The organism is Amycolatopsis albidoflavus (genome assembly GCF_039525725.1).
GTDB classification, from domain to species: Bacteria; Actinomycetota; Actinomycetes; order Mycobacteriales; family Pseudonocardiaceae; genus Amycolatopsis; species Amycolatopsis albidoflava.
The window spans coordinates 1-57,671 of record NZ_BAAAHV010000019.1 but is presented as its reverse complement, the minus strand read 5'-3'; the positions used below and the strand labels follow the sequence as shown (position 1 = coordinate 57,671).

Below are 57,671 nucleotides of genomic sequence, written 5' to 3'. Positions count from 1 at the left end.
ACAGCACCGACGACGGCCGCACCTGGTCCACGCCCGTCGACATCAGCGCGCAAGCGAAGCTGCCGGCTTGGGACTCCTGGTACGCCTCGGGTCCGGTGCACGGCATCCAGCTCCAGCACGGCCGGCACGCGGGCAGGCTAGTCTTCGGGGTGAACGCCGAACGCAGTGACGGCACCAACTCCGTCGAAAACTACGCCGGTCTCATCTACAGCGACGACGGCGGCTCCACCTGGCACGTCGGCGCTGTCGACAACTACCTGCATCCCGTGGGCGGCAGCTTCACGCAGAAGCCGTCGGAAGTCAGCGTCGTCGAACTGCCGGACGGCACCATTTACGCGGGCGGTCGCGAACAGAGCGGCACCGATATCGGCAACCGCGACTACGCACTGAGCCGCGACGGCGGCGAGACGTTCTCCCAGCGCTTCACCACGATTCCCGATCTCGTGACGCCGATGGTGCAGGGTTCGTTGCTGCGCCTGGACCGTCCTGGCGGGAAGCGGATCCTGTTCGCCTCGCCCGCGGACACCGACCGGCGGCGCTGGATGACCATCCGTTCGTCCTATGACGACGGACGCACCTGGGAAAACGCCGACCAGGGCACGCGGATCACGACGGACTGGTCGGGCTACTCCGACCTGGTCCAGCTGAGCGGCCCGCAAGACAAGAACGCGAAGATCGGTCTGATGTACGAGGGCGGCGCGGTGGACGCCCGCGACGAGATCCGCTTCGCCCGCTTCGACGAGAACTACCTCGGCTGGAAGCGTTCGCCCGGAGTGTCCACTCCGGACGTCGCAAGTGGACAGCCCGCGCGCGTGCTCGGCGATGCCAATGCTGTGGCCGGCAAATTCGGCAAGGCTGTGGAACTGAAGAACGGCTTCGTGCGCGTCCCGTACTCGCCAGCGCAATTGGTCGGCTCCGGCGATTTCACCTTCTCTACTTGGGTCAAATACGGTTCTTCACAGGACCCGCAACCCATCTTGTGGCTGGGCGGAATGGGCTCGACCGCGCCGCAACTGTGGCTGCGCGCCGAACCCGCGTCCCACCGTCTGATCGCGATGATGACCACCGCCGCCGGAAGCAAGTCCGTGACCACGCAATCGGCGTACGACGATCAGAAGTGGCACCACGTGGCGCTCCAGCGATCGGGCGGCCAACTCCGCATCCTGGTCGACGGCACCGTGGCGGCGTCCGGTCCGGACTCCCCCGGTTCGGTCACCCAGACCGTCTCGTTCCAGCTGTGGCTCGGCGAGCGGCTGGACGGCATGCAGCATCTGACCGGTGCGCTGGACGACGCGCGCCTCTACCGTCGCGCTCTGTCCACTGCGGAACTGACCACTGTCCGCGCCGGGAAGCAGGTATCGGGAGCGGTCATGGAACTTCCCTTCGACCGGTAACGCACCCGCTGAAGCCGGGCGGTCGCCGCCCGGCTTCAGCCGTGCAACGCGAGATACGGCGCGATCCCGACCAGCACCGCGATCAGTGCGGCCTTGAGCGTCTTGGTCGGCAACGCGTGCGCGATCCGCCAGCCGATCAGAACGCCTGCCAGCTCAGGGATCCCGACGATCGCCGCCAGCCGCCAGTCGACCGCTCCGTGCAGGACGTAGCCGAGCGTCCCGACGCTGGCGATCACCACCGACTGCACCTGCGCCGCCGCGAGCGCCCCCAGCACCGGCATTCCGGCGACGACCAGCAACGGCACCGCGAGCATCGGCCCGCCGACCCCGACCAGCCCCGCCGCCACCGCGACTCCCGCCCCGATCGCTCCCGCGACCGGCAGCCCGACGGCCCGCTCCCGTCCCTTCAACCCGACGAACACCGCCACGACGAGCGCGAACCCGCCGAGCACAATTCCAAAGGCCTTTGCGGACACCCAGGAATTGAGCAGTACCCCGAGCGGTGTTCCCGCCACCGCGACCGCGGCGAGGACTCCGGCGATCTTCCGGGTTTCGGGCTCGCGCAACTGTCCGGAATGGACGAAGGCGGCGCTGCCGAGGATCCCGGTGGCCACGTGCGTGACGATCGCCGTTCCCGCGACCTGCGCCGGGGTGAGCGAGGTGAAGACGAACAGTCCCACGGTCGCCAGCACCCCGCCCGGTCCGACCGCGGTGATGCCGATCCCGGCCAGCAATCCGGTGACGATGAGTGCGGGGATCATTTCTGCTGCCTCCGGAAGTCGTTCTCTCGTCTGAGCGCCGCTCCGAGGGCGCGCGCCACAAAGCAGGCCGTGCGTTGTCCGCCGCCTGCCGATCTCAGCGCACCGCTCCACGCTGCAAAGTCGCCCGCAACGTCAACCGATCCGCGCGCACATGCAGCCACTCCGCGTCCACCGGCCGCCCGTCCGGCAACCGCGTCAACCGGTCCAGCGCGAAAACCGCCGTCCCCGGCGCGATCTCCAGCAACGCCGCCGTATCCGGCCCAGCCGACACCGCATGGACCTCCACCTCCGCCCGCCCCAGCCGGATGCCGTTCGTCTCCTCCAGCAACGCGAACAGGTCCCGGTGCGCCAAATCCTTCCCCAGCAACGGAATCCCCAGATCCGGCACCAAATACGTCGAGTCGAGCGACAACGGCGCCCCGCCCAGCCGCCGGACCCGCTCCAGGTGCACGACCTTCTCCCCCGCCGCCAGGCCGAGGCGCTCCGCCACCGCGGGCGGCGCGGCGACCGTCTCGGCGGTGCGCACCTCGTTCACGACCTCGCCGTGCCCTTCGAGCGCCTCCGCCAGCCCGGCCAACCGGTCCAGGCCGTGGCCGTACTTCGGGCGCACCACCAGCGTCCCGACGCCCTGACGGCGTTCGACGAGCCCTTCGTCCCGCAGCAAACCCAGCGCTTCCCGCACGACGTTCCGCGACGCGCCGAACCACTCGCCCAACGCGCGCTCGCTCGGCAGCAGCTCGCCGACCTCGCCCGCGACGATCCGCTGCCGCAGGCCGTCGGCCACCTGCCGGGCCCGTTCCGCCCTCCGCTGCGTAGTCACCACGTCGGCGACGCTACCTGGATTTTGATTACGCCGAGGTTACGCCACCCACATTGACCTGCGGAAACGCTGTGAGCAGCAGCAACAGCGCCCCCGTCGGCGCGTTCCGCCACCGCGGGCTGGTGGCACCGGCGCGAGAGTTCCGGCAAGGTCGGAACAGGGAGGGGATCATGACCGTCTTCGGAGTCCGGCTCGATTCCGGGTTCAACGGCACCGCGGTCAGCGAGGGCGATCCCGCGCGGCTGATCACCGAGGCGCAGGAGGCCGATCGCGCCGGGCTGGACGTCGTCACGGTGACCGATCATCCGTACCACGCGAAGCATCTCGACGCGTACGCCACGCTCGGCTTCGTCCTCGGCGCGACGTCCAGGATCAGCGGCGCGGTCACCGTGACCAACCTGCCGGTCCGCCCGGTGCCCGTGCTGGCCCGGACGGTCAGCGCGTTGTCCGAGCTGTCCGGCGGCCGCGTCCGGCTCGGCGTCGGCGCGGGGGCGCTGTGGGATCAGATCGAGGCGTTCGGCGTCGAACGCCGCACTCCGGCCGAGGCGGTGCGGCTGTTCGCCGAAGGCATCACGCTGCTGCGCGCGCTCACCGGCGGCGGCACGGGACCGGTCACCTTCGACGGCGAATTCCACCGCGTCGCCGGCGTGCTGCCGTCCGCCGCTCCGACACCGCCGATCTGGACCGGCTCGATCGGCCCCGCCTCGCTCGCCGTGACCGGACGGCTCGCCGACGGCTGGTTTCCCGCCGTCGCCCAGGATTGGCGCAGCGAAACGGTCGCGAAGTCCCGTCCGCTCATCGACCGGGCCGCCGCCGAGACGGGTCGCGATCCGGCGGCGATTTCCACTCTCTACAACGTCTTCGGCACGATCAGCGGCGGTGCCGCCCCGCTCTCCCGAGGCACCGGCGAGCACGGGATGGGCGTGCTCGCCGGGTCAGTGCGGTCCTGGATCGACGAACTGGCCGAGGCGAGCGAAGAGCACGGTGCGGACGGGTTCGTGTTCTTCCCGAACGTCGGCACCGTTGCTGAGCGGGAAGAATCCCGGCAGCGGTGGTTGCACGAGGTCGTGCCGGGTGTCCGTGCGGCGATCGGACGCTGACGCCGTCGTCAGCGGATCAGACTCTCCGGCACACGGAGATCCTCATGCGCGTAGAGCGCGTTCACGGCTGCTAGATCGTCGCTGGCACACACCTCGGCGAGGTAGTCGAGCAAAGCGTCGTAATCCGCGCCGGTCTTCCCGGCATAGGCGTCGGTCATGCGCCCCCACTCGTCCCACGGAAGGGTTTCGACCTTGTTCAACGCGGCGAGGTCCTTCACCGCGTTGCCCCGAATCTCCGCCGGTGGTCGACTCCCTGCCCGGGCTGGAAATAGGTGGCGAAGCCGCATCGGACGCGCGCGGCGATAGCGCAGAACTCAGCACGGCGAAGTGCCGACAGGTCCCGATCACGCGCTTCTCAGTTACGCGAGCAGTGGTCAACGGTGCCGGGTCCAGTGCGAGCAACTGACGGACCAGCGAACTCGCGGGCCGGATCCGGTTCTCGGCGAAGCGATCGCCGGGCAGGCCCAGCGCGTCCGCATCGGCAGGCTGGACGACCAGGTCGTGAACTGGCGTGCAGATGCCCACGGGATCAGCGGCCAGCGACTCGAACGCGAGCGGATCCACGCCATCCAGGCTGGTGAACGGCCCAAGAGACGCATAGTCGACGACCTCTGCCACAACACCGATCCTAGCCAGCCCTCATTCTGGCGCACGCGATCGCCAGAGTCCGTGAGGGGAACCCTGAAGGACTCAGAGTCCCTCAGGGTTCCCTTCACGGACCTTTCAGCAAATGCTTCCCAGGCTCGACGTCCAGCCCCACCACATCCCGTACTCGGCGAGGTTTCCCGCGTCGTTCAGGTGCACGTTGTCCGCCAGCCACGGGCTCGGGTTGGGCAGATTCGCCGACCCCGCGGGCGGGATGTACTGCCGCAGGTCGACCAGCGCGGTGCCCTTCTCGACCGCCGTCTGATAGATCGACGTCGCGTACTGCGACCAGAAGTACTTCTGCGTCTGGCCGCCCCACTGGTTGGGCGTCCACTTCAGCTCGGCGTAGATCGAGAGCAGGATGTCGACCCCGGGCCGCGCGGCGCGGATGTTGTCGATGACCTTCCCGAGGTTCGCCTTGAACACCGCCGGGTCGGCCTGCGAGATCAGTTCGTTGCCGCCGAGGTCGACGAGGACCAGGTCGGGCTGGCGTTGCGTGATGTCGGCGAGCGCGCCGGTCGTGTCGGGCCAGCGGCCGCCGGGGAGGTAGTCGGTGGCCATCGCGCCGTTGTGCGCGTAGTTCTTCGTCGTGGTGTTCCACTGCGCGCGGAGGTCGTTGGCGATTTTCGTGGTCCAGCCGTAGGTCGTCGGCGCGTAAGTGTCCGTAGTGGACTGGTAACCCGTGGTGCCGTAACCGGTGTCGGCCGACGTGCCGAGGATCGCGACCTGCTCCTTTTTGGTGCACCAGGTGCTGGTCTGGCCGGCGTCGGCGGTGACGGCGGGGGACATCGCGATGCCGAGGCCGACCAGGGTCAGCAACGCCGCGACACGGGCTTTACGCATGGGGACCGGGCCTTTCCGGAAGTGATGATCTGCGGATGTGTCGCCGGGAAGGCCCCGCGCGTTACCGCTGTGCGGAAAGAGAAACCGGGATGCGGGGAGCGTCACGGTTCTGGCAGTCTCGGAGAGGTGAAGATCCTGTTCGCGTCCGCGCCCGGGTACGGGCTCACGCTTCCGCTGATCCCAGTGGTCTGGGCCGCCCGCGCCGCCGGGCACGACGTGCTGCTGGCCACCACCGCGGAGATCGCCGAGGTGTCCGCGCGCGCCGGGCTGCCGGTCGCCGACGTCTTCCCCGGCCGCGACATCTGGGCCGACCTGATGGCCACCGTCAAGGGCGGCGCCGCGCCGGATCCGGACGAACCCGAGGAGTACCGGATCGCGCGGCAGCACCAGGGTCCGTTCGGGCTCTTCACCGCCGCCATGACCGAGGGCACGATCGAAGCCGGCCGGGCGTTCGGCGCGGACCTGGTCGTCTACCCGTCCGACCACGGGGCCGGCGCGCTCGCCGCGGTCGCGCTCGGCGTGCCCGCGCTCGAGGTCGGCAACCGGATCTCCTGGTCGGCCCGGGACCTCTCGTGGCGCACCGAGCACCACGACTTCCTGGACGGCGAACTCGCCACGCTGATGCGCGAGAAGCTCGGCATCGGCGACGCCCCGCCGAACGTCCTCGCCCGGATCGACCCGCGCGCGCCGAGCATGGGCGGCCTGCGCGCGGACGAGGAGCACGCCGACGAACGCGACGGCGCGCCTTGGTGGCCGATGCAGTTCGTGCCGTACAACGGCGGTTCGGTGGTGCCGGAGTGGGCGCTGCGGAAGCCGGAGCGGCCCTGGGTGGCGGTCACCCTGGGCACTGTCGTGCCGGCGATGGCGGGGATCAGCAGCCTGAAGGTGGTGCTGGACGCGCTCGGCGGGATGGACGTCGAGGTCGTGCTCGCGGCGGGCACCGCTGATGTGAGCGAACTGGGGGAGCTTCCGGAGAACGTCCGGTCGGTGGGGTATTTGCCGCTGTCGGTGTTCCTGCCGGAGTGTTCGGCGATTGTGCATCACGGCGGGTCCGGGACGACGGCCGCGCCGTTGTTCTACGGGGTGCCGCAACTGGTGCTGCCCAGTTTCGCGGACAATCCGATGTCGGCGGAGCGGGTGGTCGAGCGGGGCGTCGGCCTGAGCCACGATCCGGCCACTGTGGACGCTGAGACGATCCGGAAACTGGTGCGGCGACTGCTCGAAGAGGATGCGTTCTCCTCGACCGCGGCTGAGGTGCGCGCGGAAATCGCCGGGCAGGCGAGCCCTTCCGACGTCATCGCGCGCGCCGTCGCCGCACTGGGCTGAACCGGGTTCGTCACCGCGGGCCGGGCGCGGTGTACCGGGCCCGGCCGAAGCCCAGGATCAGGTAGCCGATGATCGAGAACACGAACAGGCCGAAGAACCCGAAGACGCCGCTCTTGCCGAACGCCCTGGCGATGTCGAGCGACACGACGATGACGACCACGAGGTTGACCAGCGGGACGAGCAGCAGGAGCAGCCACCACCCGGAACGGCCCGCGACCTTCAGCCAGACGTAGACGTTGTAGATCGGGATGATCGCCGCCCACCCGGGGTATCCGGCCTTGGCGAAGACCCGCCACAGTGCGACGATGGCGAGGACTGTGACCACTAATCCGGCAGAACTGAAGCCGAGTGCCGGGTTGAACGAGGTCTCGTGGTTCACGGTGCGGGAGTCCTTTTCGCAGTGCCTGCCGGATGCGCGACTTTAACGTCGCGGGGCCGACACAGCAGAACGAACTCGGGCCGTGCTTCATTCATTGACCAAATGTGCCTGGCAACCGGGACGACAGGGCAGCGAGCCCCATCGACACCCGTCGGCTAGATCGCGGTTTCTCCCTTGCCCAGCACGACAATCCCGAAATCGCTCACGTGGTAATGCCCGCGGTCCCGCGCCAGGTCCACCCCGATGTGCGCGCCAGGCGGGACAACCACGTTCTTGTCCAGAATCGCCCGCCGCACCACCGCACCGCGGCCGACTCGCGCACCGTCCAGCAGCACCGAACCCTGCACCACCGCGCCGTTCTCCACGAAAACGTCCGGCGACAGCACCGAATCCACCACCTGCGCACCGGAAATTATGCAGCCGTTGCTGACGATCGACTGGGTCGCCGTGCCGCCCTCCACGAACTTCGCCGCCGCGCGCTGGCCGGGATGGGCCAGGATCGGCCATTTCCGGTTGTACAGATTGAAAATCGGCTGCGTCGAAATCAGGTCCGTATGCGCGTCGTAATAGCTGTCGATCGTTCCGACGTCGCGCCAGTAGCCGTGGTCCCGGCCCGTTTCGCCGGGCACCTCATTGCCGTTGAAGTCGTAGACCGCGGCCTCGGATTTTTCCACCAGCGCCGGGATGATGTCGCGGCCCATGTCGTGTTTGGACGCCGGGTTCTTGGCGTCCGCGTGCAGCGCGTCGAGCATCACCTGCGTCGTGAAAACGTAATTGCCCATCGACACATACGATTCGTCCGGCGAATCCGGCAGGCCCGGCGGGTCCTCGGGCTTCTCCAGGAACGCGTCGATCTTCGTCCCGTCCTCGGTGCTGATCACGCCGAACGAACGGGCCTCCGCGCGCGGCACCCGGATTCCGGCGACCGTCACGCCCGCGCCGGACGCGATGTGCGCGTCGATCATCTGCCGCGGGTCCATCCGGTAGATGTTGTCCGCGCCGAACACCGCGATGTACGCGGGCGATTCGTCGTGCACCAGGTTCAAGCTCTGGTGGATGGCGTCCGCGCTGCCCTGGAACCAGCGCGGGCCGAGCCGCTGCTGCGCGGGCACCGGCGTGACGTACTCGCCGGTCAGCGACGACAGCCGCCAGGTCGTCGAAATATGGCGGTCCAGCGAATGCGATTTGTACTGCGTCAGCACGCAGATCCGGCGGATCCCGCCGTGCACCAGATTGGACAGCACGAAGTCGATCAGCCGGTGCACGCCGCCGAACGGGACCGCGGGTTTCGCGCGGTCGGTGGTCAGCGGCATCAGCCGTTTGCCCTCGCCCCCGGCGAGGACGATCCCCAGCACATCGGATCCGTCGATCACGAAACCCTCCCGCACGCCTCGTAAACCCCGACCGTCGCGGCGGCGATCGCTGCCCAGCCGAACTCTCCCACCGCGCGGTCCCGTCCGGCGAGGCCCAGCCGGGTGGCTCGCTCTCGGTCGGCGGCGAGGTCGTTGATCCCGCGCGCGAGCCCGGCCTCGAAAGCGCCGGGCTCGGTCTCGTCGTAATGCACCAGCACCCCGGTCTCGCCGTCGGCGACCACCTCCGGGATGCCGCCGACGTCGCTGGCCACCACCGCGGTGCCGCACGCCATCGCCTCCAGGTTCACGATGCCGAGCGGCTCGTACACCGAAGGGCACACGAACACCAGCGCGTGCGTCAGCAACTGGACGACTTCGGCGCGCGGCAGCATTTCCGGGATCCAGTGCACGCCGGACCGTTTTTCCTGCAGGTCCGCGACCAGCCCGCGGAACTCGGCGTCCAGCTCCGGCGTGTCCGCGCCGCCCGCGCACAGGATCAGCTGGACGTCCTCGTCCAAAGCCGCCCCGGCGCGCACGAGATGCGGCACGCCTTTCTGCCGCGTGATCCGGCCGACGAACAACGCGTACGGCCGGTTCGGATCGATGCCGTGCTTCTCGAGCACATCGGTGCCGGGATCAGGTTGGTACAGCTCGGTGTCGATGCCGTTGCGCACCACGTGCACCCGCGCCGGGTCGACGTTCGGGTACGCGGCGAGCACGTCGCGCCGCATGCCGGAGCTGACCGCGATGATCGCGTCCGCCGCCTCGTACGCATCGCGTTCGATCCACGACGACACGCGGTAGCCGCCGCCGAGCTGCTCGGCCTTCCACGGCCGCAGCGGTTCGAGCGAATGCGCGGTGATGACGTGCGGAATGCCGTGCGCGAGCTTCGCCAGATGGCCGCCGAGGTTCGCGTACCAGGTATGGCTGTGCACGAGATCGTGGCCGGCGAGCGCGTCGGCCATCGAGACCGCGATGTCCATCGTGGCGAACGCGGGCTGGGCGTAACCGTGCGCGTCGCGATGCCCGTGCGCGCCGTCCGGGCGGTCCGGGCCCCAGCAGTGCACGTCCAGGTCGACCAGCGACCGCAGTTCCCTTGCCAGGAACTCGACGTGCACCCCCGCTCCCCCGTACACGTCCGGCGGGTACTCCCGGGTGAGCAGGCCGACCTTCATGCGTCGACCCTAGACGGCCCCACCGGCCGCACGCAGTACGGAAAGCGGGCGAATCCGGTTCGCCGTTCAGTGTTCGCGCAGTCCCACCACGACCGTTGCGCCGAGTTCGTCATCCTCTTCGACGGACGCGGCCAGCCCCGCCCGGCGCACCTCGGCGACAGCGGCGGCCGATTGGCGTTCACTGGCCTCGAAAAGCACGTGCCCGCCCGGCGCGAGCCACACCGGGGCCTCGGCGACGACGCGACGGAGCACGTCGAGACCGTCGGCTCCCCCGTCGAGCGCGACGCGGGGTTCGTGGTCGCGCGCCTCGGGCGGCATGAGCGCGACGTCGTCGGTCGGGACGTAGGGGACGTTCGCGATCAGCACGTCCACGCGCCCGCGCAAAATAGCCGGAAGCGGGGCGTAGAGATCGCCTTGGTAGACCTCACCAGGCACGTTCTGCCGAGCGCAGTCGACCGCGGCGGGCTCGACGTCGGCGGCGTGCAGTTCGATTCCGGGCAGCTCAGCCGCGACCGTTGCGCCCAGTGCACCGGAACCACAGCACAGATCGAGCACCACTGCTTTGTCGTGCGCGAATCCGACGGCCAGCCGCACCAGCAGTTCGGTGCGGTGCCGGGGCACGAAGACGCCCGGCGCGACGACGAACCGGCGCCCGGCGAACTCCGCCCAGCCGAGGACGTACTCCAGCGGTTCGCCGGCGACCCTCCGCTCGACCATCCCGGCCAGATCGCCCGATTGGCCCAGCAGAAGCCGGGCCTCGTCCTCGGCGAAGACACATCCGGCGGCCCGCAAGCGCGCGACGACCTCGACGAAATCCACTGCGCCTCCACCTGGTCGGAGCCTCGTGCGTGGTTATGCCGGTTAGAACCGGCACTGCCGCTCACGAGCCCTACGGCACCACCACGACGGGCCAGGTCGCGGCGCGCACGAGCCGGTTGCCGACCGAGCCGACGAGCCGGTGCCCGCCCTGTTCGGACGCGCCGACCACGACCATGTCCGCGTTCACCTCCTGCGCGGCCTGGCGCAGTTCGGGGAACGTCTCGCCGCGACGGACCACGAACGTGACCGGCACCTGCAGGTCGGCCGCCCGGTCGCGCAGTTCCGCGCGCAGCTGCTCGATCTCCTCCTCGAAGGTCTGCTGCTGCACGTCGACGACCGCGGCCGCGGCGAGCCCGGTCCACACCGTCGGGGCCGCCACGTACACGACGACCAGCCGCGCGCGCTGCCTCCGGGCGAGACCGCCGCCGTAAGCTGTCGCCCGCAGCCCGGTCGGCGACGTGTCCGCGCCGACCAGGATCACGCGCGGTCCGTCGGTGCCCCGTTCGTACGGGCCCGGGTCCCAGCTGGGTCCGTATTCCTCGACCAGTTGCTCCACCCGGCCCATTATGTCCGTGGCGCCGGAACCCGCCGGGCCGCGCCCGTCGACGGCGGGTAAAACGCCGCAAGAAAATTCCCACCTGGTTGGATTTCCGGTCTTTCGGAGTACCCCAGGCCTCTCGTGCCTGGTAGCGTCCCCGCAACCTGAACACACGCGTCCGGAAAGGACCGGGGAGCCCACACGCGTGCGGCGGCGAGGCGGATCGCGATGCGAGACGATGTAGTCGAGGCGAGTGCGGTGGTCGGGCACTCGCCCGAACAGGTGTGGCAGATCGTCGGCACCCCCGAGCTCTACCCGAGGTTCGTCCCGGCGATCAGCTGGTGCGAGGTCACCGTGCCCGCCGAACGCGGCCGCGGCCCGCATTGCCTGATCCGGCTGGCCCCGGACCGGGAAACCATGACCGAGGGCACCATCCACGCGGCGGTGTACCGGCCGGGCGAGCACGTCGTCTGGTGCGGGCTGCCGGACGAGCGGACGTGGGTGTCGGTCGAACTGCGCCCGGTCCCGCGCGGCGGCACCGAGATCGTGCTGCGGATGATGCTCCCGTCGCTGCCGCCGGAACACTCCGGCCTGCTTGCCCGCGGCACGGTGAAAGGCCTGCTCAAGCAGCTGTCGAAGCGGATCGGGCAGCAGCTGTCCGGACTGCCCGGCGACCCGCCGGAGCACGAGCCGGCGACGGCGATGCGCACGGCGAACACGCTGGTCCGCGCGGGCGTGCTGGCCGCCGGACGGCCGGACAAAATGGTCAAGCAGCTCAGTTCTTTCGCCCGCTGGGGCGCGACACTGGCCGGCGGATACCTCGCCGCGACCGCCCGCGGCGCGGACGACATCGCGGTGCACGACGAGCGCAACACGCGCACGTTCGGCGAAATCGACGAACGCAGCAACCAGCTGGCCAACGCGCTGGCCGCGCTCGACGTCGAGGCCGGTTCGCGGGTCGCGCTGATGTGCCGCAACCACGCGGCGATGGTCGAGGCGTTCGTCGGCTGCAGCAAGCTCGGCGTCGACGTCGTCCTCCTCAACACCGGCCTCTCCCCCGCCGCCGTCGAGGAAGTGCTGACGCAACACCCGCCCGCCGCGGTACTGGCCGACGACGAGTTCGCGCCGATCATCGCTTCAGTGCCCGGCGAATTCCCGCGCGTGAGCACGTGGGACGACGCCGATCAGGGCTACCGCACGCTGGACGAGCTGCTCCAGGACGCCCCGACGGCGCGCCCGAAGCCGAGCGAACGCGAGGGCCGGATCGTCGTGCTGACCTCGGGCACCACCGGGGCCCCGAAGGGCGCGCGCCGTCCGACGCCGAAGGGCGTGAGCACGTCGGCGACCGTTTTGTCGCGAATCCCGTTGCGGGCCAGGGACAAGATCGCCGTGGCCGCCCCGCTGTTCCACAGCTGGGGACTGGCCGCGATGCAACTCGGCATGGCGCTGCGGGCGGAACTGTCGCTGATCCGCCGGTTCGACGCGGAGCACACGCTGCGCACGATCGCCGAACACCGCTGCGACGCGCTGTTCGCGGTGCCGATCATGCTGCAGCGGATCCTCGACCTGCCCGAACGTGTGCGCAACCGCTACGACCTGTCGTCGCTGCGGATCGTGGCGAGCAGCGGGTCGGCGATGCCGGGCGCGTTCGTGACGTCGTTCATGGACACCTTCGGCGACGTCCTCTACAACTTCTACGGCTCCACCGAGGTTTCCTGGGCGAGCATCGCCGACCCCGCGGACCTGCGCGCCGCCCCGACGTCCGCCGGCCGCTGCCCGCCCGGCACCCAGGTGGCGATCCTGGACGAGGACCGCCGCCCGGTCCCGCCCGGCGACGAGGGCCAGATCTTCGTCGGCAACGACATGCTCTTCGACGGCTACACCAACGGTTCCAGCGTCCCGCGCGCCCACGACCTGATGGCCACCGGAGACGTCGGCTACCAGGACGCCTCGGGCCGGCTGTTCGTGACCGGCCGGGCCGACGAGATGATCGTGTCCGGCGGCGAGAACGTGTTCCCGCGCCCGGTGGAGGAAGCCTTGGCCGCGCTGCCCGGTGTTTCCGACGCAGCCGTGGTCGGGGTTCCCGACGACGAATTCGGCCAACGGCTCGCCGCGTACGTCGTGCTCCGCCACGGCGCGCGCATGCATGCCGAAGACGTCCGGCACTACATCCACCAGAAACTCGCCCGGTTCGCCGTGCCGCGCGACGTCTACTTCGTACCCGAACTTCCCCGCAACGCCACCGGGAAGATCGTGAAGCGCCTCCTCAACGACGACCTCTGGCCCATCACCCAAGGCTGAACTCACTCACCAAGACGCGCCCGGTCGAGGAAGCCTTAGCCGCGCTGCCCGGTGTTTCCGACGCAGCCGTGGTCGGGGTTCCCGACGACGAATTCGGCCAACGCCTCGCCGCGTACGTCGTGCTCCGCCACGGCGCGCGCATGCATGCCGAAGACGTCCGGCACTACATCCACCAGAAACTCGCCCGGTTCGCCGTGCCCCGCGACGTCTACTTCGTACCCGAACTCCCCCGCAACGCCACCGGAAAAATCGTCAAACGCCTCCTCAACGACGACCTCTGGCCCATCACCCAAGGCTGAACGGTCACAACCGCGCCAGCTGCCCCTGCGGTCCGGGGCTCGACGCGGCGGCGGTGACGCTGAACCGGCCCGGTCCGAAGGTCTCCTCGCCGGTCGGGCCGGACGAGATCTGCCGGATGCTCGCGCTCAGATCTGCCTCGACCCCGCCGGGCAGCTTCAACCTGATCAGGAACGGCAGCACCAATCCCACGACCATCAGCCCGACGAGCACCGGCGTGAGCGTCGTCAGCATGACGCCGGTGATCTTGTCCGACAAGAAGAACGCGACCCACAACGCGATCAGCGCGGCGATCCCGACGACCACCACGATGACGCTGCCCGCCGTGCTGCTCCGGGTGATCCGCAGGCTTTCCTCCATGATCTGCAGGCTGCGCTGCGCCTCGACGTTCCCCGGATCGAGTTTCACGCACCGGCGCAGATCGCGGATCGCCTTGCGCCGCTGCATCGGCTTCGCGGGAAAGTCCCCGGCGGACTCAGCCAGTTTGTACCGCGCGACGGCGGCGACGAAGTACGGTTCGGCTTCGTTCGAGGCAAGGGAAATCGCCTCCTGCGCGCGAGCGAGCGCGTCGGCGTGGAACTGCCGTCCCTGGGTGGCGTCGCCGCGTTCGATGAGCAATTTGGCCACTGCCACCAGCAATTGCCACCGCGGCAGGTCACAGTCGTCGCGGCGCAACGCTTGCTGCAGCACGTCCTCGCCCTCGACGAAATCCCCCGCCGACCGCATCAGCGCGACCGCGAGCCCGAGGCTCGCGCTGCCGTTGGCCGGATCGATCTGGCGCGCCTGCCGGAAATGCCGCGCGGCACTGGCGCTCGGTTTGCCCGCCGGATCGTCGATTCCCTGCTGCAGATGGAGATACCCGAGTTCGACGTGCGCCTGCGCGTCGAACCAATCGCGTTCCAGCGCCGCGTTGAGGTGCGCTTCCGCCTCGTCGAACCGGCCGAGCTGCGAGTAAAGCGCGCCGAGATCGACGTAGCTGGCGTGATGGTGATCCAGTTCGACCGCACGGCGGAAATGCTGCTCCGCCTGAGCGAACTGCCGCCGCTGGAAATTGAGCACCCCAAGGCAGGTGTGCGCGGCGTGATACTGCTTTTCCTTCTCCAGTACGGAAAAACAAAGCTTCTCAGCTTCGTCCCGACGCTGCGGCGTAGCCTGCCGAACCAGGCACCAGGCGAGACCGAACTGGTGATCAGCGCTGTCCGGCTCCTTCTCGCACGCAGCACGGAACCGTTCCTCCGCAGCCGGGTAATCCCCCGAGGCGAACCGGATCCACCCCGATTGCGCCGCGGTTTCGGCCTCCTCGCCGGAATTCCGGGCATCGGCCCGCAACAACGCGAGCTGCTGGTCAGCTTCGTCCAGCCGACGGCTGTCGTGGTAAATCCAGACGAGTTCCTCGCGCAGCGACCGGCTCCACGGCATCCGTTCCAGCGCCTCGGCGACGCCCCGCTCGGCCTCGTCGAAGCGGCGCAGCGAGCGCAGCGCGGCAGACCGGCCGGTGATCGCGTCGACGAGGAACGGATCGATCCGCAGCGCCCGGTCGAACCAGCCGATGCTCTCCTCGTACTTCAGCTGTTCGTCGTGCAGCAGACCCATTTCCACGAGCAGGTCGGGCTCGTCCGGACGCCGTTCGATCGCTTCCTTCGCCGCTTCTTCAGCCTCCGGGAACCGGCGGAGGCGCCGCAGCGCGGTCACCCGCCATTCCAGCGCCAGCCTGTGCAACGGATCGAGGTCGAGGGCCTGCCGGATGCTGTCCAGCGCCTCCTCGAAATGCCCCTCGTCGCCCAGCAGCAAGGCGCGTTCCACCAGCAGGTCAGGGGTATCCGGGCAGAGCGCGATCGCTTCCTTCACCGCGGCCCGCGCTTCGCCGAACCGCCGCAGCCGACGCAACGCGGTCACCCGCCATTCCAGCGCGCTGGCGTGCTTCGGGTCGACCGCCAGCACCTGGTCGTACCATTGGAGAGCTTCCTCGGCGCTGCCGTGGGTGCGGCAGAGCGCCGCCATCTGCATCAGGCCGGCGGGGTTGCCCGGCTGCCGGTCGAGGATCGTCTGTGCGCTCTCCTTCGCCTCGTCGAACCGGCGCAGCCGCAAGCACGCCACCGACAGGGCCAGCAACGCCCAGGCCCGTCCCGGATCGAGGTCCAGCGCCCGGCGGAACGCGTCCACTGCCTCCTCGAACCGGGACTGGTCGTAGCGCACCCAGCCCAGCTGCACCAGGAGGTCCGGCTCGTCCGGACGCAGCTCGATCGCCTCGTTCGCCGCCGCTTCGGCCTCCTCGAACCGCCGCAGCTGGCGCAGCGAAGCCACGCGCTCCCCCAGCGCCCGAGCGTGCGCCGGATCGAACTCCAGCACCCGTTCGCACCACGAAAGCGCCTCGTCGAACCGGAACCGATCGGTCGCCAGCCAGGCCCGTTGCATCAGCAGTTCCGGTTCGTCCGGGCAGTGCTGGACCGCTTCCGCGAAGATCGCCTCGGCCTCGCCGTGCCGGCGCAGCGAAACCAGCGCCGACATCCGGGACCGCCAAGCCCAGGAGGACCCGGGGTCGAGGTCGGCGGCTCGCTGGAACCAGTCCAGCGCCCGGTCGTATTCGTGCTGTTCGCTGTAAACCCAGCCCCGGTGCACCAGCAGGTCCGCGTTCTCCGGACAGCGCGCGATCGCGTCCTCCGCCGCCGCTTCGGCGTCGGAATAACGGCGCAGGTCGCGCAGCGTCTCGATTCTCGACCGCAGCGCGGGCAGATGCGCGGGCTCCAGCGCCAGCGCCCGATCGTAGCGTTCGAGAGCCTCCTCGTGCCGGAGCAAATCCCCGGCGACCCACCCGGCGAGCACCCAGCGAGCGGGGTCGTCCGGATGCTGTCCGACAGCCTCTCGCACGACCTCCTCGGCCGCTTCGAACCGCCGCAGCCCGCGAAGCGCGAACACCCGGCTCTGCAGCACGCTCAGGTCCTGCGGATCGACGGCGAACGCCCGCTCGGCCCAGCTCAGCGCCTCCTCGAAGCGGAACTGGTCCTCGGCCACCTCGCCCGCTGTCAGCAGACCGCCCACGTCGCCCGGCATGAGGTCGATCGCCTCCTGGGCGGCAGCCTCCGCCTCGGCGAACTTCCGCTGCTTGCACAGCAGGTCCACCTTCGACAGCAAGGTGAGTTTGTCCCGCGGTTTGACCGCCAGTAGCCTGTCCGCCCAGCCCACCGCCTCCTCGAAGCGCGACTGGTCCTTGGCCAGCCAGCAGCCCTCTTTCACCAGGTCCGGGTCATCGGGGCGGATTTCGAGCGCGTCCCGCAGGGCCGTCTCGGCTTCGCCGAACCGCTTCAGCAGCCGCAGTTTCCGCACCCGCCACCGATGAGCCACGCCGAACCGCGGAGCGATTTCCAGCGCTCGTTCGAACCAGGTCAACGCCTCCTCGTCGCGCTCCCGGTAATCGGCCACCCAGCCCATCTCGGCCAGGAGCCGCGGTTCGCGGGGAAGCAGCTCCAGCGCCGCCTTGGCCGCGTCCTCCGCCTCCTCCGCCCGGTCCAGGTACCAGAGGGTGCTGACCTTCGACCGCAGTGCCCACTCGCTGCGCGGATCGACCGCCAGCGCGCGTTCGTACCAGGCCAGCGCCTCTTCGTCGCGGTCCCGCTGGTCCTCCATCCAGCCCATCGTCGTCAGCGGATCCGGCTCTCCCGGATGCCGCTCGATCGCCCGCAGGCCGGCCGCCTCCGCTTCCTCGTACCGGTTCAGCGAAGCCAGCGCCATCACTCGCCAGCGCTCCGTGTCGATGCGCCCGGGATCCGCCGCCAGCGCCTGTTCGAAGATCGGCAGCGCGCTCGCCCAATCCTCCTGATCGCAGTAAATCCGCGCCCGGGCGTGCAGGATCTCCGCGTCGTCCGGGAACCGGATCAGCCCCGCTTCGGCCGCTTCGTGCGCCTCCTCGAACCGGCGGAGCTGGCTGAACGCGGCCACCAGCCACGCCGCCGCCAGAGCCGGGGACTCCGGGCAGTTCACCGCGTGCGCGAAGGACTCCAGCGCCTCTTCCCGGCGGTACTGGATCAGCTGCACCTTCCCCAGCGCGATCCACCGCGCCGGGTCGTCCGGGAAGTCCCGCACCGCCCGGCGGCCCAGTTCCTCGGCCTCGTCCAGCTTCCAGTCGTCGCTCAGCCGGTCGATCGCCTCGGCGGTGGCCGGTTCCGTCACGGGAGTCCCTTTCCTTCGCAAAGCCCGCGCACAGCATGCCTGGTCTGGACAGGTTCTGTCTGCCGATCCGCGGTCATGGCCCGAGCGCGCGCCTGGCCGCCCGGCCCACCGCCTCCGCCACCGCGGCCAGCGGCGGCGAGTCGAGCTTCCACTGCTGCCAGTACAGCGCCACGTCCACCGCCCGGTCCGGGGCGAGATCGACCAGTTCCCGCCCGGACAGCTGCAGGTCCGGCACCATTCCCCACCCCAGCCCCGCGGCCACCGCGTCCACAAAGGACACCGAAGCCGGGATGTAGTGCCGCACCCGGCCCGGCAGCTTGCGGCGGGTCAGGCGGCGCAGAAACCGGTCCTGCAGATCGTCCTTTCGATCGAACAGCACCGCCGGCGCGGCAGGCAGCCGCTCCGCCAGCGAACCGCCGTCGAGCCAGCGCCGCACGAACTCCGCCGACGCCACCGCGCGGTACCGCATCGTGCCGAGCCGGCTGACCGTGCAGCCCTGCACCGGCTGCGGCGTCGCCGTGATCGCGGCCATCACCAGCCCCTCGCGCAGCAGGGCCGCGGTGTGGTCCTGGTCGTCGCTGCGCAGGTCGAACGAGACCGGCGGTTCGGCAGGCACCTCTTCGAGCGCGGACAGGAACCAGGTGGCCAGCGAGTCCGCGTTGACCGCGATCGGCAGCGTCGTCGCCACGCCGGGACCGCCGAGGCCGAGTTCCGCGCGCGTGTCCGCTTCGAGCCGGGTCAGCTGCCGCGCGAACCGCACCAGCACCTCGCCGGATTCGGTGAGCCGCACGGGTTTCGACCGCAGCACGAGCACCCGGCCGATCCGCTGTTCCAGCGCTTTCACCCGCTGGCTCACCGCGGGCGGCGTCACGTGCAGCACCGCCGCGGCGCGGTCGAACGACTGCTCGTCCACCACCGCGAGCAAGGTGCGGACCTGGTCGAGCGGAAGATCGGACATCACGATCGCTTATCTTAGTTCAGAATCTTTACCTGGAATAATGGTCGGCCCGGCTCTTAACGTCGGCGGGGTGATCGCTGCGCTCAGCGCCGGGTTCGGCACCGGCATGTCCCTCATCGTCGCCATCGGCGCGCAGAACGCCTTCGTGCTCCGCCAAGGACTGCGCGGCGGCCTCGTCGTGCCGGTGATCCTCGTCTGCACGCTGTCCGACGCGATCCTCATCGCCGCCGGGGTAAGCGGGATCGGGGCGGTGCTGCAGCGGTGGCCGTCAGGGATCAAAGCGATCGCGATCGTCGGCGGCCTCTTCCTTGTGGGGTACGGGATCCTCGCCGCGCGCCGCGCCTTCCGGCCGGGCACGCTGACCGTCTCGCCCGCGGACCTGAGCTCCCCGAAGCGCACGCTCCTCACCTGCCTCGCGCTCACCTGGCTCAACCCGCACGTCTACCTCGACACCGTTCTCCTCGTCGGCTCCGTCGCGGCCGGACACGGCGACAGCCGCTGGCTGTTCGGCATCGGCGCGGTGGTCGCGAGCGCGGTCTGGTTCAGCGCCCTCGGCCTCGGCGCGCGGCGGCTGTCCGGCGTCTTCGCCCGTCCCGCGGCCTGGCGGATCCTCGACGGCGTGATCGCGGCGACGATGATCGCGCTGGGCGTCGCCCTGCTTCTGCACCGGGGATGAACCGGCAGGCTTCCGGCGAACGAGACATTTAGTGTTGCTAATGACTCTGAGTCAGAGCTAACTTGGCGGCATGCCCGCTCCCCGGATCGACCTCGCCGAACGCGTCCTCACCGCCGTGCTGGGCGTACGACGCGTCGTGCGCCGCCGGGTGCGCGCCGAACTGCCCGGCCCGCATCTGCCGGGCTCGCAGGTGGAACTGCTGCGCGTGGTGCACCGGAACCCGGGAATCGGCGTCGCGGCGGCGGCCCGGGAACTGAGCCTGGCCGGGAATTCGGTGAGCACGCTCGTGAACGTGCTCACCGAGGCGGGCCTGCTGCGCCGCGAAGTCGACCCGGCCGACCGCCGCGCCGCGCGGCTGCAGCTCACCGACGCGGCCCGAGATCGGATGGCGGCCTGGCGGCGCACTCGCATCGGGCTGGTTTCCGCCGCGCTCACCCAACTGTCCGAAGAGGACACCTCGGCGATCGTCGCCGCGCTGCCCGCTCTCGAACGGCTTACCGAGGTGCTCAAGGAGGCGACGACATGAGCGCAGCTTGCCAGCGAATCATTGCCATTCATGCCGTCGCCGCTCAGGAAATCAGCGTGAAACTCCTCAAGGAGGCGACGGCATGAGCGAACCGGCTGTCCGCTGCACTGGCTTGCGTCACACCTTCGGCACCACGGTCGCGGTCGACGGCGTGGATCTCGCCATCGAACCCGGCGAAGTCTTCGGCCTCCTCGGTCCGAACGGAGCCGGGAAAACCACCACGATCCGGATGATCACGACGCTGCTGCCCGTGTCCGCGGACCGCATCAGCGTCTTCGGGCTCGACGTCGCCCGCCGCCGGATGGCCGTCCGCCGGCTGATCGGCTATGTCCCGCAACAACTTTCCGCCGACGGCGCGCTCACCGGCCGCGAGAACGTGTCGCTGTTCGCCCGGCTTTTCGACGTGCCACGAGGTCAGCGCGCTGCACAAGTGCGTGAGGCACTGGAACTGGTCGGGCTGGAGAGCGAGGCAGACCGTCCGGCCGGGCGTTACTCCGGCGGCATGATCCGCCGATTGGAACTGGCGCAGGCACTGGTCAGCTCGCCCCGTCTGCTGATCCTCGACGAGCCCACCATCGGCCTCGACCCGGTGGCCCGCTCCGCGGTCTGGGAACGGATTTCCGAGATCCGCGCCAAAACCGGGATGACCGTGCTCGTCACCACCCACTATATGGACGAAGCCGAGCAGTACTGCGACCGCGTCGCGCTGATGCACACCGGCCGGATCCGCGCGCTCGGCACCCCGGCCGACCTCGAAGCCGGGCTCGGCCCGGAGTCCACTTTGGACGACGTCTTCCGGACCGTCACCGGGAACGCGCTCGACACAGGAGGGATCCGCGATGTCCGTGCCGCTCGCCGCACCGCCCGCCGTCTCGGCTGACCCCGGCCCGCTGGGACAGCTGCGCGTGCTGTTCTCCCGGATCGGCGCGATGTGCCTGGTGGAACTGCAGAAACTCCGCCGCGACCAGACCGAACTGCTCACCCGGGCGATCCAGCCCGCACTGTGGCTGCTCATCTTCGGCGAAACGTTCACCCGGCTGCGCGCGATCCCGACCGGATCGGTGCCGTACCTCGACTATCTCGCGCCGGGGATCCTCGCCCAGTCCGCGCTGTTCATCTCCATCTTCTACGGCATCCAGATCATCTGGGAACGCGACGCGGGTGTCCTCGCGAAGCTGCTCGTCACGCCCACGCCGCGCGCCGCGCTGGTGGCGGGCAAGGCGTTCGCGGCCGGAGTGCGCGCGCTCGTGCAGGCGTTCATCGTGGTGATTCTCGCCGCGGTGCTCGGCGTCGGGCTCACCGCGAATCCGTTGCGGCTGCTGGGCACCGCGGTGGCCGTTGTGCTCGGTTCGGCCTTTTTCTGCTGTCTTTCGATCGTTATCGCCGGTTTGGTGCTTTCGCGCGAAAGGCTGATGGGCATCGGCCAGGCGATCACAATGCCGCTGTTTTTCGGGTCCAACGCGCTCTATCCGGTGAACCTGATGCCGTCCTGGCTCAAGGTTCTGAGCCACGCGAACCCGCTCAGTTACCAAGTCGATGCCTTGCGGGGACTCTTGATCGGCACCCCTGCGAACCTCGGAGCCGACTTCGGCGTCTTAGTGGGTGCGACCGCGTTGGCGATCGCGGTCGCTTCGGCTCTGCTCGGAAGGTTGGCTCGATGAAACACCCTCGTCCGCACACCGGTTTCTCACGAGGACAGGCATAACGTGGGAACCGTGTCTCGTCGCAGGGGGATAGCCCCGTTCCTCGGATTGTGCGTGCTGGCCGGGATTCTCGTCGCGGGCGCGCTGGCCCCGGTCGCGATCGGAGCCGGCGTGCTGTCCAACCAGGTGAGCGATTCCGTCGACTCCATTTCCGCCGATCTCGTGCACGCGGAGCCGCCGCTCGTCACCACGGTCACCGACCGGAACGGCGGGACGATCGCGACTTTGTACGCGCAGTACCGCATTCCGGTCACTTCCGCGCAGATCTCCCCGGCGATGAAAGCCGCGATCGTCGACATCGAGGACCGCCGGTTCTACAGCGAGGGCGGCGTCGACCCGCAGGGCATGCTCCGCGCCGCGGTGCACAACAGTTCCGGCGGGAACCTGCAGGGCGCGTCCACGCTCACCCAGCAATACGTGAAGAACTACCTCGTGAACGTCGTGGACCGCGACAACAAGGCGGCGCAGCAACGGGATCAGGAGGATTCGCTGGCGCGCAAACTGCGCGAGGCTAAGATCGCCGTGCAGCTGAGCCAGACCGTGTCCAAGGACGACATCCTGGCCGACTACCTGAACGTGGTCGAGTACACCGGCACGGTCTACGGCGTCGGAGCCGCCGCGCAGGCGTATTTCGGGACGACAGCGGACAAACTGACCGTGCCGCAGGCGGCGTTGCTGGCCGGGATGGTGAACAACCCCAACGTCTACAACCCGTACACGCATCCGGACAAGGCGCTCCAACGGCGCAATCTGGTGATCGATTCGATGGTGTCCGCGCGCTCGATCCCGGCGTCCTACGGGGCGACCGCGAAGGCGACTCCGTTGGGCCTCAGCGGTTCGCGGCCGCAGGCGCCGTCGAGCACCTGCCTCGGCGCGGCCCCGGACGCCGGGTTCTTCTGCGCGTACGCGGTGCGCTACCTCGTGCAGTCCGGGCTCACCGCCGACCAGATCGACACCGGCGGGTACACCGTGAAGACCACAATGGATCCGCACGTGAGCCAGGTGACGAAGGACGCGGTGAACGCGAACGTGCCGACCACCCAGGACGGCGTCGCGAACACCTTCGCGATCGTGCAGCCCGGCAGCGACGGGCACCAGGTCCTCGCGATGGTCGCGAACCGCAACTACGGCACCGATCCCGACCAGGGCGAGACGTCGACGAACATCGTGGCCGACGCGAGCAACAAGTTCGGCGCCGGCTCGTCGTTCAAGATCTTCACCTCGGCCGCGGCGATGGTCACCGGGAAAGCGGGCCTGAACACGCCGCTGACGAACCCGTTCAGCGACTGTTTCAACCCGCCCAACATGAACCGGTACACGCACTGCTATCCGGTGAGCAACGACGGCACGAGCTACCCGAACCCGATCTCGCTGGCCACGGGATTGGCGACGTCGCCGAACGTCGCCTTCGTCGGCCTGGAGGCGCAGGTGGGCATGCCCGCGGTGCTGGACATGGCGCGGAAACTGGGCCTGCGCAACACGATGGCGACCAACGACGCGGGCAGCAAGCCGATCACCGACCCGTCCGACGCGCGGTCGAAGAACCCGCAATACAACGAACCGCAGTCGCAGTACTTCCAGAACCTGCTGTCCTTCACGCTGGGAAACAGCCCGGTGAGCCCCTTGGAGATGGCGAACGTCTCGGCCACCCTGATGAGCGGCGGCATGTGGTGCCCGCCCGACCCGATCCTGTCCGTCACCGACCGCCACGGCCAGCCGGTTTCCCTGCACCAGCAGGCGTGCGAACAGGTGATCCCGCCCGGCGTCGCGAACACGCTGGAGGCCGGGCTGAGCCAGGACACCACCGTCGGCACGTCCGCCCGCGCGGCCCAGTCGGCCGGATGGACCCACCCGGACATCGGCAAGACCGGAACCACGCAGGAAAGCGAATCCGTCGCGTTCGTCGGCGGGGTCGACCACTACGCGGTGTCCTCCATGGTCTTCGCCGACGGCCCCCACCCCCAGGAAATCTGCCCCGGCACCCCAGTCCACCTTGGCAACTGCGGCCACGGCGCGTTCGGCGGCACGGTCGCCGCGCCGCCGTACTTCACCGCGATGAACCAGCTCCTGGCCGGACAGCCAGACGTCCCGATCCCTCCCCCGGACCCTGCCTACCTGGACGCCCACGCCTGATCCGCTCTGGCTTTGCGCGCGCCGTGAGGGGAACCCTGAGGGACTCTGATTCCCTCGGGGTTCCCCTCACGGACTTCCCTCTGCCGCGCGCTGCGAAGATCGTCGCCGGAAGGAGGTGATCGAGCCGTGTCCCGTCGAGCCGACCGGTCTGCCTCATCGCTGGAGCAGATCGAAAACTCCGACTGGGGAGACCCGCCCGCCGACGCGACCCGGCTCATCGAAACCGTGCATCGCTTGCGGCGCAAGCCCATCGGCCTGCTCACCGCCGAGGACCTCCGCCTCTTGCTCGGCCAGGACGTCGGCGTGCCGATTCTCCTGCCGCGAGCGCTGACGATGCTGGAGGAGGACCCGCTCTGCGAAGGCGACCTCTATCCCGGCGACCTTCTCGCGTCGGCGCTGCGCGTTCCGCCGTCCCACTGGCACGCCCGCCCGGAGCACCTCGAGCGGCTCGAACGCGTCATCGCGGCGATCGACACCACCGCTGAGGACTTCGACCTGCTCCGCGAGCCCATCGCCAAGTTCCGCGAGCAACTCCGCTCCTGACCGGCAGAATCCGCGGCCGCCCGACCACCTGCGGCCGCGCCGAGGGCTTTGCCCCGGCCTGCGCACCGCAATCGCCCCTGCCTGGGCACCCCGCGAAGTTCGCACCAGCTGCGGCCCGGAGCGAGGCCCCCTGCGGCCAGGGCACTCCGCGCAGCCCGCCCGAAGTCCGCAACCAGCCGTGCCCCGCAGCGCGATCTTCGCTCGCCGACCGGATGGCCGCCTTCCTCGAGCAGCTCCGCGCCCGGCCACCACCCCATTCCAGAGCCGCCCGCACCCCCAATCAACCAGGTCCCGACTGCGCTCCGTGCCCCCGCGAGCGCCGTCCGATGTTGCGTCTTCCTGACGGTCGTAAAACGTATTACAGTAGCTGGACGCGTGAATGGCCGTCGTCTGAATTGGGGGCACGTGGTGCAGCTCCAGCCGAGTGCGCATGTCGACACGTTCTGCCGGGACCACCTCCCGCCGTTCGAGCAGTGGCCGCGGTTGTGGTTCGACCTGCCCGAACTGCAGTACCCAGACCGGCTCAACGCGGCCACTCGCCTGCTCGACGACACGATCGCGCGCTGGGGAGCGGACCGTCCCGCGCTGCTGTCCCCCACCGAATCCTGGTCCTACGGCGAGCTTCTGACCCGCGCCAACCAGATCGCCCACGAGCTCACCGCGCAAGGCGTCGTGCCGGGGAACCGCGTGCTGCTGCGCGGGCCGAACACGCCGTGGCTCGCCGCGTGCTGGCTCGGCGTCCTGAAAGCGGGCGCGGTCGCCGTCGCCACCATGCCGATGCTGCGCGCGCACGAGCTGTCGAAGATCATCGAAGCCAGCTCGCCCGTCATCGCCCTCTGCGACCACCGGTACCCCGACGAACTTCAGTCCTTCGATCTTCCGCTGGTCCCCTACGGCGGCGACACTCCCGACGACCTCGCCGCCCGCTGCGCCACCCGCCCCGAGACCTTCGAGGACGTCGACACCGCCGCGGACGACGTCGCCCTCCTCGCCTTCACCTCAGGCACCACCGGCCGTCCCAAAGCGACCATGCATTTCCACCGCGACCTGCTCGCCATCGCCGACACGTTCTCCCGGCACCTGGTCAAACCCCAGGAAACCGACCTGTTCTGCGGCACGCCCCCGCTGGCGTTCACCTTCGGCCTCGGCGGCCTGCTGGTGTTCCCGCTGCACGCCGGCGCCGCGACGCTGCTCATCGAACGCGCCACCCCGGCCGAGCTGGCGGACCTCGTCGCCGAGCACCAGGTGACCGTCCTGTTCACCGCGCCCACCGCGTACCGGGCGATCCTGGCGTCCGACCGCCGGCCGCTGCTGTCCGGCTTGCGCCGCGCGGTATCGGCGGGCGAGGCTTTGCCCGAATCCGTCGCGACCGACTTCCACGAGGCGACCGGCCACTGGCTCATCGACGGCATCGGCAGCACCGAAATGCTGCACGTCTTCATCTCCGCCGCCGACGAGGACGCCCGCCCCGGCGCCACCGGCCGCGCCGTCCCGGGCTATCGCGCGCAGATCGTCGACGACGAAGGCCGCCCCGTCCCCGACGGCACCCCCGGCCGGCTGGCCGTCCAAGGCCCGACCGGCTGCCGCTACCTGGCCGACGACCGGCAAACCGTCTTCGTCGAGGACGGCTGGAACCTGACCGGCGACACCTACGTCCGCGACTCCGACGGCTACTTCCACTACCGCGCCCGCAGCGACGACATGATCGTCTCGTCCGGATACAACATCGCCGGTCCCGAGGTCGAGGAGGTACTGCTGCGCCACCCGGACGTGCTGGAGTGCGCCGTGGTCGCCGCCCCGGACGACGCGCGGGGCTCGATTGTCGCGGCTTACGTGGTCCTCAACGACGGCGTTCTCGGCGACGAAGCGAAGGCAAAGGAACTCCAGGAGTTCGCGAAATCCCTTGCCGCACCGTACAAATACCCGCGTCGGGTGGAGTTCATCCCGGACCTGCCGCGCAACCCGAGCGGGAAGGTGCAGCGGTACCTGCTGCGACGGCGCGCCGCCGAACCGGTGAGCTGAATTCTCCGCGCGCTGGCCCGCTCACCGAAACCGGATTCTCGCTCGCCTCAACCGAACCGCCTCGGTCCAGCTGCCGTCGCAATGCGACCGCCATGCCGCACTCCTCGGCCCGCCCGCCGAAACCCAGCCCGTCCAGCCGATCCTGGTCCAGCCGCAACCGTCGCCCGCCCCGAGGGAACCAGGCGAAACCGGTCCTCAGTCCAGCTGCCATCCCAACGTGACCACCGTGCCGTCCGAGCTGGTCCGCACATCCGCCCGATCCGCCGTCGCCTGCACCAGCAGCAACCCGCGTCCGCGCACCGAGACCGGATCGTCCTCGGTGTCGTCCGGCGGACGCCACTCGCCGTGGTCCGCGATCACGACCTCGACGCTGCCCGGCCGGCACACCGCGTCGAGATCCACCAGCCCGGGCTCGCCCGGATACGCGTGATCCGCGACGTTCGCCAGCGCCTCGTACCCGGCCAGCACGATGTCGTGCGCCCGGTCGTCCGGGATGCCCGACTCCAACGCCCACGCCAGCAACCGGTGCCGCAACGCGCGCAACGCCCCCGGTTCCGCCACGATCCCGTGACAGCTCAGTGCGCGGGTGTCCTCCTGCACGTCCATGGTCAACCGCCCGCTCCGGCCACCCCGGCCAGCGCCTGGTCGACCGAGGGGAAGAGCGAGATCCACTCGTCGAGTCCGGTGGTCGTGAACGGCCGCGAGGTGATCGAAGACGTGCTCACCACCCGCAACGCGCCCGCGTCGAGCTGGCGATGCGCGCCGGCCAGCACCTGGAGCCCGGACGAGCTGAGGAAGTCGACCGCGCGCAGGTCCACGACCAGCACGCCGGGCTCCCGCTCGAGCACCCCGCCCACGAACTCGCCGAGTTCCGGCGCGGTGACCAGATCGATCTCCCCGCCCACGGTCACGACCGCGGCCGGTCCCCGCCACCGGACGGAAACCTCGAGGTCGCCCATGTCCTGCCCGTCTGCCGAAGCCACGGCCCCCGATCCTGCCCGATCGGAGGACGGATCGCCAGCGGACCGCCGGTCGGCCCCTACGCGAGACCCCCGCCCGGCCGCGCATCCGCTCGGCCATCAGCGGGCCCGGCGCACGCCACTTGCGGTGAACCGCACGTCAACCCGAGCGACTGATCGAACCTGGTGCCTCGACGGGATCACGGGGATCCGCCAGAAACGATCCGCCTGCCGGGACCCCGATGCCGCGAGCGCGGCCGACGTGCCCGACCCCAGGTCGAGGTTTTTCAGTTACAGGCGCTGTACCGCGAGCGGGCCTGCCGGTGCTCAGCGATCCGCGCGGCCGCGTGTCCGTCTCGCCGTCAGCCAGCCGACGGACTGTCACACACCATCCCTCGCTTAGGAGAACTCAGGAGAACCGGTCCGGATCGGCCGCTGCCCATTCCTCTGCCCAGCCCTTCGGCGGCTCTCCCAGCAACTCCCCCGGCGACAGCCAGTCGTACCACTCCGCATACGACAGCACCGTCCGCGCATCCACCCGCCGTCGTAGCAACCGCGGCGAAAGCTCCGCCGGATCCGAAACCCCCATCGCCGCCATGATCCGCATCGCCGACGCGACCGTGGCCTCCTGATAACGCCGCACCCGCTCGGTCTTGTCCCCCACGTCCAGCGCCCGCCCCCGGCGCGGATCCTGCGTCGCGACCCCCACCGGGCACTTGTTCGTATGGCACCGCTGCGACTGGATGCACCCCACCGCGAACATCATCGCCCGCGCCGCGTTCGTGTAGTCCGCGCCCTGGATCAGCCGCTTCACCACGTCCGCCCCCCGTCGCGACCTTTCCGCTCGCCCCGAGCCGGATCCGGTCCCGCAATCCGGTGCCGACCAGTGCGTTGTGGACAGTGTGCAAGCCCTCGGTGAGCGGCGTGCCGAGGTGATCCGCGAACTCCAGCGGAGCGGCGCCGGTGCCGCCTTCCGCGCCGTCGACCACGATGAAATCCGGCGTGACCCCTTCAGCCAGCATCGCCTTGCACACCGCCAGCACCTGCACCCGCGAACCGACACACAGTTTGAACCCAGTCGGTTTCCCGCCGGCCAACTCGCGCATCCGGGCAATGAACAGCACGAGTTCCCGCGGCGTCGAGAACACCCGATGATACGGCGGGGAAACCACGGTCTCCCCTAAAGGAACTTCGCGCACCCGGGCGATTTCCGCGTTCACCTTGGTTCCCGGAAGCACCCCGCCCATCCCGGGCTTAGCGCCTTGCGAAAGTTTGAGCGAAACGCATTTCACCGAATCGTGCGCGGCTTTGTCGGCGAAGGTCGAGGGATCGAAATCGCCGTCCGAGGTTCGGCAGCCGAAGTACCCGGTGCCGATTTCCCAGATCAGGTCGCCGCCGCCGCGGAGGTGATACTCCGACAGCCCGCCCTCGCCGGTGTCGTGGGCGAATCCGCCGCGGACGGCTCCCTGGTTCAGCGCGAGGATTGCGTTGCTGGACAAGGAACCGAAGCTCATCGCGGACACGTTCAGCAAAGCCATCTCGTACGGCCGGGTACAGTCCGGCCCGCCGACCCGAACCCGCGGCGCAGTATCCGGAACCGGCACCGGCGCGAGTGACGGGACGAGGAATTCGTATCCCTCGGCGTACACGTCGCGCTCGGTGCCGAATGGTTCCTCCGCGGCCGTTCCCTTGGCGCGCTGATACACTATGGACCGGACGTCACGGTCGTAAGGGCGACCGTCGAAGTTGCGTTCCACGAAATACTGCTGCAATTCCGGCCGGATGCTTTCGAGCAGGAACCGCAGGTGCCCGAGCACCGGATAGTTCCGCAGGACCGAATGCCGCCGCTGGGTCACGTCGTACGCCCCGGTCGCCGCGAGCACCAGCAACGGCGCCGCCAGGAACCACCACCACGCCGACACCGCCGCGCTGAGCGCCACTGCCCCGGCCGCGAGCACGGCCAGCCCCGCGACCAGTCCGAATCGGACCACACTGAGTCTTGCCACGGCGTAGAAACTAAACCCCGCCGCCAAGCCGCGCAGGTCGGCTAGACCAGCTCCGGCTGCTTGGCCGCGGCCAGCCGCTTCGAGCGAACCGCGAGGACGATCAGCACCGCCGGGAACAGCAGGTCGCAGACCAGGACGCCGCCGGTGTTGCCCGGCGCGTGGTCGCCGTTCGCGAACCACTGGTACACGTGGCCGATCAGCGCGCCCCACAGGAACATCCCGGCCCCGAGACCGACGGTGATGCGTTCCCGGGCGGTCGCCGAGGCCGAGGCGGCGCGGAAGCCCATCACCGCGAGCCCGAGGTTGGCGAACGCGATCTCGAACTGGAACGCCGACGGGGCGAATCCGATGGTCTCGGCCATCACGCCCGGCGCGCCGAGGAACGCGAGGACCATCCACAAGCTGCCGCACCCGAGCGCGGCGACGGCCCACCACCGCTGCCAGGTTTCGAGTCTGGCCTGCGGCGAAGGGCTCTTCCGGGTGCGGACCAGCGCACCGACGACCGCGATCAGCGGCCAGATCAGGGGGAACAGGGTCTGAGCGACGTAAGGGATCTCCATGCCGATGAGTCTTGCATAGTTAATATTAACTCGTCAACACTCCTGGTAGGCTCGCCTTCGTGGACGACGGACTTGCCGAAGCGCTGCATCGAGTGGTGTTCCTCCTGGGCGAAGCCGCGCGACAGCGCGCGGACGGCTCAGGCGGATTGACGTACAGCCAGCTGCGGCTGCTGGGCACAGTGGAAGACATCGAACCCGCGACGCAGCATCAGCTGGCGCAGGCGATGTCGGTATCCGACCCGGCGATCAGCCGCGCGCTGCGCCCCCTGGAATCGGCCGGGCTCGTGCAGGTGCGCCAAGACCCCGAACACGCCCGACGACGGCTGGTCACCCTCACCGACGCGGGCCGCGCGGCCTTCCACGACACGGGAAAGCCGCTCCGGGACGAGTTCCGCGAGGCTTTGCTGAAGGCGGGCTTTCCGTACGAGCAGTACCTGCGCGACACCGAGCGGCTCGCGGAACTGCTGTCCTGAGCCGACTAACCTGACGACGCCACAGGTGTCGACAGAGGGTCATATTCGTCTTTATCTGACGAAATCAGGGTCCTTCCTGCAACATTACCGCGAGAAGGGAGCTATGCTGAGTCCATGTTGATCCGCTTCGAGGCCTCGAACTACCGGTCGATCGACGACCCTGTGGAGCTGTCCATGGTCGCGATCGACCGGGACCGCGAAGCCGCGAGGGAGGAGCCGCTGCTCGGCGAAAGCCTGCTGCCGGTGGCAGCAGTGTTCGGCCCCAACGCATCCGGAAAGTCCAACATCATCGCGGCCTTCGCCTGGCTTCGCGACGCCGTGCAGCATTCCCTGCGGACATGGGACGAGGAGATCCCGGTCGAGCCGTTCGCCTTCGGCACCGGCCCCACCGCTCCCAGCCAGTTCACAGTCGAGTCCACGATCGACGGAGTACGGTTCGAGTACGTCCTCGAATTGGATGCCGCCAAGGTGCGCTACGAGGGACTCTTCCACTACCCGGAAAAGAAGCGGCGCCGAATTTTCGAGCGCGAGGGCCAGGAACTGAAGCTCCAGCGCGGACTCGGCAAGCTTTCCGGAACCCGAGAGCTTCTGACCGAGCGAACGCTGGCCCTGTCCATCGCACGCCGATTCGACGAGCCGTTGGTTTCCGACTTTTCGCGGACAATCGTGCGCACGCAAACCCTCGGGCCGGTCCGCAGGCACGGCACGGCACGAAATCGCGACGGGAGGCCGCCATCCACCCATCAGCTGCGATCGACCTTTCGGTTCTTCCAGGAATCCGACCAACCGTCCCTCTTCGAGGAAGGCGCATTTCCGCATGTCCGGAGCGACAGTGACCGGGAACGCGCGCTGGCGCTTTTGCGACTCGCGGACCTGGGCATCGACGACGTCGTGATCGATCCGGGCCAGACGGAACTCGAACCGCTCAGCCGGCGAATCCGGCTCGTGCACCGCATCGCCGACGAGCGTGCGTCGCTGGAGTTCGCGGCGGAGTCCGATGGAACCAGAACCTGGTTTCATCTCATCGGCCCGGTTCTGACCGCACTGCACGAGGGATCTCTGCTGTTGTTCGACGAACTCGATGCCAGCCTGCATCCGACACTGTCCGCGCAACTGGTCCAACTGTTCCACGACCCGGGCACCAACCCGCTCGGCGCCCAGCTTGTCTTCACCTCCCACGACACGAACCTGCTCAACCATCTCAACCGGGACGAGGTCTGGCTCACCGAGAAAAACTCGCGCGGCGCCACCCGGCTGGGAGCGCTCGCCGAATTCGCCGGAGAGCGAGTCCGCAAGTCGCAGAACCTGGAGACCGCCTATCTGCACGGCCGATTCGGAGCACTTCCGCAAGTGGACCAAGCAGACTTCCTCCGCTCGCTCGGACTGATCGGCTGACGGCATTGTCTCCCCGCAGAACACAAGCCAAATCACTGAAGCGCGCTACCGCGAAGCGGCCGGAGCGGCGGACAATCGCGGTCTTCACCGAAGGAAAGAACTCAGAGCCGGACTACGTCAACGGGTTGAAGCGGCTTCCGCACATCGCTCGCGACGTCGCGCTGAACCTCGAGTTGCATCCCCAGCACGGAGTGCCGCTCACGCTCGTTCGGCTTGCGGTCGAGCGTGGCAAGGATCCTGAAATCGACGAGTGCTGGTGCATCTTCGACGTCGAATGGCCCAGAAATCACCCGCACCTCGAAACCGCGGTTTCCCTGGCCCGCAAGCACGGCATCGGCCTGGCTATCTCGAACCCGTGCTTTGAAATCTGGCTGGTGCTGCACCACAAAGACTTCGACAAGTTTTGCACGACCGCGGACATCGAGCGGGCGAGCCGCGCGCTGGACAAGCGGGCGGGCAAAAGCATCGACGCTTCCCAGTACCTGCCGTTGCGCACGCAAGCCGTACGCCGCGCTGTCGTCCTGGAGAAGCGTCATCGCCGCGACGGCACGAGATTTCCGCACGACAACCCGTCGTCCGGCATGAACGCGTTCCTGCACGCCGTCGAAGGCGACCAGCCTGCGGCTGGCCCTGACTGCCCCTGACGGCACAGAGCGAACCACCAGAACTCTGAAGAAAAAGGGGAACGACCGCACCGGTCATTCCCCCAAGACGGCTCAGTAAGCCAGATTAGGCCGCAGCCACCGCTCCACTTCGGACAGTTCCTCGCCGCGCCGGACCGCGTAGTCCTCCATCTGGTCGCGCCCTAGGCGGCCGACCGTGAAGTACCGCGAGTCCGGATGCGCGAAGATCAGCCCGCTCACCGCCGCGGCCGGGGTCATCGCGTACGACTCGGTCAGCCCGATTCCCAGCTCGTCGGCGCCCAGCAGCGAGAACAGGTCCTTCTTCTCGCTGTGGTCCGGGCTCGCCGGGTAGCCGAGCGCGGGGCGGATGCCGCGGAAGCGTTCCGCGTGCAGGTCCGCCAAATCCGGCTGCACGTCCGGCTCGAACCAGCGGCGGCGGGCCTCCAGGTGCAGGTACTCGGCGAACGCCTCGGCCAGCCGGTCGGCCAGCGCCTTCACCATGATCGCCCGGTAGTCGTCGTGTTCGGCCTCGTACTTGCGAGCCAGGTCCTCCGCGCCGTGGATGCCGACGGCGAATCCGCCCAGGTGGTCGCCGAAACCGGCGGGGGCGATGTAGTCGGCGAGGCACCGGTTCGCGCGGCCTTCCGGCTTCTGCGTCTGCTGGCGCAGCATCGGGAACTTCCAGTCCGAATACTCGCCGTCGAGCAGGATGTCGTCGCCCTCGGAATGCGCGGGCCAGAACGCGTACGCGCCGCGCGCGGTGAACGAGCCGTTCTCGATGATCTCGTCCAGCAGCTGGTTCGCGTCGTCGAACAGCTCGCGCGCGACCGGCTGGTCGAGGATCGCCGGGTACTTGCCCTTGAGTTCCCAGGCCAGGAACAGGAACTGCCAGTCGATCATCTCGCGCAGCTCGGGAATCGACGGTTCGGCCACGCGCACGCCGGTGAACTCCGGCGTCGGGATCTCGTCGAACGACACCTTCTCGGCGTTCGCCCGGGCCTGTTCGACAGTCAGCATCGGCGTCGAGTGCCGGTTTTCGTGCTGGACGCGCAGCCGCTGCTGTTCGGCGCGGTTGGCGGTGTCCAGCGCGTCCGCACGGTCGGTGTCGAGCAGGTCGGACACCACGCCGACCACTCGCGACGCGTCGAGCACGTGCACCGTCGTGTGGTCGTGCGCCGGCGCGATCTTCACCGCGGTGTGCTGTTTCGACGTGGTCGCGCCGCCGATCAGCAGCGGCAGCTTGAGCCCGCGCCGCTGCATTTCCTGCGCCACCGACACCATCTCGTCCAGCGACGGCGTGATCAGCCCGGACAGCCCGACGACGTCCGCGTGCTCGGCGACCGCGGTGTCGAGGATCTTCGCCGCGGGCACCATCACGCCGAGGTCGATCACCTCGTAGTTGTTGCAGCCCAGCACGACGCCGACGATGTTCTTGCCGATGTCGTGCACGTCGCCCTTCACCGTGGCGAGCACGACCTTGCCCTGCCCGCGAGTGGTCTCGAAGCGGCCCTCGGCCTGCATTTTGGCCTTCTCCGCCTCCATGTACGGCTCGAGGTAGGCCACCGAACGCTTCATCACCCGCGCGCTCTTCACGACCTGCGGCAGGAACATCTTCCCGGAGCCGAACAGGTCGCCGACGATCTTCATGCCGTCCATCAGCGGGCCTTCGATCACCTCGAGCGGCCGGTCGAACTTCTGCCGGGCCTCCTCGGTGTCGTCCTCGATGAAGTCCACGATGCCGTGCACCAGCGCGTGCGAAAGCCGTTCCGCCACCGGATTCTCGCGCCAGGACAGGTCGACGACGCGCTTGGTGCCGCTGCCCTTGACCGTCTCGGCGAACTCCACGAGCCGGTCGGTGGCGTCCTCGCGGCGGTCGAACAGGACGTCCTCGACCAGTTCCAGCAGGTCCTTCGGGATGTCCTCGTACACCGCGAGCTGGCCGGCGTTGACGATGCCCATGTCGAGCCCGGCGCGCACGGCGTGGAACAGGAACGCCGAGTGCATCGCCTCGCGCACGACGTTGTTGCCGCGGAAGGAAAACGACAGGTTCGAGATGCCGCCGGAGGTGTGCGCGCCCGGACAGCGTTCCTTGATCAGCGGCAGCGCCTCGATGAACGCCTTCGCGTACCCGTTGTGCTCGCTGATGCCGGTGGCGACGGCGAGCACGTTCGGGTCGAAAATGATGTCCTCGCCGGCGAAACCGGCCTCGCGAGTGAGCAGATCGTAAGCGCGGGAACAGATTTCGACCTTGCGCTCGACCGTGTCGGCCTGGCCCTTTTCGTCGAAGGCCATCACCACGACGCCGGCGCCGTAGTCGTGGATGCGCCGGGCCTGCTCCAGGAACGGGCCCTCGCCCTCCTTGAGGCTGATCGAGTTGACCACGCCCTTGCCCTGCACGCAGCGGAGCCCGGCCTCCAGCACGCTCCACCGCGAGCTGTCGACCATCACCGGGATGCGCGCGACCTCGGGCTCGGTGGCGATGAGGTTGAGGAATGTCGTCATCTCCTGCTCGGATTCGAGCAGGTCGGCGTCGAAGTTGACGTCGAGCAGGTTCGCGCCGCCGCGGACCTGCTCCAGCGCGACGTCCACCGCCGCCTGGTGGTCGCCCGCCTCGATGAGCCGGCGGAACTTCGCCGAACCGGTGACGTTGGTGCGCTCGCCGATCATCACGAACCCGGTGTCCGCGCCGATCTTGAACGGTTCGAGGCCGGAAAACCGCGTGCTCGCCTCGTGCGCGGGCACCGGCCGCGGCGGAAGGCCCTTGACGGCCTCGGCGATCTTGGCGATGTGCGCGGGCGAGGTGCCGCAGCAGCCGCCGACGATGTTGACCATCCCGGCTCCGGCGAATTCGCCGAGCATGCCGCCGGTTTCCTCGGGCGTCTGGTCGTAGCCGCCGAAGGCGTTGGGCAGGCCCGCGTTCGGGTGGCACGCGGTGTAGGTGTCGGCGAGTTTCGCCAGTTCCTCCACGTGCGGCCGCATTTCGGCGGCGCCGAGCGAACAGTTGACGCCGACGACCATCGGGCGCGCGTGCGCGACGGAGGTCCAGAACGCCTCGACGGTCTGGCCGGACAGGGTGCGCCCGGACAGGTCGACGATGGTCACCGAAATCCACAGCGGCAGGTGCGGCGCGACCTCGCGGGCCGCGGTGATCGCGGCCTTGCAGTTGAGGGTGTCGAAGATCGTCTCGATCATCAGCAGGTCGACGCCGCCGTCGGCGAGCGCCTGGATCTGCTCGGCGTACGAGGCTTTGACGTCTTCGTAGGTGACCGCGCGGTACGCCGGGTCCTCGACGCGCGGCGACAGCGACAGCGTGACGTTCAGCGGGCCGATCGACCCGGCGACGAACCGGTTGTCGAACTCGTTCGCGGCCTGGCGCGCGAGTTCCGCGGCGCGCAGGTTCATCTCGCGCACGCGGTCCTGCAGGCCGTAGTCGGCCTGGCCGATGCTGGTGGCGGTGAACGTGTTGGTGGTGGTGATGTCCGCGCCCGCGGCGAGGTACTGGCGGTGCACGTCGAGCACGACGTCCGGCCGCGTGAGGTTCAGCAGGTCCGGGTCGCCGGTGACGTCCTTCTCGTGCCCTTCGAGCCAGTCCGCCCGGTAGTCCTCGGGAGCGAGACCGGCGCCCTGCAGCATCGTGCCCCAGGCCCCGTCGAGCACGACGACGCGCTGGTCGAGCAGGTTCCGCAGGTTCTGGGTCATCGCCACCTCCGCATGAGTCCACGGAGGCGCCCTTGGATGGTGGTACCGGCCGAGCGTGGCGGACCACCGGTCCGTTGCAGCGCCTCTCGACCTGGTGGTCAAGACTACCGGATGTGACCAGCCCGCGGGCAGGCGTGTTCACTCCTCGGGAATCGAGCGATCCTCGAGCGGGCTGCCCCGCCACTTCCAGCCGGTCCGCCGCGGTCGTCCGGGCAGGCCGATCCGGCCGGCGCACCAGCGAAGCGCGTCCCAAGCGTCGGGAATCGGCTCCTGCTCAGGGAAAAGCCGCGCGACGACGCGGGCGCAGGCCTCGCGCGGCGGATCGATCGCGACACCGAGGCCCTGGGCGATGTCGTCGCCGTGCAACAGGAGTTCCACACAGCCCATCGCGGCGAAACCGGCCGGATCGGAGTTGCCGGTCGGGTGGTAGGCGCGTTCGTCCGGCCGGCCGGCCCGGACCGCGGCGGCGAGCAGACGGCCGCCGGTCAGCGCGAATTCGAGCAGTTCGGCCGGGGACGCGCCGTCCTCGGTTTTGGCGAGGAAGCGCACGTAACGGTCGGCCGGACGGCTCACGACCTGCGCGGCGTAGGACAGGAGCGTGTCGCCGAGGTGCTCTGCGGTGTAACGGCAATCCCACTCGAGATCGCCCGCCGGCCGCGTCCAGTCGCCGCCGGTGACGGGCGTGAGGGCGGCGGAAACGCAGGTGAGGGCTTCGTCGAGGTCTTCGGCGCGCACGGTCATGCGGTCAGCGTAGAGAAGCCCAGAAGCCGCAGTGGTGATCTTTCGCGAATCCGGTCAGCGGCTGCGCGCCGCCCGGCCGGTACGCCACCGACTGGCCGGTCGGGCCGCCGCGGACGAACGCCGTCCAGTCGTCCACCATCCGGTCCGCGAGCCGTTGCTGAGCCGGGGTGAACGTTGTTGGCTGCTCGGCAAAATCGAACAGGTACGGCAGTTCCGCGGTGTGCGTGGCCCCGAGCGGGAACGGCGCTCGGAGCGCGGCGGCCGCTGGCGAGGTCGGGTCGTTGAACTCGTACGTCGATACGCTCGGCAGCGAACTGGCCAGCTTGGCGGTCGGACAGGAGAACGCCCAATCGGTGACAGCCGCCGCGTACGCGAGAGAAGCGTTGCCGCTGAACGCATCCACCGGGTATTCGCGAGCGACCGCGTCGGCATGCGGGAACACGGCGGCAAGCGCTTGCGGATACCCGTGCCGCGTGACTTCGCGACCGGCCGCCGCCTGCTCGGCGAGGAAATACGTGAACTCGTCGTGCGTCGTGCCCAGCATGACCGGCACCGGAGTCGCCGGAACCTTCGCGGGCAGCACCGAGCCGCCGGTGACCGGTCCGGGCATCTCGATGCCCGCGATCGAGCCGTACGCCGGAGCTGCCAGGAGTTTCTTGACGGGCAACGCGCGCAAGCATTCCGCGGCGGTCTTGCGGTCGGTGCAGCCGCGCGCGGCGGCGTACTCGACGCTCTTGTTTTCGGCGGCGGGAAGCGTCGCCTGCGCCTGGCACGGTCCACTTTGGATGATCGCGGCCCGGAACAGCCCGCGCGAGCCGGGCGCGACGAGGTGGTCGCACACCGACATCCCGCCCGCCGATTCCCCCGCGATCGTCACCTGGTTCGGGTCGCCGCCGAAGGATTCGATGTTGTCGCGCACCCACAGCAGCGCCTGTTGCTGGTCGAGGAAGCCGTAGTTGCCCGGCTCCGGGCCGAGCGACGGGTCGGCGAGGAAGCCGAGCGCGCCGAGCCGGTAGTTGAGCGTGACGACCACCGCGTCGCCGCGGTCGACGAGCCGGGCGGCGCCGTAGCGGTCGCCGCCTCCGGTGAGGAACGCGCCGCCGTGCAGCCACACCAGGACGGGCCGCCCGGTCTGGCCGGTCGGCGGGGTCCAGACGTTGAGGTAGAGGCAGTCTTCGCTGTTCAGGGCTCCGTCGGCGGCCTGCGGACAGCGGGGCCCTGGTTTCGTGGCGTCGCGCTCCCCCGCCCAGGGCTCGACCGGGGCGGGCGGCTGCCAGCGCCGCTGCCCGACAGGTGCGGCCGCGTACGGGATGCCTTGGAAGAGCCGGTGATCGGGAGTGACGTCGCCGCGCACGGCGCCGGCGGCGGTGTGCACGACGTCGCCTGCCCGGCTGATCGACGCGTCCGAAGCCGCGCAGGCCGAGGCGGCCAGAACGGGGACGACGGCCAGCGTCGCGAACCACCGTCGCCGAATCGCCCGAAAAGCCGCTGCCACTGGCCGGACGATACCGGCCCGGCGTCCGGGTCCGGCCGCCGGATCATCCGGCGGAGCGCGAGAACCGCCCCGCCGGGCAGGGTCGAGACCAGACCGAGCACGCCGTAGCCGACCGCGACCGTCACGCCCTGCTCCGCGCCCAGCCCGGCGGCGGCGAACGAAACCGCCGCAGTGCCCTCGCGCGGGCCGAATCCGCCAACGTTGAGCGGCATGCCCATCGCCAGCAACGCGAGCACCAGCAGGGGCAGCAGGACGCTGAGCGGCGCGGTGGCGCCAGCCGCGCGGGCGGCGACCACGAACAACGTCAGATGCCCGGCCACCGCCAGCACAGACCAGCCGGTGACGCCGGGCCACGCTCCGAGCACGCCGGTCCGGATGTCGGCCGCCCAGACGTGCCTGAGCCGTTGCCGCATCGCCACCGCGACGACGACCAGCGCCACGACCACGATCCCCAGGCAGATCAGCACCTGACGTGGCAGCAGCTCCGGCCGGAAGACCACGACGGCCAGCCCGGCGACCACCACCACGGTTTGCCCGGCGACGCGTTCGAGCACAACCGCCCGGATGCCGCGGCCGACGTCGCCAGAGCGTCGTCCGTGCTGCACCGCGCGGTGCACGTCGCCGAGGACGCCGGCGGGCAGGACGCCGTTGAGGAATTGCGCGCCGTAGTAGTCGCCGACGGCTTCGCGGAACGGCAGGTGCAACCCGAGCCGCGCCGCGACCAGCCGCCAGCGGGCCGCGCTCGCCAGCGTCGTCACGACCCCGATGACCAGGGCTATCGCGATCGGAACCGGGCCCAAGGCGCGCAGACCACCGGCGAACGCCCCGGTCCCCAGCCGCCACCACAGCACGGCGATGAGCGCGGCCCCGGCCAGCAGTCGCAGCCACCGCATCAACCCACCGCCAAGATTCCGCGCAACCGAGCCGCCGCAGCGGCCCACCCCTCCAGTGTCCCCGCTCGCGCGGCAGCCGCAGCATAGAGCCGTTTCCGCAGGTCAGGGTCTTCGCGCCAGTTTCGGAGCGCTGTCGCGAGCGCTGCTTCGTCGCCGGGCGGGACGAGGAGGCCGGGTCGCTCGCCGTCCGGGGTGCGGCCGAGTGCGTCGGGGATGCCGCCGACGTCCGAGGCCAGCACCGGGATGCCGCGCGCGAGCGCCTCCGTGACGACCATGCCGTAGGTCTCCGCGCGCGAAGGCAGGACCAGCAGGTCGGCCCGGTCGTAGACGGCTTCGAGCGCAGATCCGTCGAGCGGGCCGGTGAAGCGGGCTCGGGGGTGGCTCAAGCTGTTGGCGTAGGCCGGGTTTCGGGTTTGCGAGCCGACGAAGTCCACTCGTAGATCGTCCACTTCGGACAGTGCTTTCAGGAGGATGTCCTGCCCCTTGCGCGGGGTCACCGCCGCAACACAGATCAGCTGGGAAACCCCGTCGGTTCCGGTCGCTTGCGGCGCCGGGTCGGTCCCAGGCGGTGCGATGTGGACACTGGCGAGCCCGTGGCGTGTCTCGACGGCCCGGGCGGCGGCCGCGCTGGTGACGATCACCTGGTGGGCCGCCTGGAGCGTTGCGCGTTCGCGGGCATCGAGGTCAGCCGCGCGCCGCGGGTCAAGGCCAGTTTCGTCGGCTAACGGCAGATGCACGAGGACAGCCAGGTCGAGCCGGTCCGCGTGCGAAGCGAGGACGTCTGGCACTCCGCAGGCGACCAGGCCGTCGAGCAGCACTTTCGCGCCGTCGGGGACCTGCGCGAGGACCTGGTCCAGCTGCTTTTGTGCGCGGTCGTCAGGGTCCGGCCACGTGCCGTCGACCGGCCGCAGCCCCACGCGCAGGTGCTCGGCCATCCGGCGGTCGTAGGTGTTGCCGCCGCTGGGCACGCCGCGGTCGTCGATGTCGCCGGGCACCACGAAACAGGACAGTCGCACGCTGCCTCCTTCCTCACTGGAGACAACGTGCGACCGGATGATCTGGTTCAGCCTTCGAAGGTGTCCGGGTCGAAGCCCGTGCGACGGCCCTCGTCGAGGCCGCTGAGGACGTCGAGGTCGCTGTCGCTGAGGGAGAAATCGAAGATGTCGATGTTCTCCCGCATCCGCTTCGGCGACGACGACTTCGGGAACACGACGTTGCCGAGCTGCACATGCCAGCGCAGCACGATCTGGGCGGGCGTCTTGCCGTGTTTCCCGGCCAGCTCGGCCAGCAGCGGGTCTTCGAGCACTTCGCCTTGGGCGAGCGGGCTCCACGCCTCGGTCACAATGCCGTGGGCCTCGTGGTAGGCGCGCAATTCCGGTTGCTGCAACGCGGGATGCAGCTCGATCTGGTTCACCGCGGGCACCGTCGCCGACTCCGCGGCCAGCCGCTCCAGGTGCGGGAGCTGGAAGTTGGACACCCCGATCGCGCGGGCCTTGCCGGCGCGCTGGAGTTCCTCGAAGCCGTGCCAGGTGGCCACGTACTTGTCCTGCTTCGGCAGCGGCCAGTGGATCAGGTAGAGGTCGACGTAGTCCAATTCGAGCCGCTGCAGGCTGCCTTCCATCGCGTTGATCGCGTTGTCGTGGCCCTGCGCGTCGTTCGCCAGCTTCGTGGTGACGAAGATTTCCCCGCGTGGCACACCGGAATCGCGGATGCCCGCGCCGACGCCCTCTTCGTTGCGGTACATCTGCGCCGTGTCGAGGTGCCGGTACCCCGCCTCGAGCGCTTCCCGCACCCTCGCGGCGGTTTCCTCCGGCGGGATCTGGAAGACGCCCAGGCCGAACTGCGGGATCCGGACGCCGTTGTTGAGTTCGAGCTGCGGAACGCGGTTCGTCTCGATCGTCATGTCGGCGGCCTACCCGTGCCCGGCGGCGGCGAAACTCGCTCGATCAGGCAGCGACGGTCTCGCGGACCCCGAGGATCTCGTCCGCGCCGGTCACCGCGAGACACCGCCGGACCGCGTGCGCCTGCCCCGGCACGACCGTGAGCAGGGGGATCCGCTCGTGCGCGTCGAGCAGTGCCCGGACGCCGGCGCAGCTCAGGAACGCGACGCCGGACAGATCGACGACCACCGGCCCGGTCAACGGTGCGACCGCCTCTTCGAAAACGTGCGCGGTGGCCGCGTCGAGGTCGCCGACCGGGGCGAGATGGATCGCATCCGCCCGCCGAGCCGCGCGGACAGTCAATTCGACCGGCGCGGTGACGCCGGGAATGTGGGGAGTCATGGGGTTTGCGCTCCTTTCGCAGAGATCTGCTTGGGGCGCTGACCGCAGTATGGTTCCGGACAACAGCCAACACAGGCGACCGTACGCGTTCTGCGAGTGCGGTCAACCCGGGTGCCGGGGAGGTTCACTCCCGTGACGGCCGAGTCCGCCTGTTCGGGGGCGCCTGGTCGGCGGCGGGTTGACGGGGTGCGCAGGGGCTGTGCCCGGGATGGGCGGGTTTGCCGGGTTGTGGTGCGGGCTCGGGTTCGTTCACTGGGCGTTCACTCGAGGGCACCTGGTTGGGGGATGCCTGCCCGCTGCGAGCCTTTGGCGAGATTGACCGCCACGATCTCGCCGTTCGCATTGCGGCTGTCAATTCGCACAGCGACCGGCTGCGGCGCACATCGGCAGCCGTTTCCTTCTTTCAGCAAGCGAACCCGGCCCCGCATCGGGGCTTCTCCGCGCTTGCCGCATCGGCTCGGCGTCGCTGGCGCACAATGCTCGGCGGCCGAGTCGAACCGCCCAGCGACGGCGGTTCATTTCTCGTGGCAAGCGGCTCTCAGGCTACTCACGCGGCTGCGACGTTCCCGCGTGTCGCAGCCGTCGATCGAGACCGGCTCTCAACTGCCGGTCAGTCTCGCGGCAGATCAGTCCGCTTGCTCCGGAACTGCCCGCGCGCGGCAGCTGTCCATTTTGGACCTTCAGTCGCGGAGGGCGAGCTTCGCCAGTTCCTCGTCGAAGTCGAAGCAACGGTCTTCGGAGCCGACAGGAACCTCGTCGTAGGTGCGGTCGAGGAAGTCGGCGAGTTCGTTCGCCGCCGCCTCCAGCACCGCGGACCCGTCCGGCGCGTTCAGCTCGACGAGCACGCGGCTGTCGTCGGCGGCCGGTCGCACCTGGACGTCGCCGTCGCCCGCGGGGGCGAGCAGGCCGTCCGCGAGAAGGTCGCGCCCGAACAGCCAGCGCACGACGCCGCCGCCGGCGTGGTAGCCGACCGACACCGCGAACGGATCCGCCGGGTCGTATTCCAAATCGGCGCGCACCGGCAGCGGGACGGACCCGAACGTGCGCAGCCCGAAGATGATCGTCGCGCGGACGACCTGCGGTTCGGTTTCCACGACGGCGCCTCCTTCGTTACCCGGTCGCGAACCTGTCCGGACCGAAGTGAATGTTTCTCAATAAGTAACGCGCCGTAAGAGCCTAAGCTGCCCAACCGAGCAGATTTCACCCCAACGGTGGAGATCTACGTCTCAGTTGGCTACGCAAGGGCAGCATTGACAGCAGGAACGGGCAGCGCGCACGGCAGTGCCCCAGCAGGGTGCGGACGCCTTCGACCTGCGGAAACGGATCGCCACGATCGTGGCACCGGACGAGCGCGGACCGACCGAGGCGGCGGGGAGGTCGGTTTCCGCCGCGAAAACGATGGCGAAGACCGAGCGGGCGGAATCGGTTCAATCCCGAACGACGACTCGATTGGCGACGCATGCTCCGCCGCCCCGCGGACGTTTGTGCTCAAAAGGCCGCCACGATGCCGACAAACCGGGCCGCCCCGAACGCAAGCGCCAGATACCCGAGCACCAGCGCCGTCGCCGCCCTGCCGCGCCCCTTGCCGAGCCGGGTCCGGCGCAGCCCGACGTGGCCGAAAACAATCGCGAGCAGGGGAAGAACCAGCGGCCCCAGAACGGGAACGGGCTCCCAGTAGAGCGCGTCCCCGAGGCTGCGGCTGCGGCTCGGATGGGTCCCGACGACCACGAGCCAGCTGAGAATGCTGAGCACCAGCGCCGAGGTCGCAGCCCTGGTCGACGGCTTTTCGTCCATGCCGCGAAGCTAGCCGCCCAGAGCGGGACCGGTCCCCGGCAGAACCCCGCGCCCAGCCGGTCAGGGGCCGGGAGGCCAAGGCACTCGAGCCCCGCGCACCTGGCCCCGCGGCGAGGCGGGTGTGCCGGAGGCGGCGAGAAGCTGATCTCCGAACCGCAGTATCCACACCGAGCGTCGCTCCAGCTCGCCGCGCGGCAGGCAGGGCCAGGGATGCTGCAGGGTGCCGACCGCTGCTCTGCGGCGTTCCAGGTCTCTGGGCATCGCTCCAGACCTCTCTCCATCCGGCTCGACGGGACGGGAGGAATGCCGCAGGGGGCGAAATCCCAGCCGCCCACCGCATCTCACTCCGGCCCCATCCGCATCGTTTCACCCCGCGCGCCTCGCGCCCGGGAACAGGAATCCTTAAACGAGCGGAAGTCCGGTCGTCAGGACATGATTCCAGCCCACTGAGCCGAGGCAGGCAGGACACTGCGGAAACCTGGGCACCGCACATCAACCAATCAGCGGCTCCACTCCCCCATCGACCCGCCCGCAACTCCCTCTGCGGAAACCCCAGGCGCCGCAAGATCAACCGGTCAGCGGCTCCACTCCTCCACCCGCACCCCCATCAACCCGCCCGCAACTCCCTCCGCGGAAACCCCAGGCGCCGCAAGATCAACCGGTCAGCGACTCCACTCCTCCACCCGGACCCCCATCAATCCAGCAGCTGCGCCTAGCTCCCTCCGCCGATCACCGGGCACCGCGTGGATGTGGTTCGCCCCGAAGCGCGACAAGAAAGTCTCCGCGGCCACGTCCAGGCGCGCGAACGCATGCGGCCATTCCCGCGTGGAGCGCGAGACCAATTCCTCCGTCGTCCGCTCGTCGTAGTTCTCGAACTCCCCCAGCATCAACTGCATCCGGTATTCCCCGTCCAACCGGCTCAGCCTCGCCAAGGTCATCCGGCCCGGGGCGGCGATGTGCTGCACCGAGGCGCCTCCTGCCGGAAAGAAGAAAACCTCCGGATAGAGGTGCACCTTGGCCAGATTCTCCGCCGGATCCTCGCTCCGCGCGGCGAACCACGTCGCGTGCTGGCCGGAGTTGCACAAATCCCACACGTCCCGATCCGGGTGGTAATGCCGGACGTCGGCGAAAAGCACTGGCGTCCCGGTGATCCGGTGCATCAGCTGCATGGTCAGCGCACCGTCCATGTCCGCCTCGGTGGCGGTGACATGCACGGCTTTAGGACCGTTCCAGTCGTAAGGGTCGTTGAGCAGCGCCTCGGCGACATCAGCCGTCGCGAAATGCTCCGTCAGCTCCGGTTGTGCTTTGATACCGGAGAAATCCAGGTGCCGCTCCGCCGCGACATCGCGCACAGCCAGGTACAGGCGCAGTTGTCGTTCCAGCAATTCCGGGGTGAGCCGATCTCCATCATAATGCACAGTGGCGTGTTGTTCCAGCCATTTTCGACCGCTGACAGCTTCAGCGGAAGAACCGGACTCCGCGCGGCGGACCAGTTCGTACTGGTCGATTTCCTCGACGTCCACACCGAATTGGCGCATCCATTGATCGGTATTGGCCACCGCGGTGTTCATCCCCATCGGCCGCCCGCCGAAACGGCCGAAAGTCGAACCTCGCAACGAACCGACGGCCGCCGCGGCGCTCGCGTGTGCGCCGACGTCGGCGATCAGCCCCGGGTCGGAAGGCGCGCCCCACAACCGGGTGTGCGAGCGGCCGATCTGGTCGAGCGCACCTCCGGCGGCGAGCATTCCGACCAAACCTGGCTCAGTGGGATCGGTGCTCGCGACCAGCAGTAACGGGCCTGGTGTCGCGTCTGCCGCCAACATGGTGAAGTGCGGGAACGCCCACACCGCGTAGTACAGCACCGTCACGTCCACCGAACTCGCGGCGACCGAGCGCGCGGCCGCGGTCGCGGTGGTGTTCGTGGCGACCAGTCCCCCGGTGACGACGTCGTGCCCGGCCGCGGTCAGCGCCGCGGTGAAGTCGTCCACTTTGGACCGGATGAAGCCGGTGTTCCGCCGGTGCACGTGGTCGCGGCCGTCGGATACGGCAAGGACACCGATTCGCGCCATATGTCAGCTCCGGTTCAGCTCGGCGTACACCTGGGCCGCGTTGTCGCGCGTCACCAGGCGGGTGGGCAGGGTCTGCGTCTTCGGCACGGTCTGGCAATCGACGAGCAGTTTCTTCGCCGCGGCAACGGCTTCCTTGCCGCCCGTCGGGTAAATGAAGGTCGCGGACAGGCGGCCGGCCTCTACCGCTTTGATGCCGCCTTCGGGCACCGGCAGGCCGTCGATGCCGACGATCGGCAGGTCCGCGCGGCCCGCGTTCTGCGCGGCGATGCGCGCGCCCTCGGCCATCGGGTCGTTTTCGGAGAACATCGCCTGCGCGTCCGGGTGCGCCTTCAGCAACGCGTCCGCCTGCTGTTGTCCCTTGTCCCGCAACCAGTCCGCGTCCGCGCTGCCCACGACGGTGATGTTGCGGTCAGTGATGCCCTGGTTGAATCCGTCGCTGCGTTCCTTGGCGGGAGTCGACCCGGCGAGCCCCTTCAGCTCGACGACTTTTCCGCCGTGCGGCAGCAATTTCTCGGCGAAGAACTTGCCTGCCTGACGGCCGATGTCCACATTGTCCGCGCCGATGAACGACGTGTACCCGTCGCCGTCCACTTTCCGGTCCAGGACCAGAACCGGAATACCCTGGTCGTAAGCCTTCTTCACGACGCTGGTGAGCGGCGTCGCCTCGTTCGGGCTGATGATCAGCAGGTCGATGCCCTGGGTGAGGAAAGTGTTGACCTGCTCGACCTGTTTCGCGTTGTCCTGCGCGGCATCCGCGTAGCTGACGCTGAATTGCGGCACGCCGGCCGCTGCTTTGCGGACGTCGTCGTCCATCCGCACGCGATACGGCTCGGCGAGATTCGCCTGGCTCATCCCGATTTTGTATTTCCCGCTGGGGCCGTGGCACTGCTTCGCGGCCGGCGCGGTGCCGGACGACGCACCCGGTGCGTTCTCGTGGGTGGTGCCGCAGGCGGTGACGGCCGAGACGAGGGCCAGCCCCGCCAGGACCGACCCGCCGCGGATGATGCCGGACATCTGCTCCTCTTTTCCCCGAACGCCTTATGCCGTGGCCGGGCGCAGCCGCTGCAGGCCCGCGGCGAGCACGATCACCGCGCCGACCACGATCAGCTGGACGTTCGAATCGATGTCGTTGAGCTGGAGAATGTTGTCGAGCACGCCGACCAGCAGAGCGCCCGCGACGGTGCCGGACACCGACCCGCGCCCGCCGGACAGGCTGGTTCCGCCGATCACGACGGCCGCGATGGCGTTCAGCTCGTAGCCGGTGCCGTCGTTGGGCCCGCCGAAGTTGTACTGTCCCGCGTGGACGATCCCGGCCAGCGCGGCGAGCAGCCCGCACAAACCGAAGACCAGCACCTTCACCCGGATCACCGGCACCCCGGACAGCACCGCGGCCTTTTCGTTGCCGCCGATCGCGTACACGTGCCGGGAAAACGCGCTCGCCCGCAGCACGAGCACCGCTAGCGCGGCGACGACCACGAAGAACAGCGCCGGAATCGGGACCACGCCGCCGAAAGTCCGCTCGCCCAGCAGTGAGAACGGCACCGGAGCCTGGCCGGGACCGTCGCCGTAGGTGATCGAAACGCCCTCGCCGCCGGACCACATCCGGGCGATCCCGCGGGCGATCTGCATCCCGGCGAGCGTCACGATGAACGACTGGATCCGGAACCGCGCGCTCGCGATCCCTTGCAGCAGCCCGAAACCGAAGCCGAGCGCGAGAATGATCAGCACGCCCGGCACGAGGCCCCAGCCGCCGCTGGTCAGCAGCAGCGCGACGCCGACGCTGGCCAGCCCCATCACCGAGCCCACCGACAGATCGATGCCGCCGACCAGGATCACCAGCGTCATGCCGACCGCGATGATCCCGATCTCGGAGATCGCGCGGACGACGTTGAACAGGTTGCCGCTGCCGAGAAACACCAGCTCCCCGTCGCGATGCGGCGAAAAGACGATCGCCGCGGCGAAGACCAGCACCAGCCCGAAGACGCTCTGGAACCGGAACACCGCGGCCAGCACGGCGCGCCCCCTCACCGGACGTCTCCCATCGACGCGGCGAGCAATTCCGCCTCGCCGGCACTGGCCGTGTCCAGTTCGTGCGCACTGCGTCCGCCGCGCAGCACCACCACGCGGTCGCACACCCCGACCAGCTCAGCCGGTTCCGACGACGCCAGCAGCACCCCGACGCCGCTTCGCGCGGCCTCGCCGAGCAGCCGATAGATCTCCGCCTTCGCCCCCACGTCCACCCCGCGCGTCGGTTCGTCCAGCATCAGCAACACCGGTTCGGTGAGCAAAGCCCGGCCCAGCACCACTTTCTGCTGATTTCCGCCGGACAGCGAGCCCACCGGATCGGCGAGCGACCCCAGTTTCACCCCGAGCCGCCCCGCTTCCTCCCCCGCCACCGTCCGTTCGCGACGGCCGGGAACGATCCCGAACCGAGCCAGTCGCTCCACAATGGACAAAACGGTGTTCGCCACGACGGAATGTTCCAGCGCCAGCCCTGCGATCCGCCGGTCCTCGGGTACGAACGCGATCCCGGACCGCAGCGACCTGCGCGGCGACCGCGGCCGAAACTCCCTGCCGCGCAAGAAAATCCGTCCGCCCAACAGCTTGCCGCCGGAAGCGCCGTACAGCGTCTCCAACAGCTCCGTCCGCCCCGCACCGAGCAGCCCGGCCACACCGACGATCTCCCCGGCCCGCACGGTGAGACTGATCCCGTCCGGCTCCCGCCGCCCGGCGCGCGGCCGCACCACGAGATCCTCCACCCGGAGCACATCGTCCTGATCCGGCGAGGACACACTGTCCGCGCGGAACATCAGGTGCACCGGACGGCCCACCATCGCCTCCGCGGCCCGCTCGGCAGTCAGCTCCGCCGCGCTGAACTCCGCGACGACCTCGCCGTTGCGCAGCACCGTCGCGCGGTCCGCGACCCGGCCGATCTCGTCCATCCGGTGCGACACATAGACAATCGCCGCCCCGTCGGCGCGCAGCTGGTCGATCACCGTGAACAGCCGCTCCACCTCGCGCGGCGACAGCGCCGACGTCGGTTCGTCCATCAGCAGGATCCGGGCGTCGAGCGACAGCGCTTTCGCAATGGTGACGAGTTGCTGTTCGCCGGTGCGCAGCCGTTCGACCGGCGTGCGCGGGTCGAGGTCGACGCCGGAGCGCTGCAGCACCTCGCGCGTGGCCGCGACCATCCGCCGCCGGTCGATCGTGCCGCCGCGGGTGTGCGGTTCGCGGCCGAGAAAGACGTTCTCCGCCACCGAAAGCGCGGGAACGAGGTCGAGTTCCTGGTGGATCATCGCGACCCCGGCGCGGCGCGCGTCGGCCGGACGGGCGAACCGGACCGCCTCCCCCGCGATCCGGATCGCCCCCTCCCCGGCGGCGACCTCCCCGGACAAGATCTTCAGCAGCGTGGACTTGCCTGCCCCGTTCTCGCCGAGCAGTGCGTGCACCTCCCCCTTCGCCGCGGTGAAGTCCACCGCGCCCAGGGCACGCACCCCGCCGTAGGTCTTGCTGACGCCGGCCAGTTCGACCAGCGCGCCGCCGTCGCCCATGCCCCGCCTCTCGGCCCGCCCCACGTCGAGAAATCGATTACCCGCGACGGTAGGGGCAGCTCAGGAGGGTGTCAAGGGTCACATTTTCCCATTGCCCACGGGGCATCGGCAAAGGTCCGTGAAGGGCTCCTTGAGGGAATCTGATTCCCTCAAGGAGCCCTTCACGGACCGCTGTGGAAGCGGGCCGCCGCCCGCCGGGTTCCGCGCCTGAACTACGGGTAACCCCTGACCGACCCCCTGGAAACGCCTGGCCGTCCAGTTGCCGCCGCCTCTGGCCGAGCGGGCGTGATTTGTGGCATACCTCGCGAGAAATCAGGTCCGGACGACGTGACACGAGCCGTTTTTGGCGGGTTCCTACAAACCGGCAGGCGCGGCATGCGTCATCCGCGACATTGGTGTACCCGGCGGTAAGGGAGCAATGTGTACGACGAAGACAGGCGACGTTCCGGCGGGTCCGGCGTCGCCTGCTGTGCGTGGGTGTAGTTGGGTTCGCTGGGAGGCTTTGTCCGTGTTCAATCGCGTCGCCATCGTCAATCGCGGAGAGGCCGCGATGCGGCTGATCCACGCCGTCCGGGACCTGTCCGCCGAGACCGGGCGACGGATCGAGACGGTCGCGCTCTACACGGACGCGGACGCCACCGCGACTTTCGTCCGCGAAGCCGACGTCGCGTATTCGCTCGGCCCCGCCTCCGCGCGGCCGTATCTCGACCTCGCCAAGCTGGAGAAGGCGCTGGTCGACACGAAGGCCGACGCCGCGTGGGTCGGCTGGGGCTTCGTCGCCGAGGACCCGGCGTTCGCCGAGCTGTGCGAGAAGGTCGGGGTCGCTTTCGTCGGCCCGAGCGCGGACGCGATGCGCAAGCTCGGCGACAAGATCGGCGCGAAGCTGATCGCCGAAGAGGTCGGCGTCCCGGTCGCTCCGTGGAGCGGCGGCGAGGTCGCGACGCTCGAGGAAGCGCTGGCCGCCGGCGACAAGATCGGCTACCCGCTGATGCTCAAGGCCACCGCGGGCGGCGGCGGGCGCGGCATCCGCAAGGTCGAGTCGGCGGGCGACCTCACCGAGGCGTACGAGCGCACCAGCCAGGAAGCGCTGCGCGCCTTCGGCAGCGGCGTCGTGTTCCTGGAGCGCCTGGTCACCGGCGCGCGGCACGTCGAGGTCCAGGTGATCTCCGACGGCGAGACCGCGTGGGCGCTCGGCGTCCGCGACTGCTCGGTGCAGCGGCGCAACCAGAAGATCATCGAGGAGTCCGCGTCGCCGGTGCTCGGGGCGGACCAGACCGCCGAGCTGAAGGCGTCGGCCGAGCGGCTCGCGGTCGCGGTCGGCTACCGCGGCGCGTGCACCGTCGAATTCCTCTACCACCCCGGCGACCGGATGTTCGCCTTCCTCGAGGTCAACACCCGGCTCCAGGTGGAGCACCCGATCACCGAGATCACCACCGGCACCGACCTGGTGCGGCTGCAGCTGCACGTCGCGTCCGGCGGCAAGCTCGAAGGCGAGCAGCCCGCCGAGTCCGGGCACGCCGTCGAGGCGCGGCTCAACGCCGAGGACCCGGACCGCGACTTCGCGCCGTCCCCGGGCCGCATCGCGCGGCTGCTGCTGCCCGCCGGGCCGGGCATCCGGGTCGACACCGGCGTCAGCGAGGGCGACACGATCCCCGCCGACTTCGACTCGATGATCGCCAAGATCATCGCCTACGGCCGCGACCGCGACCAGGCGCTCGCGCGGCTGCGCCGGGCGATGGCCGAGACGTCCGTGCTCATCGAGGGCGGAGCGACCAACAAGAGCTTCGTGCTCGACCTGCTCGACCAGCCCGAGGTGATCGACGCCAGCGCGGACACCGGCTGGATCGACCGCGTCCGCGCCGAAGGCCGTCTCGTCACCACGCGGCACTCCGCGGTCGCGCTCGCCGCGGCGGCGATCGAGGCCTACGAGGACGACGAGGAGGTCGGCAGGCAGCGGCTGCTGTCCACCGCTTTCGGCGGCCGTCCGCAGGTGCGCCACGAAATCCGTCCGCTGGACCTGAAACTGCGCGGCGCTTCGTACCGCGTCACGGTCGCGCGCACCGGGCCGAAGCGGTTCCGGATCGGCGTCAGCGGCGGCGGCGACGTGCACCCGGCCGACGTCGAGATCGAGCGCTTCGACGAGTACAGCGGGCAGATCACCGTCAACGGCACGCGGTTCCGGCTCGTCACCGGCACGCACGGGCCGATCCACCTGGTCGAGGTCGACGGCGTCACGCACCGGATCAGCCGCGACGAGGGCGGCGTCGTCCGTTCCCCCGCGCCCGCGCTGGTGGTCGCCACGCCGGTCGCGGTGGACGACGAGATCGAGTCCGGCGCGCCGGTGCTCGTGCTGGAAAGCATGAAGATGGAGACGGTGCTGCGCGCGCCGTTCCGGGCCAGGGTCAAGGAACTGCCGGTGTCGATCGGCAGCCAGGTGGAGACCGGCGCGCCGCTGCTGCGCCTCGAACCGCTCGCCGACGAGGCCGAGGACGAGGCCGCCGCGGAAGCCGAGACCGCCGAGATCGACCTGCCCGCCGAGCAGGACGGCACCAGCGCGGCCGACCTGGTGGAGCGCGGCAGCCAGGACCTGCGCAGCCTGCTGCTCGGCTTCGACGTCGACCCGCACGACCAGGGCCGCGTGCTCAGCGGCTACCTGGCGGCGCGCGCGGAGCTGCCGTCGCGTCCGCTGGAGGGCGAACTCGGGCTGCTGGACGTCTTCGCTGACCTGTCCGAGCTGAGCCGGAACAAGCCCGCCGCGGACGACCTCAGCGCGTCGAGCCCGGTGCACAGCGCCCGCGAGTACTTCCACACCTACCTGCAGAGCCTCGACGTCGAGCGGGCCGGGCTGCCGGAGAAATTCCAGGGCAGGCTGCGCCGCGTGCTCGGCCACTACGGCGTCGGCGACCTGGAGCGCACGCCGGAGCTGGAAGAGGCGGTCTTCCGGATTTTCCTTGCCCAGCAACGGGCTTCGAGCGACAGCGCGATCGTTTCCGCGCTGCTGCGGCAATGGCTGACCGAGGCCCCGCCCTCGGCCGAGCTGCGCGAAACGGCCGGGCTCGCGCTGGAGCACCTGATCGCCGCCACCCAGCTGCGTTTCCCGGCGGTCAGCGACCTCGCCCGAGGCGTGGTGTTCCGCTGGTTCGCGCAGCCGCTGCTGCGCCGGGCCCGCGCCGAGGTGTACGCCGAGATCCGCGGCCACCTGAGCTACCTCGACCGCAACCCGGACGCGGCCGACCGCGCCGAGCGGATCTCCGGCATGGTGTCGAGCAACGAGCCGCTGGTGCGGCTGCTCGGCCAGCGAATCGGGCGGCCGGGCGCGGACCCGGCTCCGATGCTCGAAGTGCTGACCCGGCGCTACTACGGCAACAAGGCGCTCACCGACGTGCGCGTGCGCGAGGTCGCGGGCTGCTCGTTCGTCACCGCGGAGCACCCCGAACCGGCCCGCGTGGTCACCACCGCGGTCGACTTCCCGCAGCTGCCGGACGCGATGCGCGCGGTGGCCGAACTGTCCGCCGACGCCGGGGTGCCGGTCGCCGCGGACGTCTATCTGAAGTGGACCGACCAGCCCGACAGCGACGCGATGGCCGCGAAGCTGGGCGAAATCGTGGCCGCGCAACCGCTTCCGGCGGACGTCGACCGGGTCGTCACCACTGTCGCCGGGGGCGGCGGCGCGGTGATGCACCACCACTTCACCTTCCGCCGGACCGAATCCGGGTTCGCCGAGGACCGGGTGATCCGCGGGCTGCACCCGCGCGTGGCCGAGCGGCTGCAGCTGGAGCGGCTGCAGGAATTCGACCTCACGCGGCTGCCTTCGGCGGACGAAGAGGTGTACCTGTTCACCGGCACCGCGAAGGCGAACCCGGCCGACGAGCGGCTGATCGCGATGGCGCAGGTCCGCGACCTCACGCCGCTGCGCGAGGCGGACGGAAGGCTCGTGTCGCTGCCCTCGGCCGAGGACACGCTCGCCGCGTGCCTCGACGCGGTCCGCAACGCGCAGGCGCGGCGTCCGGCGAAGAACCGGTTCGACACCAACCGGATCGTCATCTACGTGTGGCCGACGAGCGAGCTGACGATGGACGAGCTGAACCTGCTCGCCCGCCGCGTGCTGCCGACCACCGCGGGCGCGGGACTGGAGGAGATCCAGTTCCTGGCGCGGCAGCGGAACGCCGAAACCGGCGAGCTGACCGACATCGCGGTGACGGTCCGCAACGAGGTCGGCGCGGGCGTGCGGCTGTCGGTCGAGGCTCCCAGCACCGAACCGGTGCAGCCGCTGGACGACTACCGGCAGAAGGTGCTGCGCGCGGCGCGCCGTGACACGGTGTACCCGTACGAGCTCACCGAACTGCTGGCCGGCGGCGGCTCCTTCGCGGAGCATGACCTCGACGACAGCGGCGTGCTGGTCCCGGTCGACCGGCCGCGCGGGCAGAACAAGGCCGGGCTGGTGGCCGGCGTGGTCAGCACGCCGACCGAACGCGTGCCCGAGGGCGTCAAGCGCGTGGTGCTGCTGGGCGACCCGACGAAGTCGCTCGGCGCGCTGGCCGAACCGGAGTGCACGCGGGTCATCGCGGCGCTGAACCTGGCGGAGGAGCTTCAGGTTCCGGTCGAATGGTTCGCGCTGTCCTCCGGCGCGCGGATCTCGATGGAGTCCGGCACCGAGAACATGGACTGGGTCGCGGCCGCGCTGAAGCGGATCGTCGAGTTCACCCAGGACGGCGGCGAGATCAACATCGTGGTCGCCGGGATCACCGTGGGCGCGCAGCCGTACTGGAACGCCGAGGCCACGATGCTCATGCACACCAAGGGCATCCTGGTGATGACGCCGGATTCGGCGATGGTGCTCACCGGCAAGCAGTCGCTGGACTTCTCCGGCGGCGTGTCGGCCGAGGACAACTTCGGCATCGGCGGCTACGACCGCGTGATGGGCCCGAACGGCCAGGCGCAGTACTGGGCGCCGAACCTCGCCGGGGCGCGCGACGTGCTGATGGCGCACTACGCGCACACCTATGTGGTGCCGGGCGAAGCGGGCCCGCGCCAGGCGGTCACCACCGACCCGGCCGGCCGCGACGTGTCGGACTACCCGCACGCCGTCGTCGGCAGCGATTTCGCCACGGTGGGCCAGATCTTCTCCGCCGAGCACAACCCGGACCGCAAGAAGCCGTTCGACATCCGCACGGTGATGCGCGCACTGTCCGATCAGGACCACCCGGTGCTGGAACGCTGGGCGGGCATGGCGGACGCGGACACCGCCGCGGTGCAGGACGTGCACATCGGCGGGCGTCCGGTGTGTCTGCTGGGCATCGAGTCGCGTTCGGTGCCGCGCCGCGGCTTCCCGCCCACCGACGGCCCGGACACGTTCACCGCGGGCACGCTGTTCCCGAAGTCGTCGAAGAAGGCGGCCCGCGCGATCAACGCGGCCAGCGGCAACCGTCCGCTGGTGGTGCTGGCGAACCTGTCCGGCTTCGACGGCTCGCCGGAGTCGATGAAGAAGCTGCAGCTGGAGTACGGGGCCGAGATCGGCCGCGCGATCGTGAACTTCGAGGGCCCGATCGTGTTCACGGTGATCTCGCGCTACCACGGCGGGGCGTTCGTGGTGTTCTCGAAGGCGCTGAACCCGAACATGACGGTGCTGGCGCTGGAGGGTTCGTTCGCCTCCGTGCTGGGCGGCGCACCCGCGGCGGCGGTGGTGTTCGCGGGTGAGGTCAAGACCCGGACGGCGAATGACCCGCGGGTGGCCGAATTGCAGAAGCGGCTCGGCGAACTGAGCGGAGCCGAGCGGGCTGCTTGTGCGGCTGAGCTGGCCGAGGTTACGTCGTCGGTGCGGGCTGAGAAGCTCGGCGCGGTGGCTTCGGAGTTCGACCGGGTGCACAGCATTCAGCGCGCGGTCGAGGTCGGGTCGGTGGACGCGATCGTCAGCACGGCGCAGCTTCGGCCGCGGATCATCGAGGCGATCGAGCACGGGCTGAAGGGCTGACGGGTTCTCGTGAGTGCTGGCGCCGGTTAGAACCGGCTCCAGCACTCACGAGGCCACGGTGATTCCCCGGATCGTCTTCACCTCGCCCAGCAGCGCCGGGGTCACCTTGACCGAGTACCCGTCCAGTGCGTAACGTTGCTCCCCCACGTGCAGGTGCACCGGTGTGTTTCCCTGGTGCGCCAGCAAAGTCTGCTTCAGCTCCAGCACCACCGGCAGCGTCACCTTCTCCGCCCGTGTGTGCAGCACCAGCGGCGTTTCTCCGAGTTCCGTCAGGTCGAGCGGCGCCAGATCCGCCCCGAAGACCGACATTTTGTCCTCCCGCCAGTTCACCCGGCCCTTCACGAGCACCGCGTTGTCCTCCACCAGATCCGCCGCGCACAACGCGTACGACTTGGCGAAGAACAACACCTCCAGCGACGCGTCCAAATCCTCGACCGTGCAAATCGCCCAAGGTTCGCCTTTTTTGTTCACCCGCCGCTCCAGCGAAGTGATCAATCCCGCGACGACGAGTTCGCCTTCTCTCGGCGGATTGTCGATGATCGCCGCGATCGTGCGCGGCGCGTGTTTGCGGAGGACGCCCTCGGCACCGTCCAGCGGATGGGCCGAAACGTAGAGTCCGAGCATGTCTCGTTCGTGCGCCAGCAATTGCTTGCGCGGCCACTCCTCAGCGGTGAATTTCACGTGCGCCAACGGTGACGAAGCCGGTTCTTTGTTTTCTCCGCCGAACAGGTCGAATTGGCCCATCGCTTCCTGGCGCTTGAGCGGGACGACGGCTTCCACCGCGTCCTCGTGCACCTGGATCATCGACAGCCGGGTGTGGCCCATCGAGTCGAACGCGCCCGCCTTGATCAGCGACTCGATCACTCGCTTGTTGCAGGCCACCAGCTCCGACTTGTCCAGGAACTCGGTGAACGAGGAGTACTTGCCCTTCTCCTCGCGCGTCTTGATGATCGACTCCACCACGTTCGCGCCCACGTTGCGCACCGCGCCCAGACCGAAGCGGATGTCGCTCCCGACGGCCGCGAACCGCAAAGCCGACTCGTTCACGTCCGGCGGCAACACCTTGATCCCCAGCCGGCGGCACTCCGACAGATAGATCGCCGACTTGTCCTTGTTGTCACCGACCGACGTCAGCAGCGCGGCCATGTACTCCGCGGTGTAGTTCGACTTCAGATACGCCGTCCAGTATCCGACTAGCGCGTACCCAGCGGCGTGCGACTTGTTGAACGCATAGCCCGCGAACGGCAGGATCGTGTCCCACAACGCTTGCACGGCCTCGCCGGAGAACCCGTTCTCGATCATCCCGGCGCGGAAACCCTCGAATTCCTTCTCGAGGACTTCCTTTTTCTTCTTACCCATCGCGCGCCGCAGCACGTCCGCTCGACCCATCGAGTATCCGGCGACCTTCTGCGCGATCTGCATGATCTGTTCCTGATACACCACCAGGCCGTGCGTTTCGGCGAGGATCTCGCGCAGCGGTTCCGCCAGTTCCGGATGGATAGGTTCGATGGCTTGGCGCTTGTTCTTGCGGTCGGCGTAGTTGTTGTGCGTGTTCATCGCCATCGGACCCGGCCGGTAGAGCGCGTTGACGGCCACGATGTCCTCGAACCCGGTTGGACGCAGGCGGCGCAACAGATCCCGCATCGCGCCACCGTCCAATTGGAACACTCCGAGACTGTCGCCACGGACCAGCAGGGCGAAGGTCTCGGGGTCGTCGGTGGCCAGCCGGTCGAGGTCGACGTCCTCGCCGCGGTTGGCCTGGATGTTGTCGATCGCGTCGCCGATGACGGTGAGGTTGCGCAGGCCGAGGAAGTCCATCTTGAGCAGGCCGATGGCCTCGCACGACGGGTAGTCCCAGCCGGTGATGATCGACCCGTCGTCCCTGCGCCACAAGGGAATCGCGTCCAGCAACGGCTCACTCGACATGATCACCGCGCAGGCGTGCACGCCCGCGTTGCGAATCAGGCCCTCCAGTCCGCGGGCGGTATCGAAGATCGTCTTGCACTCTTCGTCGGTCTCGACCAGCGTGCGGACCTCGGCCGCCTCCGCGTAACGCTCGTGCTTGGCGTCCACGATTCCCGCCAGCGGAATGTCTTTGGCAGCCACCGGCGGCGGCAAGGCCTTGGAGATCCGGTCCGCGATCGAATACCCGGGTTGTCCGAAGTGGACCCGCGCGGAGTCCTTGATCGCCGCTTTTGTTTTGATGGTGCCGAAAGTGATCACCTGCGCGATCCGGTCGGAGCCGTATTTCTCGGTGGCGTACCGGATCATCTCGCCGCGGCGGCGATCGTCGAAGTCCATGTCGATGTCCGGCATGGACACCCGTTCCGGGTTCAGGAAGCGTTCGAAGAGCAGACCGTGCCGGATCGGATCGAGGTTGGTGATGCGCAGCGCGTACGCGACCAGCGATCCCGCCGCCGACCCGCGACCCGGACCCACCCGGATTCCCGCCTCGCGGGCGTGCGTCATCAGGTCGGCAGTGATCAGGAAGTATCCGGGAAACCCTTTGTCCACAATGACCTTGAGCTCATACTCGGCGCGCTCCCGGTACTCTTCGGGCACCCCGTCCGGCAACCGGTGCGCTAGCCCGGCCATTACGTCGTGATGCAGCCAGGTGGCTTCGGTGTGGCCTTCGGGGACGTCGAAGACCGGCATCCGGTCCTTGTGCGTGTACACGTCCTC

Annotated in this window: 43 protein-coding genes, 3 pseudogenes and 1 riboswitch (1 of these 47 running past the window's edge); of the genes and pseudogenes, 16 read left to right on the top strand and 30 right to left on the bottom strand. The window is 69.3% G+C overall.

What is annotated here, in order from left to right; translation table 11 throughout:
- Positions 1 to 1,394, top strand: partial view of an exo-alpha-sialidase gene (locus ABD156_RS30360; protein ID WP_344281418.1) — the 3' portion only. The gene continues 433 nt to the left of window position 1, outside the view; the window shows 1,394 of its 1,827 coding nt (coding positions 434-1,827); its start codon lies beyond the left edge, outside the window; it ends in the stop codon at positions 1,392 to 1,394.
- A 35-nt stretch (positions 1,395 to 1,429) separates the two neighbouring features.
- Here ABD156_RS30360 and ABD156_RS30355 read toward each other — a convergent pair whose 3' ends face one another.
- Both ABD156_RS30355 and ABD156_RS30350 read right to left on the bottom strand, forming a co-directional pair.
- On the bottom strand, positions 1,430 to 2,155 hold the full coding sequence (locus tag ABD156_RS30355; RefSeq protein ID WP_344281415.1) for a sulfite exporter TauE/SafE family protein: 726 nt from the start codon (positions 2,153 to 2,155) through the stop codon (positions 1,430 to 1,432).
- A gap of 94 nt (positions 2,156 to 2,249) precedes the next feature.
- Complete coding sequence (locus tag ABD156_RS30350) at positions 2,250 to 2,978, bottom strand: GntR family transcriptional regulator (protein ID WP_344281412.1); 729 nt, start codon at positions 2,976 to 2,978, stop codon at positions 2,250 to 2,252.
- A 167-nt stretch (positions 2,979 to 3,145) separates the two neighbouring features.
- On the opposite strand from ABD156_RS30350, the gene ABD156_RS30345 reads away from it, so the two are divergent.
- Positions 3,146 to 4,075 carry an LLM class flavin-dependent oxidoreductase gene (locus ABD156_RS30345; protein ID WP_344281409.1) on the top strand — a complete coding sequence of 310 codons (930 nt, stop codon included), beginning with the start codon at positions 3,146 to 3,148 and terminating at the stop codon, positions 4,073 to 4,075.
- Positions 4,076 to 4,083: 8 nt separating this feature from the next.
- Here the strand turns inward: ABD156_RS30345 and ABD156_RS30340 are convergent, their stop codons facing one another.
- A complete protein-coding gene (locus ABD156_RS30340; RefSeq protein ID WP_344281406.1) occupies positions 4,084 to 4,233 on the bottom strand; it encodes a hypothetical protein in 150 nt (49 codons plus the stop codon).
- Positions 4,234 to 4,798: 565 nt separating this feature from the next.
- Positions 4,799 to 5,563 (bottom strand): SGNH/GDSL hydrolase family protein, encoded by a 765-nt coding sequence (locus tag ABD156_RS30335; protein WP_344281403.1) that lies wholly within the window; start codon positions 5,561 to 5,563, stop codon positions 4,799 to 4,801.
- Between the two features lie 126 nt (positions 5,564 to 5,689).
- On the opposite strand from ABD156_RS30335, the gene ABD156_RS30330 reads away from it, so the two are divergent.
- A complete protein-coding gene (locus tag ABD156_RS30330; RefSeq protein ID WP_344281400.1) occupies positions 5,690 to 6,889 on the top strand; it encodes a glycosyltransferase in 1,200 nt (399 codons plus the stop codon).
- Between the two features lie 10 nt (positions 6,890 to 6,899).
- Here ABD156_RS30330 and ABD156_RS30325 read toward each other — a convergent pair whose 3' ends face one another.
- From ABD156_RS30325 to ABD156_RS30305, 5 genes are all read right to left on the bottom strand, one after another.
- Entirely contained in the window at positions 6,900 to 7,268 is a 369-nt protein-coding gene (locus ABD156_RS30325; RefSeq protein ID WP_344281397.1) for a DUF5684 domain-containing protein, read from the bottom strand.
- Positions 7,269 to 7,423: 155 nt separating this feature from the next.
- Positions 7,424 to 8,641: a glucose-1-phosphate adenylyltransferase gene (gene glgC / locus ABD156_RS30320; RefSeq protein WP_344281394.1), complete on the bottom strand. Its 1,218-nt coding sequence runs from the start codon at positions 8,639 to 8,641 to the stop codon at positions 7,424 to 7,426.
- Entirely contained in the window at positions 8,638 to 9,795 is a 1,158-nt protein-coding gene (glgA, locus tag ABD156_RS30315) for a glycogen synthase (protein ID WP_344281392.1), read from the bottom strand. Before glgA ends, glgC begins: the two co-directional genes overlap by 4 nt.
- A 66-nt stretch (positions 9,796 to 9,861) precedes the next feature.
- Positions 9,862 to 10,614: a putative protein N(5)-glutamine methyltransferase gene (locus ABD156_RS30310; RefSeq protein ID WP_344281389.1), complete on the bottom strand. Its 753-nt coding sequence runs from the start codon at positions 10,612 to 10,614 to the stop codon at positions 9,862 to 9,864.
- Positions 10,615 to 10,684: 70 nt separating this feature from the next.
- The gene (locus tag ABD156_RS30305; RefSeq protein ID WP_037713536.1) at positions 10,685 to 11,179 is read right to left on the bottom strand and encodes a universal stress protein; all 495 of its coding nucleotides are present in this window, start codon (positions 11,177 to 11,179) and stop codon (positions 10,685 to 10,687) included.
- A gap of 201 nt (positions 11,180 to 11,380) precedes the next feature.
- Here ABD156_RS30305 and ABD156_RS30300 point away from each other — a divergent pair, with 201 nt between their 5' ends.
- Both ABD156_RS30300 and ABD156_RS30295 read left to right on the top strand, forming a co-directional pair.
- Positions 11,381 to 13,453: an AMP-binding protein gene (locus ABD156_RS30300; protein ID WP_344281382.1), complete on the top strand. Its 2,073-nt coding sequence runs from the start codon at positions 11,381 to 11,383 to the stop codon at positions 13,451 to 13,453.
- A 17-nt stretch (positions 13,454 to 13,470) separates the two neighbouring features.
- Positions 13,471 to 13,752 (top strand): annotated as a pseudogene (locus ABD156_RS30295) (AMP-binding enzyme); the annotation flags it as partial.
- Positions 13,753 to 13,756: 4 nt separating this feature from the next.
- Here ABD156_RS30295 and ABD156_RS30290 read toward each other — a convergent pair.
- Positions 13,757 to 17,917, bottom strand: a complete 4,161-nt coding sequence (locus tag ABD156_RS30290; RefSeq protein ID WP_344281379.1) for a tetratricopeptide repeat protein — start codon at positions 17,915 to 17,917, stop codon at positions 13,757 to 13,759.
- A 73-nt stretch (positions 17,918 to 17,990) separates the two neighbouring features.
- Positions 17,991 to 18,875, bottom strand: a complete 885-nt coding sequence (locus ABD156_RS30285) for a LysR family transcriptional regulator ArgP (protein ID WP_344281376.1) — start codon at positions 18,873 to 18,875, stop codon at positions 17,991 to 17,993.
- A gap of 40 nt (positions 18,876 to 18,915) precedes the next feature.
- On the opposite strand from ABD156_RS30285, the gene ABD156_RS30280 reads away from it, so the two are divergent.
- From ABD156_RS30280 to ABD156_RS30250, 7 genes are all read left to right on the top strand, one after another.
- Positions 18,916 to 19,551, top strand: a complete 636-nt coding sequence (locus tag ABD156_RS30280) for a LysE/ArgO family amino acid transporter (protein ID WP_377928023.1) — start codon at positions 18,916 to 18,918, stop codon at positions 19,549 to 19,551.
- 70 nt (positions 19,552 to 19,621) lie between these two features.
- A complete protein-coding gene (locus tag ABD156_RS30275; RefSeq protein ID WP_344281370.1) occupies positions 19,622 to 20,077 on the top strand; it encodes a MarR family winged helix-turn-helix transcriptional regulator in 456 nt (151 codons plus the stop codon).
- A gap of 82 nt (positions 20,078 to 20,159) precedes the next feature.
- Complete coding sequence (locus tag ABD156_RS30270; RefSeq protein WP_344281367.1) at positions 20,160 to 20,957, top strand: ABC transporter ATP-binding protein; 798 nt, start codon at positions 20,160 to 20,162, stop codon at positions 20,955 to 20,957.
- Entirely contained in the window at positions 20,917 to 21,738 is an 822-nt protein-coding gene (locus tag ABD156_RS30265) for an ABC transporter permease (RefSeq protein ID WP_344281365.1), read from the top strand. Before ABD156_RS30270 ends, ABD156_RS30265 begins: the two co-directional genes overlap by 41 nt.
- A 45-nt stretch (positions 21,739 to 21,783) precedes the next feature.
- Positions 21,784 to 23,913: a transglycosylase domain-containing protein gene (locus tag ABD156_RS30260; protein ID WP_344281362.1), complete on the top strand. Its 2,130-nt coding sequence runs from the start codon at positions 21,784 to 21,786 to the stop codon at positions 23,911 to 23,913.
- A 126-nt stretch (positions 23,914 to 24,039) separates the two neighbouring features.
- Positions 24,040 to 24,456, top strand: coding sequence for a contact-dependent growth inhibition system immunity protein (locus ABD156_RS30255; RefSeq protein ID WP_344281359.1), 417 nt, complete (start codon positions 24,040 to 24,042; stop codon positions 24,454 to 24,456).
- A 408-nt stretch (positions 24,457 to 24,864) separates the two neighbouring features.
- On the top strand, positions 24,865 to 26,478 hold the full coding sequence (locus tag ABD156_RS30250) for an AMP-binding protein (protein ID WP_344281482.1): 1,614 nt from the start codon (positions 24,865 to 24,867) through the stop codon (positions 26,476 to 26,478).
- Positions 26,479 to 26,673: 195 nt separating this feature from the next.
- Here the strand turns inward: ABD156_RS30250 and ABD156_RS30245 are convergent, their stop codons facing one another.
- From ABD156_RS30245 to ABD156_RS30225, 5 genes and pseudogenes are all read right to left on the bottom strand, one after another.
- Positions 26,674 to 27,084: an ATP-binding protein gene (locus ABD156_RS30245; protein WP_344281355.1), complete on the bottom strand. Its 411-nt coding sequence runs from the start codon at positions 27,082 to 27,084 to the stop codon at positions 26,674 to 26,676.
- A 2-nt stretch (positions 27,085 to 27,086) separates the two neighbouring features.
- A complete protein-coding gene (locus ABD156_RS30240) occupies positions 27,087 to 27,461 on the bottom strand; it encodes an STAS domain-containing protein (protein ID WP_344281352.1) in 375 nt (124 codons plus the stop codon).
- Between the two features lie 385 nt (positions 27,462 to 27,846).
- Entirely contained in the window at positions 27,847 to 28,251 is a 405-nt protein-coding gene (locus tag ABD156_RS30235) for a glutamate synthase-related protein (RefSeq protein ID WP_344281479.1), read from the bottom strand.
- Positions 28,252 to 28,330: 79 nt separating this feature from the next.
- A pseudogene (locus tag ABD156_RS30230) lies at positions 28,331 to 28,951 on the bottom strand (glutamate synthase-related protein); the annotation flags it as partial.
- 533 nt (positions 28,952 to 29,484) lie between these two features.
- The gene (locus ABD156_RS30225; protein WP_344281349.1) at positions 29,485 to 30,003 is read right to left on the bottom strand and encodes a DUF6790 family protein; all 519 of its coding nucleotides are present in this window, start codon (positions 30,001 to 30,003) and stop codon (positions 29,485 to 29,487) included.
- Between the two features lie 59 nt (positions 30,004 to 30,062).
- Between ABD156_RS30225 and ABD156_RS30220 the strand changes: the two genes are divergently transcribed.
- The 3 genes from ABD156_RS30220 (at position 30,063) to ABD156_RS30210 (ending at position 32,515) form a co-directional block, all read left to right on the top strand.
- Positions 30,063 to 30,476, top strand: a complete 414-nt coding sequence (locus ABD156_RS30220; RefSeq protein WP_344281346.1) for a MarR family winged helix-turn-helix transcriptional regulator — start codon at positions 30,063 to 30,065, stop codon at positions 30,474 to 30,476.
- 114 nt (positions 30,477 to 30,590) lie between these two features.
- Entirely contained in the window at positions 30,591 to 31,871 is a 1,281-nt protein-coding gene (locus tag ABD156_RS30215; protein ID WP_344281344.1) for an AAA family ATPase, read from the top strand.
- Between the two features lie 5 nt (positions 31,872 to 31,876).
- A complete protein-coding gene (locus ABD156_RS30210; RefSeq protein ID WP_344281341.1) occupies positions 31,877 to 32,515 on the top strand; it encodes an RloB family protein in 639 nt (212 codons plus the stop codon).
- A 72-nt stretch (positions 32,516 to 32,587) separates the two neighbouring features.
- Here ABD156_RS30210 and metH read toward each other — a convergent pair whose 3' ends face one another.
- The 13 genes and pseudogenes from metH to ABD156_RS30145 form a co-directional block, all read right to left on the bottom strand.
- Complete coding sequence (gene metH / locus ABD156_RS30205; RefSeq protein ID WP_344281338.1) at positions 32,588 to 36,193, bottom strand: methionine synthase; 3,606 nt, start codon at positions 36,191 to 36,193, stop codon at positions 32,588 to 32,590.
- Positions 36,194 to 36,210: 17 nt separating this feature from the next.
- A riboswitch (S-adenosyl-L-homocysteine riboswitch) is annotated at positions 36,211 to 36,287 on the bottom strand.
- A 44-nt stretch (positions 36,288 to 36,331) separates the two neighbouring features.
- Positions 36,332 to 36,934, bottom strand: coding sequence for a maleylpyruvate isomerase N-terminal domain-containing protein (locus ABD156_RS30200; protein WP_344281335.1), 603 nt, complete (start codon positions 36,932 to 36,934; stop codon positions 36,332 to 36,334).
- 4 nt (positions 36,935 to 36,938) lie between these two features.
- A complete protein-coding gene (locus ABD156_RS30195) occupies positions 36,939 to 38,309 on the bottom strand; it encodes a carboxylesterase/lipase family protein (RefSeq protein ID WP_344281332.1) in 1,371 nt (456 codons plus the stop codon).
- 251 nt (positions 38,310 to 38,560) lie between these two features.
- Positions 38,561 to 39,322 (bottom strand): annotated as a pseudogene (locus tag ABD156_RS30190) (lysylphosphatidylglycerol synthase transmembrane domain-containing protein); the annotation flags it as partial.
- Positions 39,322 to 40,338: a glycosyltransferase family 4 protein gene (locus ABD156_RS30185; RefSeq protein WP_377928029.1), complete on the bottom strand. Its 1,017-nt coding sequence runs from the start codon at positions 40,336 to 40,338 to the stop codon at positions 39,322 to 39,324. The pseudogene ABD156_RS30190 and the gene ABD156_RS30185, both read right to left, overlap by 1 nt.
- 47 nt (positions 40,339 to 40,385) lie before the next feature.
- Positions 40,386 to 41,225 carry an aldo/keto reductase gene (locus ABD156_RS30180; protein WP_344281329.1) on the bottom strand — a complete coding sequence of 280 codons (840 nt, stop codon included), beginning with the start codon at positions 41,223 to 41,225 and terminating at the stop codon, positions 40,386 to 40,388.
- 43 nt (positions 41,226 to 41,268) lie between these two features.
- A complete protein-coding gene (locus ABD156_RS30175; RefSeq protein ID WP_344281326.1) occupies positions 41,269 to 41,604 on the bottom strand; it encodes an STAS domain-containing protein in 336 nt (111 codons plus the stop codon).
- Positions 41,605 to 42,284: 680 nt separating this feature from the next.
- Entirely contained in the window at positions 42,285 to 42,698 is a 414-nt protein-coding gene (locus ABD156_RS30170) for an SsgA family sporulation/cell division regulator (protein ID WP_037818751.1), read from the bottom strand.
- A gap of 394 nt (positions 42,699 to 43,092) precedes the next feature.
- Complete coding sequence (locus tag ABD156_RS30165; RefSeq protein ID WP_344281318.1) at positions 43,093 to 43,398, bottom strand: hypothetical protein; 306 nt, start codon at positions 43,396 to 43,398, stop codon at positions 43,093 to 43,095.
- Between the two features lie 662 nt (positions 43,399 to 44,060).
- The gene (locus tag ABD156_RS30160) at positions 44,061 to 45,467 is read right to left on the bottom strand and encodes an L-fucose/L-arabinose isomerase family protein (RefSeq protein WP_344281315.1); all 1,407 of its coding nucleotides are present in this window, start codon (positions 45,465 to 45,467) and stop codon (positions 44,061 to 44,063) included.
- Positions 45,468 to 45,470: 3 nt separating this feature from the next.
- A complete protein-coding gene (locus tag ABD156_RS30155) occupies positions 45,471 to 46,481 on the bottom strand; it encodes a substrate-binding domain-containing protein (RefSeq protein WP_344281313.1) in 1,011 nt (336 codons plus the stop codon).
- A gap of 24 nt (positions 46,482 to 46,505) precedes the next feature.
- Complete coding sequence (locus ABD156_RS30150) at positions 46,506 to 47,495, bottom strand: ABC transporter permease (protein ID WP_344281310.1); 990 nt, start codon at positions 47,493 to 47,495, stop codon at positions 46,506 to 46,508.
- A complete protein-coding gene (locus ABD156_RS30145) occupies positions 47,492 to 49,018 on the bottom strand; it encodes a sugar ABC transporter ATP-binding protein (protein ID WP_344281307.1) in 1,527 nt (508 codons plus the stop codon). Before ABD156_RS30145 ends, ABD156_RS30150 begins: the two co-directional genes overlap by 4 nt.
- A gap of 508 nt (positions 49,019 to 49,526) precedes the next feature.
- Here ABD156_RS30145 and ABD156_RS30140 point away from each other — a divergent pair.
- On the top strand, positions 49,527 to 54,989 hold the full coding sequence (locus ABD156_RS30140; RefSeq protein WP_344281304.1) for an ATP-binding protein: 5,463 nt from the start codon (positions 49,527 to 49,529) through the stop codon (positions 54,987 to 54,989).
- 45 nt (positions 54,990 to 55,034) lie between these two features.
- On the opposite strand, the gene dnaE is transcribed toward ABD156_RS30140, so the two are convergent.
- A partial coding sequence (dnaE, locus tag ABD156_RS30135; protein ID WP_344281301.1) for a DNA polymerase III subunit alpha occupies positions 55,035 to 57,671 on the bottom strand: 2,637 nt, incomplete at its 5' end.

What these genes read in the sequence shown, in the direction of transcription:
- ABD156_RS30215 (WP_344281344.1), top strand. Translation starts at nt 30,591, where the DNA reads ATGTTGATCCGCTTCGAGGCCTCGAACTACCGGTCGATCGACGACCCT.
- ABD156_RS30175 (WP_344281326.1), bottom strand. Translation starts at nt 41,604, where the DNA reads ATGACTCCCCACATTCCCGGCGTCACCGCGCCGGTCGAATTGACTGTC.
- ABD156_RS30300 (WP_344281382.1), top strand. Translation starts at nt 11,381, where the DNA reads ATGCGAGACGATGTAGTCGAGGCGAGTGCGGTGGTCGGGCACTCGCCC.
- ABD156_RS30345 (WP_344281409.1), top strand. Translation starts at nt 3,146, where the DNA reads ATGACCGTCTTCGGAGTCCGGCTCGATTCCGGGTTCAACGGCACCGCG.
- ABD156_RS30285 (WP_344281376.1), bottom strand. Translation starts at nt 18,875, where the DNA reads ATGTCCGATCTTCCGCTCGACCAGGTCCGCACCTTGCTCGCGGTGGTG.
- ABD156_RS30305 (WP_037713536.1), bottom strand. Translation starts at nt 11,179, where the DNA reads ATGGGCCGGGTGGAGCAACTGGTCGAGGAATACGGACCCAGCTGGGAC.
- ABD156_RS30335 (WP_344281403.1), bottom strand. Translation starts at nt 5,563, where the DNA reads ATGCGTAAAGCCCGTGTCGCGGCGTTGCTGACCCTGGTCGGCCTCGGC.
- ABD156_RS30275 (WP_344281370.1), top strand. Translation starts at nt 19,622, where the DNA reads ATGCCCGCTCCCCGGATCGACCTCGCCGAACGCGTCCTCACCGCCGTG.
- ABD156_RS30280 (WP_377928023.1), top strand. Translation starts at nt 18,916, where the DNA reads ATGGTCGGCCCGGCTCTTAACGTCGGCGGGGTGATCGCTGCGCTCAGC.
- ABD156_RS30180 (WP_344281329.1), bottom strand. Translation starts at nt 41,225, where the DNA reads ATGACGATCGAGACGAACCGCGTTCCGCAGCTCGAACTCAACAACGGC.
- metH (WP_344281338.1), bottom strand. Translation starts at nt 36,193, where the DNA reads ATGACCCAGAACCTGCGGAACCTGCTCGACCAGCGCGTCGTCGTGCTC.
- ABD156_RS30145 (WP_344281307.1), bottom strand. Translation starts at nt 49,018, where the DNA reads ATGGGCGACGGCGGCGCGCTGGTCGAACTGGCCGGCGTCAGCAAGACC.
- glgA (WP_344281392.1), bottom strand. Translation starts at nt 9,795, where the DNA reads ATGAAGGTCGGCCTGCTCACCCGGGAGTACCCGCCGGACGTGTACGGG.
- ABD156_RS30245 (WP_344281355.1), bottom strand. Translation starts at nt 27,084, where the DNA reads ATGGACGTGCAGGAGGACACCCGCGCACTGAGCTGTCACGGGATCGTG.
- ABD156_RS30225 (WP_344281349.1), bottom strand. Translation starts at nt 30,003, where the DNA reads ATGGAGATCCCTTACGTCGCTCAGACCCTGTTCCCCCTGATCTGGCCG.
- ABD156_RS30155 (WP_344281313.1), bottom strand. Translation starts at nt 46,481, where the DNA reads ATGTCCGGCATCATCCGCGGCGGGTCGGTCCTGGCGGGGCTGGCCCTC.
- ABD156_RS30165 (WP_344281318.1), bottom strand. Translation starts at nt 43,398, where the DNA reads ATGGACGAAAAGCCGTCGACCAGGGCTGCGACCTCGGCGCTGGTGCTC.
- ABD156_RS30160 (WP_344281315.1), bottom strand. Translation starts at nt 45,467, where the DNA reads ATGGCGCGAATCGGTGTCCTTGCCGTATCCGACGGCCGCGACCACGTG.
- ABD156_RS30340 (WP_344281406.1), bottom strand. Translation starts at nt 4,233, where the DNA reads ATGACCGACGCCTATGCCGGGAAGACCGGCGCGGATTACGACGCTTTG.
- ABD156_RS30355 (WP_344281415.1), bottom strand. Translation starts at nt 2,155, where the DNA reads ATGATCCCCGCACTCATCGTCACCGGATTGCTGGCCGGGATCGGCATC.
- ABD156_RS30270 (WP_344281367.1), top strand. Translation starts at nt 20,160, where the DNA reads ATGAGCGAACCGGCTGTCCGCTGCACTGGCTTGCGTCACACCTTCGGC.
- ABD156_RS30200 (WP_344281335.1), bottom strand. Translation starts at nt 36,934, where the DNA reads ATGACCGTGCGCGCCGAAGACCTCGACGAAGCCCTCACCTGCGTTTCC.
- ABD156_RS30265 (WP_344281365.1), top strand. Translation starts at nt 20,917, where the DNA reads ATGTCCGTGCCGCTCGCCGCACCGCCCGCCGTCTCGGCTGACCCCGGC.